Annotated in this window: 59 protein-coding genes (1 of these 59 running past the window's edge); 22 read left to right on the forward strand and 37 right to left on the reverse strand. The window is 69.5% G+C overall.

All coding sequences use genetic code 11. The features are described from left to right. The first annotated feature begins 96 nt into the window (after positions 1–96). From purC to purQ, 4 genes are read left to right on the forward strand one after another with little or no spacing between them, the layout of a single operon-like run. The gene (gene purC, locus GSE44_RS03440) at positions 97–861 is read left to right on the forward strand and encodes a phosphoribosylaminoimidazolesuccinocarboxamide synthase (protein ID WP_159347367.1); all 765 of its coding nucleotides are present in this window, start codon (positions 97–99) and stop codon (positions 859–861) included. Further along, positions 861–1,103 (forward strand): phosphoribosylformylglycinamidine synthase subunit PurS, encoded by a 243-nt coding sequence (gene purS / locus GSE44_RS03445; protein WP_159347369.1) that lies wholly within the window; start codon positions 861–863, stop codon positions 1,101–1,103. The genes purC and purS overlap by 1 nt, the downstream gene beginning before the upstream one ends. Positions 1,104–1,137: 34 nt before the next feature. Next, positions 1,138–1,383: a hypothetical protein gene (locus tag GSE44_RS03450; protein WP_159347370.1), complete on the forward strand. Its 246-nt coding sequence runs from the start codon at positions 1,138–1,140 to the stop codon at positions 1,381–1,383. After that, positions 1,380–2,054: a phosphoribosylformylglycinamidine synthase subunit PurQ gene (gene purQ / locus GSE44_RS03455; RefSeq protein WP_159347373.1), complete on the forward strand. Its 675-nt coding sequence runs from the start codon at positions 1,380–1,382 to the stop codon at positions 2,052–2,054. The genes GSE44_RS03450 and purQ overlap by 4 nt, the downstream gene beginning before the upstream one ends. Positions 2,055–2,186: 132 nt before the next feature. On the opposite strand, the gene GSE44_RS03460 is transcribed toward purQ, so the two are convergent. Further along, positions 2,187–2,858 carry a potassium channel family protein gene (locus tag GSE44_RS03460; protein WP_159347375.1) on the reverse strand — a complete coding sequence of 224 codons (672 nt, stop codon included), beginning with the start codon at positions 2,856–2,858 and terminating at the stop codon, positions 2,187–2,189. Continuing rightward, positions 2,851–4,149 carry a TrkH family potassium uptake protein gene (locus GSE44_RS03465; RefSeq protein WP_235924551.1) on the reverse strand — a complete coding sequence of 433 codons (1,299 nt, stop codon included), beginning with the start codon at positions 4,147–4,149 and terminating at the stop codon, positions 2,851–2,853. The genes GSE44_RS03460 and GSE44_RS03465 overlap by 8 nt, the downstream gene beginning before the upstream one ends. A gap of 284 nt (positions 4,150–4,433) precedes the next feature. Here GSE44_RS03465 and GSE44_RS03470 point away from each other — a divergent pair, with 284 nt between their 5' ends. Further along, positions 4,434–5,405 (forward strand): Bug family tripartite tricarboxylate transporter substrate binding protein, encoded by a 972-nt coding sequence (locus tag GSE44_RS03470; RefSeq protein ID WP_159347377.1) that lies wholly within the window; start codon positions 4,434–4,436, stop codon positions 5,403–5,405. A 66-nt stretch (positions 5,406–5,471) separates the two neighbouring features. Here the strand turns inward: GSE44_RS03470 and GSE44_RS03475 are convergent, their stop codons facing one another. The 5 genes from GSE44_RS03475 to GSE44_RS03495 all read right to left on the reverse strand — a co-directional run bounded on the left by GSE44_RS03475 (position 5,472) and on the right by GSE44_RS03495 (position 11,499). Further along, positions 5,472–5,705: a hypothetical protein gene (locus GSE44_RS03475; RefSeq protein ID WP_159347379.1), complete on the reverse strand. Its 234-nt coding sequence runs from the start codon at positions 5,703–5,705 to the stop codon at positions 5,472–5,474. Between the two features lie 274 nt (positions 5,706–5,979). Beyond that, positions 5,980–7,005: an SDR family NAD(P)-dependent oxidoreductase gene (locus tag GSE44_RS03480; RefSeq protein WP_235924534.1), complete on the reverse strand. Its 1,026-nt coding sequence runs from the start codon at positions 7,003–7,005 to the stop codon at positions 5,980–5,982. A 664-nt stretch (positions 7,006–7,669) separates the two neighbouring features. Further along, positions 7,670–9,619, reverse strand: coding sequence for a hybrid sensor histidine kinase/response regulator (locus GSE44_RS03485; RefSeq protein WP_201305918.1), 1,950 nt, complete (start codon positions 9,617–9,619; stop codon positions 7,670–7,672). A gap of 259 nt (positions 9,620–9,878) precedes the next feature. Beyond that, on the reverse strand, positions 9,879–10,727 hold the full coding sequence (locus tag GSE44_RS03490; protein ID WP_328799052.1) for an amino acid ABC transporter substrate-binding protein: 849 nt from the start codon (positions 10,725–10,727) through the stop codon (positions 9,879–9,881). Between the two features lie 502 nt (positions 10,728–11,229). Beyond that, on the reverse strand, positions 11,230–11,499 hold the full coding sequence (locus GSE44_RS03495) for a hypothetical protein (protein WP_159347383.1): 270 nt from the start codon (positions 11,497–11,499) through the stop codon (positions 11,230–11,232). 229 nt (positions 11,500–11,728) lie between these two features. Between GSE44_RS03495 and GSE44_RS03500 the strand changes: the two genes are divergently transcribed. Continuing rightward, on the forward strand, positions 11,729–12,931 hold the full coding sequence (locus tag GSE44_RS03500; protein ID WP_159347385.1) for a calcium-binding protein: 1,203 nt from the start codon (positions 11,729–11,731) through the stop codon (positions 12,929–12,931). A gap of 48 nt (positions 12,932–12,979) precedes the next feature. Here GSE44_RS03500 and GSE44_RS03505 read toward each other — a convergent pair whose 3' ends face one another. Then, a complete protein-coding gene (locus tag GSE44_RS03505) occupies positions 12,980–13,213 on the reverse strand; it encodes a hypothetical protein (RefSeq protein WP_235924535.1) in 234 nt (77 codons plus the stop codon). A 188-nt stretch (positions 13,214–13,401) separates the two neighbouring features. On the opposite strand from GSE44_RS03505, the gene GSE44_RS03510 reads away from it, so the two are divergent. The 7 genes from GSE44_RS03510 to GSE44_RS03540 all read left to right on the forward strand — a co-directional run bounded on the left by GSE44_RS03510 (position 13,402) and on the right by GSE44_RS03540 (position 19,881). Then, positions 13,402–14,151: an oxygen-binding di-iron domain-containing protein gene (locus tag GSE44_RS03510; protein WP_159347387.1), complete on the forward strand. Its 750-nt coding sequence runs from the start codon at positions 13,402–13,404 to the stop codon at positions 14,149–14,151. A gap of 467 nt (positions 14,152–14,618) precedes the next feature. After that, positions 14,619–14,861: a hypothetical protein gene (locus GSE44_RS25510; RefSeq protein ID WP_159347389.1), complete on the forward strand. Its 243-nt coding sequence runs from the start codon at positions 14,619–14,621 to the stop codon at positions 14,859–14,861. 80 nt (positions 14,862–14,941) lie between these two features. Beyond that, complete coding sequence (gene purL / locus GSE44_RS03520) at positions 14,942–17,191, forward strand: phosphoribosylformylglycinamidine synthase subunit PurL (RefSeq protein ID WP_159347588.1); 2,250 nt, start codon at positions 14,942–14,944, stop codon at positions 17,189–17,191. A 102-nt stretch (positions 17,192–17,293) separates the two neighbouring features. Beyond that, the gene (locus tag GSE44_RS03525; RefSeq protein ID WP_159347391.1) at positions 17,294–17,872 is read left to right on the forward strand and encodes a hypothetical protein; all 579 of its coding nucleotides are present in this window, start codon (positions 17,294–17,296) and stop codon (positions 17,870–17,872) included. 134 nt (positions 17,873–18,006) lie between these two features. Next, positions 18,007–18,240 (forward strand): BolA family protein, encoded by a 234-nt coding sequence (locus GSE44_RS03530; RefSeq protein ID WP_159347393.1) that lies wholly within the window; start codon positions 18,007–18,009, stop codon positions 18,238–18,240. A gap of 14 nt (positions 18,241–18,254) precedes the next feature. Then, positions 18,255–18,596, forward strand: coding sequence for a Grx4 family monothiol glutaredoxin (gene grxD / locus GSE44_RS03535; protein WP_159347395.1), 342 nt, complete (start codon positions 18,255–18,257; stop codon positions 18,594–18,596). 19 nt (positions 18,597–18,615) lie between these two features. Continuing rightward, on the forward strand, positions 18,616–19,881 hold the full coding sequence (locus GSE44_RS03540; protein WP_159347397.1) for an MFS transporter: 1,266 nt from the start codon (positions 18,616–18,618) through the stop codon (positions 19,879–19,881). 73 nt (positions 19,882–19,954) lie between these two features. Here GSE44_RS03540 and GSE44_RS03545 read toward each other — a convergent pair whose 3' ends face one another. Both GSE44_RS03545 and rpsD read right to left on the reverse strand, forming a co-directional pair. Then, positions 19,955–20,731 carry a hypothetical protein gene (locus GSE44_RS03545; RefSeq protein WP_159347399.1) on the reverse strand — a complete coding sequence of 259 codons (777 nt, stop codon included), beginning with the start codon at positions 20,729–20,731 and terminating at the stop codon, positions 19,955–19,957. A gap of 82 nt (positions 20,732–20,813) precedes the next feature. After that, positions 20,814–21,431, reverse strand: a complete 618-nt coding sequence (rpsD, locus tag GSE44_RS03550; RefSeq protein ID WP_159347401.1) for a 30S ribosomal protein S4 — start codon at positions 21,429–21,431, stop codon at positions 20,814–20,816. A gap of 217 nt (positions 21,432–21,648) precedes the next feature. On the opposite strand from rpsD, the gene GSE44_RS03555 reads away from it, so the two are divergent. Continuing rightward, a complete protein-coding gene (locus GSE44_RS03555; RefSeq protein ID WP_235924536.1) occupies positions 21,649–21,903 on the forward strand; it encodes a hypothetical protein in 255 nt (84 codons plus the stop codon). 9 nt (positions 21,904–21,912) lie between these two features. Here the strand turns inward: GSE44_RS03555 and GSE44_RS03560 are convergent, their stop codons facing one another. Further along, positions 21,913–22,785, reverse strand: a complete 873-nt coding sequence (locus GSE44_RS03560) for a LysR family transcriptional regulator (protein ID WP_235924537.1) — start codon at positions 22,783–22,785, stop codon at positions 21,913–21,915. A gap of 171 nt (positions 22,786–22,956) precedes the next feature. Here GSE44_RS03560 and GSE44_RS03565 point away from each other — a divergent pair, with 171 nt between their 5' ends. From GSE44_RS03565 to GSE44_RS03575, 3 genes are all read left to right on the forward strand, one after another. Then, positions 22,957–23,241 carry a nickel-binding protein gene (locus GSE44_RS03565; RefSeq protein WP_159347405.1) on the forward strand — a complete coding sequence of 95 codons (285 nt, stop codon included), beginning with the start codon at positions 22,957–22,959 and terminating at the stop codon, positions 23,239–23,241. Positions 23,242–23,393: 152 nt separating this feature from the next. Continuing rightward, positions 23,394–24,608 (forward strand): PQQ-dependent sugar dehydrogenase, encoded by a 1,215-nt coding sequence (locus tag GSE44_RS03570; RefSeq protein ID WP_159347407.1) that lies wholly within the window; start codon positions 23,394–23,396, stop codon positions 24,606–24,608. A gap of 47 nt (positions 24,609–24,655) precedes the next feature. Then, a complete protein-coding gene (locus GSE44_RS03575; protein ID WP_159347409.1) occupies positions 24,656–25,249 on the forward strand; it encodes a c-type cytochrome in 594 nt (197 codons plus the stop codon). 6 nt (positions 25,250–25,255) lie between these two features. Here the strand turns inward: GSE44_RS03575 and pqqE are convergent, their stop codons facing one another. The 19 genes from pqqE to GSE44_RS03670 form a co-directional block, all read right to left on the reverse strand. Next, positions 25,256–26,362 (reverse strand): pyrroloquinoline quinone biosynthesis protein PqqE, encoded by a 1,107-nt coding sequence (gene pqqE / locus GSE44_RS03580; protein ID WP_159347411.1) that lies wholly within the window; start codon positions 26,360–26,362, stop codon positions 25,256–25,258. Then, the gene (gene pqqD / locus GSE44_RS03585; protein WP_159347413.1) at positions 26,359–26,637 is read right to left on the reverse strand and encodes a pyrroloquinoline quinone biosynthesis peptide chaperone PqqD; all 279 of its coding nucleotides are present in this window, start codon (positions 26,635–26,637) and stop codon (positions 26,359–26,361) included. The genes pqqE and pqqD overlap by 4 nt, the downstream gene beginning before the upstream one ends. Next, the gene (pqqC, locus tag GSE44_RS03590; protein WP_159347414.1) at positions 26,634–27,368 is read right to left on the reverse strand and encodes a pyrroloquinoline-quinone synthase PqqC; all 735 of its coding nucleotides are present in this window, start codon (positions 27,366–27,368) and stop codon (positions 26,634–26,636) included. The genes pqqD and pqqC overlap by 4 nt, the downstream gene beginning before the upstream one ends. Continuing rightward, a complete protein-coding gene (gene pqqB / locus GSE44_RS03595) occupies positions 27,365–28,312 on the reverse strand; it encodes a pyrroloquinoline quinone biosynthesis protein PqqB (protein ID WP_159347416.1) in 948 nt (315 codons plus the stop codon). Before pqqB ends, pqqC begins: the two co-directional genes overlap by 4 nt. A 40-nt stretch (positions 28,313–28,352) precedes the next feature. Next, positions 28,353–28,430, reverse strand: coding sequence for a pyrroloquinoline quinone precursor peptide PqqA (gene pqqA, locus GSE44_RS25250; protein ID WP_201305925.1), 78 nt, complete (start codon positions 28,428–28,430; stop codon positions 28,353–28,355). Between the two features lie 67 nt (positions 28,431–28,497). Beyond that, on the reverse strand, positions 28,498–29,253 hold the full coding sequence (locus tag GSE44_RS03605) for a lysophospholipid acyltransferase family protein (RefSeq protein ID WP_159347420.1): 756 nt from the start codon (positions 29,251–29,253) through the stop codon (positions 28,498–28,500). 13 nt (positions 29,254–29,266) lie between these two features. Further along, entirely contained in the window at positions 29,267–30,250 is a 984-nt protein-coding gene (locus GSE44_RS03610; RefSeq protein ID WP_159347422.1) for a phosphatidate cytidylyltransferase, read from the reverse strand. Then, a complete protein-coding gene (locus tag GSE44_RS03615) occupies positions 30,247–30,885 on the reverse strand; it encodes a CDP-alcohol phosphatidyltransferase family protein (protein ID WP_159347423.1) in 639 nt (212 codons plus the stop codon). The genes GSE44_RS03610 and GSE44_RS03615 overlap by 4 nt, the downstream gene beginning before the upstream one ends. Positions 30,886–31,005: 120 nt before the next feature. Then, on the reverse strand, positions 31,006–32,010 hold the full coding sequence (locus GSE44_RS03620; protein ID WP_159347425.1) for a DUF305 domain-containing protein: 1,005 nt from the start codon (positions 32,008–32,010) through the stop codon (positions 31,006–31,008). 153 nt (positions 32,011–32,163) lie between these two features. Next, entirely contained in the window at positions 32,164–32,973 is an 810-nt protein-coding gene (locus tag GSE44_RS03625; protein WP_159347427.1) for an RNA methyltransferase, read from the reverse strand. A gap of 104 nt (positions 32,974–33,077) precedes the next feature. Beyond that, positions 33,078–33,377 (reverse strand): DUF1488 family protein, encoded by a 300-nt coding sequence (locus tag GSE44_RS03630; protein WP_159347429.1) that lies wholly within the window; start codon positions 33,375–33,377, stop codon positions 33,078–33,080. Between the two features lie 129 nt (positions 33,378–33,506). Then, entirely contained in the window at positions 33,507–34,127 is a 621-nt protein-coding gene (locus GSE44_RS03635) for an exopolysaccharide biosynthesis protein (protein WP_159347431.1), read from the reverse strand. 58 nt (positions 34,128–34,185) lie between these two features. Further along, the gene (locus tag GSE44_RS03640) at positions 34,186–34,389 is read right to left on the reverse strand and encodes a hypothetical protein (RefSeq protein ID WP_159347433.1); all 204 of its coding nucleotides are present in this window, start codon (positions 34,387–34,389) and stop codon (positions 34,186–34,188) included. Positions 34,390–34,511: 122 nt separating this feature from the next. Continuing rightward, positions 34,512–35,951 carry a cysteine--tRNA ligase gene (cysS, locus tag GSE44_RS03645; protein ID WP_159347435.1) on the reverse strand — a complete coding sequence of 480 codons (1,440 nt, stop codon included), beginning with the start codon at positions 35,949–35,951 and terminating at the stop codon, positions 34,512–34,514. A gap of 5 nt (positions 35,952–35,956) precedes the next feature. After that, positions 35,957–37,288: a glutamate--tRNA ligase gene (gltX, locus tag GSE44_RS03650; protein ID WP_159347437.1), complete on the reverse strand. Its 1,332-nt coding sequence runs from the start codon at positions 37,286–37,288 to the stop codon at positions 35,957–35,959. Then, the gene (locus GSE44_RS03655) at positions 37,285–37,683 is read right to left on the reverse strand and encodes a hypothetical protein (protein ID WP_159347439.1); all 399 of its coding nucleotides are present in this window, start codon (positions 37,681–37,683) and stop codon (positions 37,285–37,287) included. The genes gltX and GSE44_RS03655 overlap by 4 nt, the downstream gene beginning before the upstream one ends. Continuing rightward, on the reverse strand, positions 37,680–39,137 hold the full coding sequence (locus GSE44_RS26150) for a nitrilase-related carbon-nitrogen hydrolase (protein WP_159347441.1): 1,458 nt from the start codon (positions 39,135–39,137) through the stop codon (positions 37,680–37,682). Before GSE44_RS26150 ends, GSE44_RS03655 begins: the two co-directional genes overlap by 4 nt. Positions 39,138–39,247: 110 nt before the next feature. Next, a complete protein-coding gene (locus tag GSE44_RS03665; RefSeq protein ID WP_159347442.1) occupies positions 39,248–40,402 on the reverse strand; it encodes a beta/alpha barrel domain-containing protein in 1,155 nt (384 codons plus the stop codon). Positions 40,403–40,416: 14 nt separating this feature from the next. Beyond that, positions 40,417–41,799, reverse strand: a complete 1,383-nt coding sequence (locus tag GSE44_RS03670) for a class II 3-deoxy-7-phosphoheptulonate synthase (RefSeq protein WP_159347443.1) — start codon at positions 41,797–41,799, stop codon at positions 40,417–40,419. A gap of 265 nt (positions 41,800–42,064) precedes the next feature. Here GSE44_RS03670 and GSE44_RS03675 point away from each other — a divergent pair, with 265 nt between their 5' ends. Then, positions 42,065–42,439, forward strand: coding sequence for a DUF6152 family protein (locus tag GSE44_RS03675; RefSeq protein WP_159347444.1), 375 nt, complete (start codon positions 42,065–42,067; stop codon positions 42,437–42,439). A 5-nt stretch (positions 42,440–42,444) separates the two neighbouring features. Continuing rightward, complete coding sequence (locus GSE44_RS03680; RefSeq protein WP_159347445.1) at positions 42,445–42,918, forward strand: DUF2214 domain-containing protein; 474 nt, start codon at positions 42,445–42,447, stop codon at positions 42,916–42,918. 13 nt (positions 42,919–42,931) lie between these two features. Here GSE44_RS03680 and gorA read toward each other — a convergent pair whose 3' ends face one another. The 4 genes from gorA to GSE44_RS03700 form a co-directional block, all read right to left on the reverse strand. After that, complete coding sequence (gene gorA / locus GSE44_RS03685) at positions 42,932–44,323, reverse strand: glutathione-disulfide reductase (RefSeq protein ID WP_159347446.1); 1,392 nt, start codon at positions 44,321–44,323, stop codon at positions 42,932–42,934. Between the two features lie 195 nt (positions 44,324–44,518). Beyond that, positions 44,519–44,743 carry a glutathione S-transferase N-terminal domain-containing protein gene (locus GSE44_RS03690; protein ID WP_159347447.1) on the reverse strand — a complete coding sequence of 75 codons (225 nt, stop codon included), beginning with the start codon at positions 44,741–44,743 and terminating at the stop codon, positions 44,519–44,521. Positions 44,744–44,761: 18 nt separating this feature from the next. Continuing rightward, entirely contained in the window at positions 44,762–46,234 is a 1,473-nt protein-coding gene (gene gabD, locus GSE44_RS03695; protein ID WP_159347448.1) for an NADP-dependent succinate-semialdehyde dehydrogenase, read from the reverse strand. Between the two features lie 122 nt (positions 46,235–46,356). Next, on the reverse strand, positions 46,357–47,052 hold the full coding sequence (locus GSE44_RS03700; protein ID WP_159347449.1) for a GntR family transcriptional regulator: 696 nt from the start codon (positions 47,050–47,052) through the stop codon (positions 46,357–46,359). A 56-nt stretch (positions 47,053–47,108) separates the two neighbouring features. On the opposite strand from GSE44_RS03700, the gene fahA reads away from it, so the two are divergent. Genes fahA through GSE44_RS03715 form a run of 3 tightly spaced genes read left to right on the forward strand, consistent with a single transcriptional unit; the run spans position 47,109 to position 50,198 of the window. Beyond that, positions 47,109–48,413 (forward strand): fumarylacetoacetase, encoded by a 1,305-nt coding sequence (gene fahA / locus GSE44_RS03705; RefSeq protein ID WP_159347450.1) that lies wholly within the window; start codon positions 47,109–47,111, stop codon positions 48,411–48,413. Positions 48,414–48,438: 25 nt separating this feature from the next. Next, positions 48,439–49,227, forward strand: coding sequence for a cyclase family protein (locus GSE44_RS03710; protein ID WP_159347451.1), 789 nt, complete (start codon positions 48,439–48,441; stop codon positions 49,225–49,227). Positions 49,228–49,244: 17 nt separating this feature from the next. Continuing rightward, a complete protein-coding gene (locus GSE44_RS03715; protein WP_159347452.1) occupies positions 49,245–50,198 on the forward strand; it encodes a Bug family tripartite tricarboxylate transporter substrate binding protein in 954 nt (317 codons plus the stop codon). Here GSE44_RS03715 and GSE44_RS03720 read toward each other — a convergent pair. From GSE44_RS03720 to glmU, 3 genes are all read right to left on the reverse strand, one after another. Further along, complete coding sequence (locus GSE44_RS03720) at positions 50,156–51,052, reverse strand: oxygenase MpaB family protein (protein ID WP_235924539.1); 897 nt, start codon at positions 51,050–51,052, stop codon at positions 50,156–50,158. The genes GSE44_RS03715 and GSE44_RS03720 overlap by 43 nt on opposite strands. 148 nt (positions 51,053–51,200) lie before the next feature. Further along, on the reverse strand, positions 51,201–53,024 hold the full coding sequence (glmS, locus tag GSE44_RS03725) for a glutamine--fructose-6-phosphate transaminase (isomerizing) (RefSeq protein WP_159347454.1): 1,824 nt from the start codon (positions 53,022–53,024) through the stop codon (positions 51,201–51,203). 1 nt (position 53,025) lies between these two features. Further along, positions 53,026–54,242 carry the 3' portion of a bifunctional UDP-N-acetylglucosamine diphosphorylase/glucosamine-1-phosphate N-acetyltransferase GlmU gene (glmU, locus tag GSE44_RS03730; protein WP_159347455.1) on the reverse strand. It continues 106 nt past the right edge of the window, so only the last 1,217 of its 1,323 coding nucleotides appear in the window; its start codon lies beyond the right edge, outside the window; it ends in the stop codon at positions 53,026–53,028.

Below are 54,242 nucleotides of genomic sequence, written 5' to 3' on the forward strand. Positions count from 1 at the left end.
CCTCCCCCCGCCCCCCTGCTATACGCCCCTCATCGCCGCCGTGGGCCGGGCCGCAACGCCCGATTCCGGCGGCCGCACGAATTTCGGGAACTCCCCATGGCCCGCAGGCGACAGCTTTACGAAGGCAAGGCGAAGGTCCTCTTCGAAGGCCCCGAGCCCGGCACCCTCGTCCAGTACTTCAAGGATGACGCCACCGCCGGCAACGGCACCAAGAAGGGCATCATCACGGGCAAGGGCGTGCTCAACAACCGCATCAGCGAATACCTGATGACGCGCCTCGCCGAGATCGGCGTGCCCACCCATTTCATCCGCCGCCTGAACATGCGCGAGCAGCTCATCCGCGAGGTCGAGATCATCCCCCTCGAGGTGGTGATCCGCAACATCGCGGCCGGCAGCCTTGCCAAGCGCCTCGGCATCCAGGAAGGCACCCGCCTCCCCCGCTCGATCGTCGAATACTACTACAAGAACGACGCCCTGCAGGACCCGATGGTCTCCGAGGAGCACATCACCTGCTTCGGCTGGGCCGCGACCCAGGACCTGGACGACATCGTCGCCCTCGCGCTCCGCGTGAACGACTTCCTCACCGGCCTCTTCCTCGGCGTCGGCATCTCGCTCGTCGATTTCAAGCTCGAATTCGGCCGCCTCTACGAGAATGACGAGATGCGCATCGTCCTCGCGGATGAGATCTCGCCCGACAACTGCCGCCTCTGGGACGCGAAGACGGGCGAGAAGATGGACAAGGACCGCTTCCGCCGTGACCTCGGCAAGGTCGAGGAGGGCTACCAGGAAGTGGCCCGCCGCCTCGGCATCCTCCCAGAGGCCGGCATCCGCGACATGAAGGGCCCGGAGTTGATGCAGTGATGACCAAGGCACGCGTTTTCGTCATGCCGAAGAACGGCGTCCTCGACCCCCAGGGCAAGGCCATCGGCCACGCCCTCGGCACCCTCGGCTTCGAGGGCATCGGCGAGGTCCGCACCGGCAAGGTCATCGAGCTGGAACTCGCGGAAACCGATCCCGCGGCGGCCAAGGCCACGGCGGAAGCCATGGCCCGCAAGCTCCTTGCCAACACGGTGATCGAATCCTTCCGCGTCGAAATCGCCTGACCCGCGCGGCGGCCGCAGCCCCGGGAACCGCGCCATGATCAAGGCCAGCCTCCTCATCATGGCCGTCCTCACGGTCCTGATCTCGTTGCTCCTTTCATGGCGCGAACGCCGCATGGCCGTCCCGCCCCCGCCGCCCACGCGCCGCCCCAGGCGCCCCCCCGGCCTCGTCGCCCGCGGCAAGGCCAGCATCGACCGCTGGGTTACCGCCGCCGCCATCGCGGCCATCCTCACCACCGCCGTGCTCGGCGGCCTCCACTGGCTCAGGGTGTTCCAACAATGAACGCGACCATCCTCCTCTTCCCCGGCACCAACCGCGAACGCGACATGGCCATCGCCCTGCAGCGCGTGACCGGCCGCAAGCCCTCCATCACCTTCCACCGAGAAACCGAGCTTCCGGCGAACACGGACCTCGTTGTCCTCCCCGGCGGCTTCTCCCATGGCGACTACCTGCGCTGCGGCGCCATGGCCGCCCAGTCGCCCATCATGGGCGCGGTGCGCGATTTCGCGGCCAAGGGCGGTCACGTCCTGGGCGTCTGCAACGGCTTCCAGATCCTCTGCGAGGCGGGCCTCCTTCCCGGCGCCCTGCTGCAGAATATCGGCCTCCGCTTCCTCTCCATGGAGACGCTGCTCCGCGTCGAGCGTGCCGGCACCCCCTTCACCTCCCGCTGGCAGCACGGCGCCACCTTCCGCGCGCCCATGGCGCATGGCGACGGCAACTACTTCGCCGATGACGAGACGCTGGACCGGCTGGAAGGCGAAGGCCTCGTCGCCTTCCGCTACGCAGACGGCAACCGCAACGGTGCCGCCCGCGACATCGCCGGCATCCTCTCGCCCAATCTCCGCATCTGCGGCCTGATGCCGCATCCGGAAGACCTGGTGGACCCGCTAATGGGCGGCGAGGACGGCCTCCCCCTCTTCACCTCCCTCGCCGAAACCCTCGTCGCCGCCTGACGAGACCCAGGCTCCGGCACCCAAGCCCCGGCACCGCAAGGCGCCGGGGCTTTTTCATGCGGGCCATCCCCTCCGCGGGCGCCCCACCCCGCAGCCGGGAATGCACAAGCGCCCTGGTGACGGCAGGTGCCATCATGTGATGGCTGCAAAAGCCTCCACGAGCTTCGTGGGGCCGGATACGATGAGCAGGTCGCCCTGCTCGATCCTTGTCTCCGGCAGCGCATAGGTGAAGTCGGTCCTCGGCCGCTTCACGCCGACGACGGTGATGCCGTATTTGCTGCGCAGGGAGCACTCGGCGAGCGACTTGCCCAATGCCTCTCGCGGCGCACGCGTCTTGACGATCGCGAAGCCGTCATCGAACTCGATGAAATCGATCATCTTCCCCGTCACGAGATGCGCCACGCGCTCCCCCATGGCGGCCTCGGGATAGATCACGTGATGGGCGCCCGTACGCTCCAGGATACGGCCGTGCTTGGACGTCAGCGCCTTGGCCCAGATATCCGCGACACCGAGTTCACTCAGCGCAAGCACGGTCAGCACGCTCGCCTCAAGATCGGTACCGATGCCGACGACCGCCCTTGCAAATTCATGCACGCCCAGCCGGCGCAGCGTGTCGCTGTTGGTCGAATCCGCCTGGACCACATGCGTCAGGCGGTCGGCCCAGGATTGCACGAGCTCGGCATTCTGATCGATGCCGAGAACATCATGCCCGACGCGGGCAAGGGACTCCGCGACGGCGCCGCCGAACCGGCCGAGGCCGATGACCACGACATTGTCGCTGTCGGGTGAGGGAGTTCTAGCCAACGATGGGGCGCTCCTCTGGATAGCGATACGGGCTCCGTCTGCTCTGAAGCGCGAGCCCGGTTGCCACGGTGATGGTCCCGACCCGCCCGAGGAACATCAGGAACACGAGAAGAACCTGGCCGGTCGGCGGCAGGCTGGCGGTGATTCCGGTGGACAGCCCGACGGTAGCAATCGCCGAGATGACCTCGAACAGGACATCATGCAGGGGAAAGTCGCTGACGCTCAGAAGGAGCAGGGTCGCCGCCCCCGTCATGCCAACGGCCAGCAGCGCGACGGTTAGCGCCTGCCGCTGGACCTCCCGCGAGATCCGCCGGCCGAAGGCGGTGACATCGGGTTCGCCGCGGATCTCGGCCCAGACCACAAGCCCGAGTACCAGGAAGGTCGTGACCTTGATGCCGCCAGCGGTGCTCGCGCTCCCGCCGCCGATCAGCATCAGCCCATAGCTGACCGCGAGGGTTTCCGGCTCGAATTTCCCGATGTCGAGAGAGTTGAAACCCACAGACCGTGTCGCGACGGAGTGGAATGCGGAGCCGAGCAGCTTGCCCGAAAGATCGAGCGGACCAAGCGTCGCCGCGTTGCTCCACTCATAGGCGAGGACAGCCACCCACCCACTCAGCAGGAGCGCGCCCGTGCCAAGGAGCGTGATTTTGGTGTGCACCGACCACTTCTCCGGCCGGCGCGGGTTGCGGCGCATGTCATGCAGCACAGGGAAGCCGATGCCGCCCAGGATCACCGCCGCCATGATGGGACCCAGGATCAGCCAATCGAACGCGAAGCGCATCACACTGTCCGAATAGGTGGAGAATCCGGCATTGTTGAAAGCGGAGACCGCCAGGAACACGCCATTCCAGATGGCCTCACCCCATGGCTCTCCGTAAGCATGGTGCAGGCGGAGGGCCAGGACCGTGGCCGTGACCAGCTCGACGCTGATCGTGACCAACAGGACCAGCCTCAGCACGCTGGTGACATCACCGAGCCCCAAACTGCGGGTCTCCGCCTGGGCAATCAGGCGGGTGCTGAGCCGCAGCTGCCTGGCGACCAGAAGTCCCAGAAGAGTCGCCCCGCTCATGATCCCAAAACCGCCGATCTGGATCAGTCCCAGGATCACGGCCTTCCCGAAGCCTGACCAGTAGGTGGTGGTATCCACGACGATCAGCCCGTTGACGCATACCGCGGAGGTTGCGGTGAACAGCGCCGGCAAGAAGGCGGCGCCACCCTCGCCGGCCCGGGAGATCGGCAGCATCAGGAGCCCGGTGCCCACCGCCATGGCAAGCAGGAAGGTCAGCGGCACCAACCGGGCCGGATGCTGGAGAGCACGGGGCAACACAATCTCCTCGGCCGTCCGGAGGGAAGGCTACCGCGGCTCTACCCCGCCATCCTGGCCGCCTCCAGCCATGGCGGCGGGGCCATGCCACCAATGGCCATTTTGCTCTCCCAGATGTCAGGAGGCAGCACCGATTCCGTGCGGCCGCCCCGAGGCCATCAAGGGCCTGCGCCTCTGGCGCCCTCCGCACCACCCATGCCACCATTTCCGCAGAACACCGCGACAAGCGGTGAAAGCCGGGAGCACAGCCCATGAAACGCCGCACACTCGTCACCGGCCTGGCCGCGACCACGATCCCCCTCGCCCATCCACGCGCCCAGACCGGCCAGGCCGGCAACTACCCCGACCGCCCGGTCCAGATGATCGTCGCCTACCCGCCCGGCGGCGGCACCGACATCGCGGCCCGCACCCTCGCGCAGTTCCTGGAACGCGAGCTCCGCCAGCCCGTCGTCGTCCTCAACCGCGCCGGCGCCGGCGGCGAGATCGGCTTCGGCGAACTCTCCCGCGCGAAGCCGGACGGCTACACCATCGGCTTCATCAACACCCCCAACATCGTCACCATGCCGATTGAGCGCCGCACCGCCTACAAGCTCGACGACATCGCCCCCATCGCCAATGTCGTGGATGATCCCGGCGGCTTCTTCGTCCTCAAGGACAGCCCGCACAACACCCTCGCTGACCTCGTCGCCTTCGCGAAGGCCAATCCGGAAAAGGTCACCTACGCCACCACCGGCGTCGGCTCGGACGACCACCTCGCCGGCCTCGCCTTCTCCCGCCAGGCCGGCATCAGCCTGACGCACGTGCCCTATAACGGCGCCGCGCAGACGCGGAATGCTCTGATGACTCGCCAGGTCACCCTCGCCTCGGTGAACATGAGCGAGGGCCTGCCCGACGCCCAGCAAGGCCTTGCCCGCTCCCTCGGCCAGATGGCAACCACCCGCTGGGAAGGCATGCCCGACGTTCCCACCTTCCGCGAGCAGGGCTACGACGTCGTCCAGAGCTCCATGCGCGGCCTCGGCGCTCCGGCCGGCGTTCCGCCCGAGATCCTCAACCGCCTTGCCGATGCCGTGCGGCGCATCGTCGAGAATCCCGAGTTCCGCCGCATCGCCGCCCAGCAGGCCCTGCCCCTCCGCTATCTCGGGCCGGACGAGTTGCGCACCGAACTCACCGGGCTGCGCACCAACTTCGAGAAGCTCTGGGCGGAACATCCCTGGCGGGACTGAAGCAGGGCCGGGTGAACCTCCCCCGGCTCCCTTCCCTGCCGGCAAAGCCACACGCCCGGAACCGTCCTAGGGCGAGCCGCTCGAATTCCGGAGGCGCCTCGAGCCTTGCTCCGGCAGGAACACCTCCGCCATGGATTGCGGCACCCGGAGCTCGCGCAGCAGGTCACGGCTTCTCTGGACGAGATCATGCGTTTCGCGGGCAGCCTCCCGGGCCGCCTCCGTCCTCGCCATCACGGCTGCGAGGAGGCGCAGGGTTTCCTGTCTGACCTGGGCGTCGGATCTGGTCTTGGTATCGGGCATTCAGCGGGTCCAAGGGTGGGCCAGCGCCTATGTTGCGCCGCGAAGCCCGACCGTCGCTCACATGCGCTAATGCCGCCTGGCGCACCCTGCCCTGGCTCCCGCAGCCTCCCTCACAAGGGGATGCACCACCCACAATTCCCCGCCCTTCCGCCGCGGCCCGCGGGCTTACGAACACCGGTCCCGCCACCAGCGGAACCGCCATCACCCCTCGTCGTGAAATCACGCGCAACGCGCCCCTCGATCGATCCTGCATCCTCTCCAGAATGCCGGAATCCTACCGCGCCTCGCGCGCCCGGTCCTCCGCCTCCATCCGCGCCCGTACGCCGCCATCCACCCCTGTGCCCCGCGCCACCGGCTCATGCACCGATCCGGCCGTCACCGGCGCGGGCGCCGCATCCTCCATCTGCGAGCGGTGCACCAGATTCCCTGCCAGATGCTCTGCCGCGCGCGGCCAGATCTGGTCACCCAGAACCGCCGCCTGCGCCTTCCACCCCACCGCATATTCCCGCACCGGATGGATGGAGACCCAGACGATCGCGTCCACCACCTCCTCCGGCCCGTCCATCATCGCCATCCGTGCCGACCGACCGGTGTAGTTCGATCCATGCTCCCAGAAGGGCGTGTCCGTCGCCCAGGGCAGCACGGTCGCCACCTGGATGCGGTCATCCATCCCGCCCAGCCGCAACTCCTGCCGCACCGCCCCGGAAAAGCCGATCAGCGCCGCCTTCGTCGCCGCATAGCTCGCGTGATAGGCCAGCGGCACATGCCCCTCCACCGAGGAGATGTTCACCAGCACGCCGGAGCCCTGCCGCCGGAACTGCCGCAGCGCCGCATGGCTCCCGTACAGCGCACCCTTGAGGTTCACATCCACGATGCGGGCATGGTCCGCGACCGGAACCTCATCGAACCGCCCATAGGCGCCCACGGCGGCATTGTTCACCCACACGTCGATCCGCCCGAAGCGCTCCACCGTCGCCCGCGCCAGCCGCTCCACCGCCTCCGGATCGCTGACATCCATCGGCACCACCAGCGCCTGCCCGCCACGGGCCCGCACAGTCGCCGCCACCTCCTCCAGCACCGCCCCCCGCCGCGCCACCAGCACGACATTCGCGCCATAGCCGCCGAGCCTCTCGGCCACCCCGCGCCCGATCCCGCTGGAAGCCCCCGTCACCACATAGGTCCGCCCCGCCACCCGCGCCCGGTCCCCGGAACCAAGCTGAGACGGCGCCGCGCAGCCCGTCAGCCAGGCCCCCAGCAGCAGGACCAGAAGAAAGGAGGAAAGTCTCGAACCGATCCGCAAGGCGCCATCTCCCGCCGGAATCCACCGAGCCGCCCATCGCCCCGAACGGTCCAGGCATAACCGTGCCGTCGCCATTTCGTTCCACGAAAGGTCACTGCGACGGCCCAGACCGGAGCCGCGCTCGCACAGAACCCACCCCGGAATGGCATCGCAACGCCTGGACCCTGCCTCTGAGGGGTTTCCCCAAGGACGTTCAGCCGGAAGCGCGAGGCGGCGAAAGCCTAGGCCGAACCAGGAGCCGCCCTCGTATCCCGGCAACACCTCACCGATCGCCGGGAGGTCCGGCAGGCTCTCCGCACACTATGGGCCGGTCGTCGCGAGGGGAATGATCCGCCCCGCCTGGACATGCGGTATGCGCCAAGCTGGGATAGGGCAGAAGTGTGAAGCGCAGGCCGCGCCGCATGGAACTGACGGAGATCGACCATCTGCTCCTGGAGGAGGTGCGCCTCATCCTGCCGCGCCTGGCGAGAGCCGAGCGCGCCACCCTGAGTGCCGCGACAGGCGAGCAGGGCAAGCTCCGCGTCGGCGTCGCGCCGACCGCCCCCTTCTACCCCTTCGTGCCCCGTATCATCCGCGCCTCCGCTCCGCCCCGGCCATCCGCACCAACGCGCATCAATGGTGTTCCGGGACAGCTCGCCAGCCAGTGCCGGCGGCGGCAGGCGTCTCAGCCCCCGCTCGTGATCGCCCTTATCCGGTTCGCCAGCATCTCCATCGCGAAGGGCTTGGTGAGTATATGCATCCCCGGCTCCAGCTGCTCACTCCCCACCACCGCATTCTCCGCATAGCCGGTGATGAACAGCACCGGCAGCTCCGGCCGGATCTCCCGCGCCGCATCCGCCATCTGCCGCCCGTTCATCCCCCCGGGCAGCCCCACATCGGTGACCAGCAGATCGATCCGCACATCCGACTGCAGCACCCTCAGCCCCGAAGGCCCATCTGCCGCCTCGATCGCCGAATAGCCCAGCTCCTGCAGCACCTCGGTCACCAGCATCCGCACCGTCGCTTCGTCATCGACGACCAGCACCGACTCCCCATGCTCCGCCTGCGGTGCCACGCCGAGCTCCGGCTGCGCCTCCTCCGCTGCCGCCGGCCCTTCGTGCCGCGGCAGGTAGATGCGCATCTCGGTGCCCACCCCCACCTCCGAGGAGATCCGCACCTGCCCGCCCGACTGCCGGGCGAATCCATAGACCATGGAAAGCCCCAGCCCCGTCCCATGCCCCAGCGGCTTGGTCGTGAAGAATGGATCGAAGGCCCGGTCGATCACCTCCTGCGGCATGCCCACCCCGGTATCGGCGATGCACACCACCACATAGTCCCCCGGCTTCACCTCCTGCCCGCGCACATCGCGCTCATCCAGCGTGACGTTGGACGTCTCGATCCGCAGCTGCCCGCCGGACGGCATCGCATCCCGCGCATTGATGCACAGGTTAAGGACCGCGTTCTCCAGCTGGTTCGGATCGCACAGGGTCGGCCACAACCGGCTCGACAGGAAGGTCACCACCCCGATCTGCGGCCCCATCGTCCGCCGGATCAGCTCCTCCATCCCCAGGATCAGCCTGTTCGAATCCGTCGGCCGCGGGTTCAGCGTCTGCCGCCGCGCGAAGGCCAGCAGCCGGTGCGTCAGCGCCGCCGCCCGGCTCGCCGCCCCCTGCGCCGCCGAGACATACCGGTCCAGATCCCCGATCCTCCCCTGCGACACCCGCGTCTTCAGCAGCTCCAGGCTTCCGATGATCCCGGTCAGCAGGTTGTTGAAGTCATGCGCCAGCCCGCCCGTCAGATGCCCCAGCGCCTCCATCTTCTGCGCCTGGAACAGCTGCTCTCGGGACTGCTCCAGCTCCAGCTGCGCCTGCCGCCGCTCCGTCAGGTCCCGCGTCACCTTTGCGAAGCCGATCAGCTCGCCGCTCTCGTCCCGGATCGCGTCGATCACCACGCTGGCCCAGAACCGGGTGCCATCCTTGCGCTGCCGCCAGCCCTCCGCCTCGTACCGCCCCTCCCGCCGCGCGGTCTCAAGCGCCATCCAGGGCACCCGCGCTTCCCGATCCTCCGCTGTGTAGAACCGTGAGAAATGCTCCCCCACGATCTCCTCGGCGCCATAGCCCTTGATCCGCTCGGCCCCGGCATTCCAGTTCGTCACATATCCCTCGGGGCTGAGCATGTAGATCGCGTAATCCACCACGCCCTGGACCAGCAGCCGGAACCGCCGCTCGCTCTCCAACGCCTTCAGCTGGGCCTCGCGCGCCTCGGTCATGTCCCGCGTGATCTTCGCGAAGCCGATCAACTGGCCGTTCCGCCGGATCGGATCGATCACCACCATTGCCCAGAACCGGGTGCCGTCCTTGCGCACCCGCCAGGCCTCGGCCGTGAACCGCCCCTCCTCCTCGGCGATTCGCAGTGCCTCCCGCGGCACCCCGGCCACCCGGTCCTCCTCGGTGTAGAAGCGCGAGAAATGCTCGCCGATGATCTCATCGGCCGCGTACCCCTTGATCTGCTCCGCCCCGGGATTCCAGCTCAACACCCGCCCGGTCGGGTCCAGCATGTAGATCGCGTAGTCCATCACACCCTGGATGAGCAGCTCATGGGCATCGGCGATGGCAAACGGCTTGGTACGGTTCATCGGGCCACCAAAGGGGAAGGCGGGGCAGCGATCAACCCGGGCGCCCCGCAACCCGCCTCAGCACCCTTCCGCCCGAGCCTCAAGCACCACCCCGTTCACAAGCTTCGCAGCGGGCCCGCCGCGCGGCAAGTTCCTTACGGCCATGCCGCAGCGCGAAACGGGCCGGAGACCTGGCGGACAACAACAAGGAAAGGACGAGGGAAGTAATTCCCCCGGCCCCACTTCTTCTTTGTCACTTCCGAAAATCAGTCACGCAGGTTTACCGCATCGGCGGCGCGTACTGAATGCCGCCATTTTTCCACAAATTGTTCATCCCGCGCTGCACGCCCATTGGCGTGATGTTGCGGTCCCACATCTCCGCGAAATTCCCAACCTGCTGCACGATTCTCACCGCCCAATCCGGCTGCAACCCCAGCGACGCGCCCAGATCCCCTGTTGCCCCCATGAATCGCGGCACCTCCGAATTGGAACTGTCCCGGAAGTTGTCGATGTTCTTGCTCGTGATCCCCAGCTCCTCCGCGGTCAGCTGCGCGAAATGCGCCCAACGCACCACGTCGAAGAACTTGAAGTCCCCGTTTCGCACCACGCTCCCCAGCGGCTCCTTCGAAATGATCTCCGGCAGCACCGTGTACAGCCCGGCATTCGACCCCTGCGCATAGCGGAACGAAGCCAGCGAGGACGCATCCGTCGTGAACGCATCGCACCGCCCGTTGATAAATGCTGCCCGCAGCTCCTCCAGATTCTCGATCACCAGAGGCGAGAACCGCATGTTGTGGACACGGAAGTAATCCGTCAGGTTCAGCTCCGTCGTCGAGCCGGGCTGCACGCAGACCGTCGCCCCGTCCAACCCCCGCACCGAGGTCACGCCCGACGCCGTCTTCACCATGAAGCCGGTGCCGTCATAGAAATTGATGCTCGCGAATTCGAGCCCCAGCGACGCCTCCCGCCCCAGCGTCCAGGTCGTGTTCCGCACCAGCATGTCCACCTCGCCCGATTGCAGCGCGGTGAAGCGGTTCGTCGCCGTCGTGTTGATGAACCGAACCTTGTTCGCATCGCCCAGGATGGCCGCCGCCACGATGCGGCACCCATCCGCATCTAGCCCCCGCATCACCCCCCTGGCTGTCCGGCAGGCTGAACCCCGCCGTTACGCCGGCCACCCCGCAGAGCAACGCTCCCCGCGCCCGGATCGCCCCCACCATGTCCGAGGACGGCGCCTGCGCCGCCCCCTCCCCCACCAGCCCGCACAGCACCACGGCCCCCAGGGCCACGCGCCCGAAGGCGCCCCGCATCGCATCCAGCATCCAGTCGGCATCCCCGCTCGAGGTTCGAGATGCGCGTGACCGGCGGCCTCCTCCGGGCCATGTCCCTGGCCCACCGCCAGGCTAGCGACGCAGCCGCTCCGACGCCAACCTAACCGCGAAGCCGCGCAGCCCTAATCCACCCGCACCGCTGGCGAAACCGCCATCAGCCGCAAGAGCAGCGCGCAACCACGAACGGAACAGGACATGCCCGGCCTCCAAGCCGGCTGAAGCGCCAACATTATTCCCGCCCCGGACCGGACTTCCTCGCCATCTAGTCCAACTTGGAAAGGCCTTGCCGCAACCCCCGCCTCACCGCTTCACGAATTTGAAGAACCGGCTCGGCTGCCCATCCGCCGTATTGTCCTGATGCAGGAAAGCCAGCTTCCGGTCCTCGAATGTCTCAAAGAACGCCTTCCAGCTGATCTCCTCCAGCCGCTCCTCCTTCGGCCCGAAATCCACCCGCAGGATGCCCTCGCCATCCTCGCCCTCCGTGCCCGCCACCACGCTGGGCCGCCCGCCCCGCGCCTCGATCCACTGCCGGATCACCGCATGATCGGTCGTCGTGTTGCCCTGGCTCATCCGTTCCACCCTCCCGGCCGCCTCCTCGAAGCGGCGCCGACGCCCCGGGGAACACCCCGCCCACCCCGCCGTTGCCTCACAACCATGCGCGTCTGCCAGGCCCGCAGCCGCGCCCCACACCCCTATCAATTTGGACTCAAATTTCCTCCCCCAGCCCACCGCCTAGGCGAAACTCCAACGTTTGTAGCTGGCCACCAGTCTGGTGGTGGCCCAAAATCGAGGAACCGCAATGCCCACTCCGACCAACGGCAAGGACAGGCTCACCTACGGCGACGGCCATGACCGCGGCGGCGACGGCAACCTCCACACCTTCATCGATCTCCTGGGCGGCAACGACGTCGTCTATGCCGGTGGCGGCAGTGACTTCTTCTCCGGAGGTGACGGCAAGGACCGCCTCTATGGCGAGGCCGGCGACGACGCCCTCTTCGGCGGCGCCGGCAGCGACAAGCTCTATGGCGGCGACGGGAAGGACTTCCTGAACGGCGGCAGCGAGGGCGAAGGCACCGACGAGGGCAAGGACGACCTCTACGGCGGCGCCGGCGACGACGTTGTCTTCGGCGGCGGCGGCAAGGATCGCCTCTGGGGCGATGAAGGCAACGACCAGCTCGGCGGCGGCCTTGGCGACGACCGGCTCTGGGGCGGCATCGGCCATGACCAGGTAATGGGCGGCGAAGGCAAGGACATCCTCTACGGCGAGGATGGCGACGACACCCTCGACGGCGGCGCCGGCAACGACAAGCTCTATGGCGGCGACGGCATCGACATCATCTGGGGCGACAGCCGGATCGGCGGCGGCCCCGGCGGCAATGACACCATCGATGGCGGCGACGGCATCGACTATGCCGTCTTCCGTGGCAGCTTCTCCGACTTCAGCATCACCACGAACAGCGATGGCGTCACCACCGTCCGGGACCTGCGCGCCACCTCGGAATTCGGAATGACCGATGGCAAGGACAGCCTGACGAATATCGAGCGCCTGGTCTTCGAGGACAGGACCATCTCCCTCTCTAACCCGGACCTGGACGCCACCTTCGCCGGCGCCAATACCGCCGACGTCGCCGATGGCAGCTTCACCGCCAATGCCTCGCTCGACCTGCCGGACGACGTGGACATCTGGCGCGTCTCCCTTACTGCGGGCCAGACCGTCACGGCCTTCACCACCGCCGAAATGGTCAACCAGCCCCGCACCAACATCTCGGTCTATGACGCCAACGGCCAGTTCCTCGCCCTCAACTGGGACGACAACCAAGACGACCCGGACGAAGGCTTCCCCGACCTGAACCTGACCTTCACGGCACAGGAAACCGGCGACTACTACTTCGCCGTCGCGGGCTACGCCCACATCCCGACCGGCAGCGACGACCCGGCCGCCCCGAACTACTCCGGCTTCTCCGGCCAGAGCGGGGACTACATCTTCAACCTGACCGCCTGACGCAAAAATGGGCCGCCGGTTCCCCGGCGGCCCACCAATCCGGCGCCCTCAGCGCCTCAGGGATGCGAAAAACCGGCTCACTTTTCGGTCCGCCGTCTTGTCCTGGTGCAGGAAGGCCAGCTTCCGGTCCTCGAAAGTCTGGAAGAACTTCTCCCAGGAAACCGCCTCCAGCCTGCCCTCCTTCGGCCCGAAATCCACGCGCAGGATGCCTTCGCCATCCCCGCCCTCGGTGCCCTTCACGACGCTTGGCCGCCGACCCCGCGCCTCGGTTCCTCGGTCCATTGCTTGATGATGTTGTGGTCCGTAGTCGTGTCGCCCTGGCTCATGACGCGACCTCTTGGGCGGCAGTGGGTCACATCGCGAAATTCCAGTGAATCAGGGTATCACCGCCTGTTAGTCTTCGATCCTCTGCCGGGGGCTGCAACACGCCCGCAGCCACCCGGCCCGCCTTCTGGACAGGAGGACGCGCCGTGGAGACCAGGATCGCAGAAGTCGCCGACGGTATCTTCAGGCTCTCGACCTTCGTGCCGGAGATCGCCCCACCCGCCGGATTCACCTTCAACCAGTTCCTCGTGCTCGGGGATGAACCCCTGCTCTTCCACACCGGGTTGCGGCGCATGTTCCCGCTGGTGCGGGACGCCGTGGCCCGGATCATCCCGCCGGAACGCCTGCGCTGGATTGCCTTCGGCCATTACGAGGCCGATGAATGCGGCGCCATGAACGAATGGCTCGCAGTGGCGCCGCATGCACATGTGGCGCACGGGCAAACCGCCTGCCTCGTCTCGCTCAACGACATGGCCGATCGCGCTCCGCGGATTCTCTCGGATGGCGAAGTGATCCATATCGGGGACGGCCGGCGCCTTCGCTATATCGACACCCCCCACATCCCGCATGGCTGGGACGCCGGTGTCATGCTGGAGGAGGGCAGCGGCACCCTGCTCTGCGGCGACCTGTTCACTCAACTCGGGGACGGCCCTGCCTTGACCGAGGGCGACGTGGTCGGGCCCGCCATCGCCGCCGAGGACCTCTTCCACTACTCCAGTCTGAACCCGGGCATGGGCGCGACGATCCGCCGCCTCGCCGGGCTCTCGCCCCGGACACTTGCCCTGATGCACGGCCCTTCCTTCACCGGCGACGGAGCGGCGGCACTGCGCGCTCTGGCCGATGACTACGACCGCCGCGTCCAGGCGGCTCTGGCCCTCAGCGCCTTACCGAGCTGATGAACCGACTCTCCTTCCCGTCCGACGTCTTGTCCTGATGCAGGAAGGCCAGCTGCCAAGCCCGCCTATTGACTTTATTCCTATTTGTGGTTATCCTTACAAGCGATGCCCCTCCCCCACGCCCCCCGCCTGACCCCACCCCGCCCCTTCTCCCCCCTCACCGACGACCAATGGGCCGCCCTCCTCCCCTACATCCTCCCCCGCGCCCCGCAGGGCCGCAAAATCGCCGATCTCCGCGCCCGCATGGACGCCATCTTCAAACCACCGCCACCCACGCCCCCTGGCGCGAAGCCCCTCCCGCAGGCGCCAAACCCGAAACCATCGCCCGCTACTACCGTCGCCTCACCCATGCCGGGCTTTGGGAACGCCTTCTCATCGCCCTGGCCGACGCCGCCCCCAAACACCCCCTCCGCAGCATCGAACACCTGATCGTCCGCGCCTGCCGCCGCGCCCACCGCCTGCGCGGCATGCCCTTCCTCGTCCTCATCCGCCGAATCGGCCTGCGCTCCGCCCTCCCCGGCCCGCCCTGGCTCCTCCCCGATCCCCTTTTGTCCGAAACCCTCTCCCGCGCCCCTCTCCCTCTCGGAATCCCGAAAACCCCGGAGGGAAAGCGCCGCCGCACCGATTACCTCAGGGCCCTGAAGCACCTCTTCCGCGCCGCCGAGGGCCGCGCCCGCATCCCCCGCTCCGTCCGCCTGGCCTGGCCCTGAGCCCCGCCATGCAACAGGCGCCCGCCTCCATGTCCCACGATCCCCTGGACAAGCCGCGCGCCCCTGTTGACAAGGCGTCCATGTCGAACGCCGCCGCAGAAACCCCCGCTGCCCTGCTGGAAGAGCCCCGCGCCCGCCAGCTCGCCGCCGAATTCGGCCTGAAGGGCGACGAGTTCGATCGCGTCCTGGCCATCCTCGGCCGCGCCCCCTCCCTGACGGAGCTGGGCATCTTCTCGGTCATGTGGTCGGAACACTGCTCCTACAAATCCAGCCGCGTCTGGCTGAAGGAGCTGCCCACCAAGGCCCCCTGGGTCATCCACGGCCCCGGCGAGAATGCCGGCGTGATCGATATCGGCGATGGGCTGGCCGCCATCTTCAAGATGGAAAGCCACAACCACCCCTCCTTCATCGAGCCCTACCAGGGCGCCGCCACCGGCGTCGGCGGCATCCTGCGCGATGTCTTCACCATGGGCGCCCGCCCCATCGCCAACCTCAACGCGCTGCGCTTCGGCGATGTGAAGCACCCCCGCACGAAGCAGATCCTGGATGGCGTCGTCCGCGGCATCGGCGGCTACGGCAACTGCGTCGGCGTCCCCACGGTCGGCGGAGAGGTGAACTTCCACCCCGCCTACAACGGCAACCCGCTGGTCAACGCGATGACGGTCGGCATCGCCAGGAAGGACCGCATCTTCCTCTCCGCCGCCGCCGGCATCGGCAACCCCGTCGTCTATGTCGGCTCCAAGACAGGCCGGGACGGCATCCACGGCGCCACCATGGCCTCGGCGGAATTCTCCGAGGATGCGGAGGAAAAGCGCCCAACCGTCCAGATCGGCGATCCCTTTGCCGAGAAGCTCCTCATCGAAGCCTGCCTCGAACTGATGGAGACCGACGCCATCGTCGCCATCCAGGACATGGGCGCCGCCGGCCTCACCTCCTCCTCGGTCGAAATGGCTGGCAAGGGCGGCGTCGGCATCGAGCTGAACATGGATGCGGTGCCGCAGCGCGAAACCGGCATGACGGCCTATGAGATGATGCTGAGCGAGAGCCAGGAGCGCATGCTCATGGTCCTCAAGCCCGGCGAGGAACACGTCGCCGAAGCCATCTTCCACAAGTGGGAGCTGGACTTCGCCGTCATCGGCCACATCACCGACACCGGCCGCATCACCCTCCGCCACAACGGCATACTCGAAGCCGACATCCCCCTCGCCCCCCTGGAATCCGAGGCCCCGCTCTACCGCCGCCCCACGGTCGAGACCCCGAAGCAGCCCCTGCTGGACGCCGCTTCCATCTCCGACCCCGTCGGCATCACCGAGGCCCTGAAGACCCTCGTCGCCTCCCCCGACCTCTGCTCCCGCCGCTGGATCTGGGACCAGTATGACAGCACCGTCGGCGGCCAGACCGTCCGCCGCCCCGGCGCCGCCGACGCCGCCATCGTCAAGCTGGAAGACAGCCCCCGGGCCCTGGCGATGACCACTGACGTCACCCCCCGCTACTGCGCGGCCGACCCCGAGGCGGGCGGCGCCCAGGCCGTCGCCGAGACCTGGCGCAACATCACCGCGACCGGTGCGAAGCCCCTCGCCATCACCGACAACATGAATTTCGGCAATCCCGAGAAGCCCGAGGTCATGGGCCAGTTCGCCGCCTGCATCCGCGGCATGGCCGAGGCCTGCCGCGTCCTCGACTACCCCGTCGTCTCCGGCAACGTCTCCCTCTACAACGAGACGCGCGGCGGCGGCCCCGTCACCCAGTCCATTCTCCCCACCCCCGCCATCGGCGGCGTCGGCGTGATCGAGGACGCCACCAAGGCCACCGGCATCGCCCCGCAGCCCGGCCAGGAAATCGTCCTGATCGGCGAAACCGCCGGCCATCTCGGCCAGTCCCTCTGGCTGCGCGAGATCGCCGGCCGGGAGGAAGGCGCCCCCCCGCCCGTGGACCTCGCCGCCGAGCGCCGCCACGGCGACTTCGTCCGCGCCCGTATCCTCTCCGGCAGCATCACCGCCTGCCATGACTGCGCCGATGGTGGCCTCCTCGTGGCCCTCGCCGAAATGGCCCTCGCCGCCAATCTTGGCCTGAACATCGAGCCCGCCCCCGCCGGCATCCCCGCCCATGCCTTCTGGTACGGCGAGGACCAGGCCCGCTATCTCTGCGCCACCCCCGACGCCCCGGCCCTCCTGGCCGCCGCGAAGGAGGCCGGCATCCCCGCCCGCCGCATCGCCCGCGTCGCCGGCACCACCGGCACCCTCGCCCTCCACGGCCAGCCGCCCATCGCGCTGGACGAGCTGCGCGCGGCGCATGAGGCGACCCTTCCCACCCTGATGGCCGAGCCGTGACCCGGGCCGGGATCCCCTTCGCTTCATACGGGATCCCGACCACCCATTCACAACCGCCTCCGGAACGGGCAGAAACCTGCCTCGTTCTGAAGGTGCAAGATTATGGCTCTTTCGCGTGGAACCGCGGCCGCCATCGTCCAGGTCGTCACGCGGGATCCCGAATCCCGCAAGGTCATCGACAGCCCGCTGGAGTACATCGGCGGCACCGGCTGGGCGGGCGGTTTCCGCAACACCGGCATGATCCTGGGCAATGCCATGTCGATCTTCGGCGGCCATATCGCGGCGGGCCAGCTCGCCCGGGTGGGCGATTTCCAGGGCGCGGCGGCGGTCACCGAGGACACGCGCCGCACCTACGGCACGCTCGGCTCCATCGACCTGACGCCCGAGCAGGCCGCCCGGGTCTGCACCGGCATCGCGGCCGTCACTGCCAAGGCCATCACGGCCGCCGCCAAGGCTGCCCCCGGCACCAGCCTCTTCCTGGTCGCCGGCAGCGACAGCCAGGACCGCATGGGCACCACCATCGCCCATACCGCCACCCTGGTGCGCATGAAGGACGGCAGCCGCTACGTCTTCGACTGGCACGCCACCCTCACCGCCTCCAACCCGATGCTCCACGCCTCCACCAAGGCCTTCGACGAGAACGAGGGCGTTCTCTTCACTGTCTTCCAGGAATTCGCCTGAGCCGCGCCCCGCACGGCCTGCCTATGCGCCGGGGGACCCTTGGCGGCCATGAGGGAGTTCGCCATATCCTGAACCAACAGGCGGCGCGCGCGGGGCATCCTTCCCCCTGCACGCCACCAGAGAGGAACCCCCGCATGGCGATGCCCGCCGCCGAGATCGAGGCCCTGATCCGGGCCGCCCTCCCCGACGCCCACGTCACGATTGAGGACCTCGCCGGGGACGGCGACCATTATGCCGCGACCGTCGTCTCCGCCGCCTTCCGGGGCCTGCCGCGCGTGAAGCAGCACCAGATCGTCTATGCGGCCCTCCAGGGCCGCATGGGCGGCGAGCTCCACGCCCTCGCCCTGCAAACCTCCGCCCCCGAGTGACAGGAGCCCGCCCCATGACCGACAACCCCGTTTTCCAGCAGATCCAGTCCGAGATCGACGCCAGCCCCGTGACCCTCTTCATGAAGGGCACGCCGGTCTTCCCCCAGTGCGGCTTCTCCGCCCGCGTGGTGCAGATCCTCTCCCATATGGGCGTCCCCTTCCGGGGCGTGAACGTGCTGGAGAACATGGAGATCCGCGAAGGGATCAAGGCCTTCTCCAACTGGCCGACCATCCCCCAGCTCTATGTGAAGGGCGAGTTCGTCGGCGGCTGCGACATCGTCACCGAGATGTTCCAGTCCGGCGAGCTGGCCACCCTCCTCACCGAGAACGGCGTCCACCACACCCAGGCGGCCTGACGCCGGGACAGCGGGCCGCGTGAGCCCCAAGGACTTCCCGGACGATCCCCCGCCCGGGGAGTCCCTGCCGAGCCTGGCCAGCGCCTCCTGGAAGGTCGCGCTGGCCGTCACCCTGCTGATGCAGACGGTGGCGGCCTTCCTTAATCAGTGCGTCCCGGTCCTGGCGCCCCTCCTGACCGGCAGCGCCGGCCTGCCGCCCGAGGCCGCCGGCCATCTCTCCGCCCTGTCCACCCTCGGCACCCTCGCCTTCCTCACCATCGGCAATCCCCTCCTGGCCCGTTTCGGCCCGGTGCGGACCCTGCAATGCGGCGCCCTGGCCGCCGCCGCCGGTCTCGCCATGGCGGCGTCGGGCGGGATGGCCGCACTGGCGCTGGCAGCCTTCCTGGTCGGCATCGGCTACGGCCCCACCCCGCCCGCCGGCAGCCGCATCTTGGCGGCCACGGCGCCGCCGCGGCACCGCTCACTCATCTTTTCCGTCAAGCAGGCCGGCGCTCCCCTCGGGGGCGTGCTGGCGGGGCTGCTGATCGCGCCCGTGGCGGTCGCGCTGGGTTGGCCGGCGGCGATTGCCCTCGCGGTCGGAATCGCGGCGGCGGCGGCCGCGGCAATCCAGCCCAGCCGCGCCATGCTGGACGTGGAGCGGGAGCCGGCGCGGGCGATCCATCCGCGGGCGCTGCTGGGGCGGGGTAATCTGGTCGGCCCCTTCGCGGCACTGCGGCTGCATCCGCTGCTGCCGCCGCTGACCTGGCTCGCCTGCTCCCTCGCCACGGTGCAGGGCTGCTTCTTCGCCTTCGCGGTGACCTGGCTGACCGAGACCCGGGGGCTCAGCCTCGTGCAGGCGGGTGCGGTCTTCGCGGCGATGCAGGCGGGCGGGGTGTTGGCGCGGATCGTGCTCGGCTGGATGGCGGACCGCACCGGCAACGGGGCGATGAACCTGATCGGCCAGGGGTTGGGCGGCGCGGCGGCGGTAACGCTCTTCGTGCTGCTGCCGCCGCTGGGCTTCGGATGGACGCTGTTGCTCGGGCTGTTGGCGGGATCGCTGGTGGCGAGCTGGAACGGGATCTACCAGGCAGAGGTGGCGCGGCTCTCGCCGCCCGGGCGGATCGCCGAGGCGACCTCGGGCTCCACCACCCTGTGCTTCCTCGGCTACCTCATTCCGCCGGCGATTTTCGCGGGGCTGGTGACGGCCACGGGCAGCTGGCTGCTGCCGCAGCTTCTTGCGGCCGGGCAGCTGGTGGTGGTGGCCTTGGCGGTGCTGCCGAAGCTGCGGCGCGGCGGGAGTTCCTAGCCCGCCTGGGCCCGGGCGGAATGGAAGATGGCCCGCACCTCCGCGTCGTCGAAGACGATCCTGGCTCCGGTGGTCATGCAGCGCTGGGGGCGGCGCGGCGACGTTGCCAGGCGACGGCGATGACCAGGGCCAGCATGACGGCGGCGGTCAGGGCGGCGGGGATGTTCACCTGGTTCACGCCAAGATTGGCCGCGACGACGCCGATAAGGGCCCAGGCCAGGGCGGCGGCGAACCAGGCGGCGTCGCGGTTCAGTAGCCAGATGATGGCGGCCGCCGCGCCGCCAGCGGCCAAGAGAATCACCACGGCGAAGAGCGTGGCGGCGAGGCCGTGCTCGGGCAGGATGTTCGCGTAGCGGGCGGCGCTGGAGAGGTTCACGAAGCTCGCGGCGGTGAGCCAGCCGGCCAGGAGCCCGGTGAGCGGGGTGACGATCCAGCGGGGACCGACGCCGGCCTCGGGCGTGTTGCGGGCCATGAAGAGGGCCGCCAGGGCGCAGGCGAGGCTGACGAGAATGATGGCGAAGAGGCCGAAGCCAACAGAGCCGGTGATCTGGGAGGTGACCTGCCAGATGGTGTTGGCGGCGAAGGCGCCGGCCAGCGGCCAGCCGGTGCGGCGGGCCAGGGCGCTCTCCCGATTGGCGGGGAGGAACTGCCAGATGCCATAGGCGGCGGCCAGGACGAAGATCAGGCTCCAGATGGAGAAAGCATAGCCGGCGGGCACCACCGGGGTGCGGGAGGCGGCGGAGACGGCGCTCATGGAGGTGCCGATGCCGAGCGCCGGCAGGAAGGCGGTGGCGATCTGCACCCAGGGCAGGATAAGGCAGAGAAGGCGGCGGAACTGGTCCTGCGGCATGTCGGCACAAATCCCCGGAAACAGGAACGGCCGGAGGGTATTCCCTCCGGCCGTCCGGGCAACGCCGCAGATGGGCGCCAGGTTACCGCGAGTAGAACTCGACCACGAGGTTCGGTTCCATCTGCACCGGGTAGGGCACGTCCGACAGCTTCGGGGCGCGCACGAAGCTGCCCTTCATCTGGCGGTGGTCCACCTGGATGTATTCCGGCACGTCACGCTCGCCGGACTGGGCGGCGTCGAGCACGGCGGTCAGGCCCTTCGACTTCTCCTTCACCTCGATCACGTCGTTATCGCGCACGAGGTAGGAGGGGATGTTCACGCGCTTGCCGTTCACGGTGACATGGCCGTGGTTGACGAACTGGCGGGCGGCGAAGGGGGTGACCGCGAACTTCATGCGGTAGATGACCGCATCCAGGCGACGCTCGAGCAGTTCGATCAGGTTCTCGGAGGTGTCGCCCTTACGGCGCACGGCCTCGTCATAGTACTTGCGGAACTGCTTCTCGCCGATGTTGCCGTAGTAGCCCTTGAGCTTCTGCTTGGCCATCAGCTGGATGCCGAAGTCGGTGGGCTTGTTCTTGCGGCGCTGGCCGTGCTGGCCGGGGCCATATTCGCGCTTGGCGATCGGGGACTTGGCGCGGCCCCAGAGGTTCACGCCGAGGCGGCGATTGATCTTGTACTTGCTTTCCGCGCGCTTGGTCATGCGACGGGGTCCTTCATCATGCAGCCCGGGTTTGCGCCCCCACATTCGTGGTGTGGCTGGAACCCGTGTGTTGTCCCGGTAGGCCCCCGGCCGGATGGCTGGAGGCGGGCGCGCGCCTGGAGAGAGCCTGGGGCCCCTCAGCACGTCCACGTTCCCGGGAAGAGCCGGGCCGATAGGCGATGGAGCCAAGAATGTCAAATCCTGGCGGGAAGCTCGCTTGTCAAAGGCTCCGGGGGCCCGTAACCGGCGCGGCATGGGACTTCGGCAAGACATTCTCATCCTTGGGCTGACCGCCGGGGTAGTGGGGAGCCTGGTGGGCGGGCTGATGCTCGGCATCGGGATGGGCATGGTGACGCAAAACGTCCATGCGGGATGGATCCTGGTGCTGCCGGCGGCGCCGGTGGCCGGGCTGATCGGGAAATGGCTGGCAAAGCGGCTGCTGAAGCGACTGGACGCCGAGGGGCGCCTTTAGCGGCGGCCTTCAGCCGAGCCAGCGGTGGCGGCGGGCGGCCTGGATGAAGGCCGCCACGGCCGGGGAATGCGGCCGGCCCGGCATGGTGGCCAGGGCGATCGTCCGCTCCACCGCCGGGTCGGACAGGGCGCGCTGGATCGTGCCGGGATGGGTGATCGAATGCTCGGGCATGAAGGCGAAGCCGAGATCGGCGGCGACCATCGCCTGCACCCAATCCTCACGCTCCGAGCGGTAGCGGGCATAGAGCTCCACCCCGAGGTCGCCGCAGGCCGCGACCACGCGCTCGCGCATCTCGCAGGCCAGGCGGTCCACATAGGGCTGGCGTGACAGGTCGCGCAGCGTGAGGGCGGCGCGTTCCCTCAGCGGGTGGCCGGGGGGCAGCAGCACGACATAGCGTTCCGTGTAGAGCGGCTCGATCCGGCAGGCTTCGGCGGGGACATCCAGCGGGTTGAGGATGGCGGCATCGCTCTCGTCGGCCTCAAGCGCCGCGGTGAGCTCAACGGGGCGGCCCTCGCGGATCGCCACCTCGATGCCGGGATGGGCGCGCTCGAAATCCGAGAGGAAGCGCGCAAGCCGCACCGGGCCGAGAGTGGGCATGACGCCGACGCGCACGGGGGACTGGCGGAGGAGGCGGAGGCTTTCGGCCGCGCTGCGCGCCGCATCGGCGCGCTCCAGCATTTCCGTGAGCAGCGGCTCCATGCGCCGTCCGAGTTCGGTCAGGCGGAGCCTGTTGTGTTCGCGGTGAAAGAGCGGCCCGCCGAGATCCGCCTCCAGCTTCTTGAGCGCCGCCGTCAGGGCCGGCTGGGAGACGTGGCACTGTTCCGCAGCCCGCGTGAAGCTCAGGCTTCGCGCCGCGGCGATGAAATAGCGGACTTGGTGCATTTCCATGGCGCCCAAGCTTGGGGATCGTGCCAAGGCTGCGTCAACAGAATGGTTCCGGAACGGCACCGGACGGCCACAGGCGCCGTCTATGGGCGCATAGGCAGAAGCTGTTTTCCGGCGGGCGGCGACGGGGCCAGCATGATGCGGTCCGGAGAGAAGGAGGTTGCCCCGATGACGGTCTATGCGGTGGATCGGATGCTGCCCGGCATCACGATGGAAGCCCTTGCGGGTGCGCAGGCGGCGGCAATTGGCGAGGCGGAGCGGAGCAGCGCGGAGGGGACGCCCGTGCGCTACCTGCGTTCGGTCTTCATGCCCGGGGATGCGCGCTGCCTCTGCCTGTTCGAGGCGGAGAGCGCGGATGCGGTGCGGCGGGTGAACGACCGCGCCGCCTTGCCCTACTCCGCAATTTCTGAGGCGATGGACCTGCCGAACCCATCCGCGGCGCGGGCTGGCTGACGCGTTCCCTGCGGCGCGTCGGCACGGTGCGGGCTGTTCCAATCGTTATCCGCCGTGCCGCCGGCGCAGGCCGGCGGGCCGTTGTCTTACCGCGAGCTCATGGCCTAGCCTCCCACGGAAACGGCGCACAAGCGCCGCTGAGGAGGAAGTCAATGGCGTCCGCAATCCTGTCGCGCTCGACCCTAGCGGGCGCGCTCAGCCTCGCTTTCTGCCTGCCCGCCTTGGCGCAGCAGCCTGCCTCCCCGCCCTCCTGGGCGCAGGGCCGTTCGGCGGACCAGGCGACCAGTCCCCTCGCCCCGCATGCGCCGCGGCTGACGGCGACACCCGTCGATCGCATTCCTGTCGATGCCATCCGGGTGCCGCAGGGCTTCAAGGCGGAGCTCTGGGCCTCCGGCATGCCGGGCGCGCGCATGATGGCGCGCGGCGACGATGGGACGGTCTATGTCGGCACGCGCACGATCGGGCGCGTCTATGCGGTGAAGGAGGAGGGCGGCACGCGCACCCCGCGGGTGCTGGCGCAGCGGCTGGACCAGCCGAACGGCGTGGCGGTGCGCGACGGCTCGCTCTACGTCATCGCGATCAGCAAGGTGCTGCGCTACGACAATATCGCGCAGAACCCGAATGCCGAGCCGGTGGAGCTGACCGCGGCCTTCAACCTGCCGACCGAGGCGCATCACGGCTGGAAGTTCGCGGCCTTCGGTCCGGACGGCAAGCTGTACATGAATATCGGCGTGCCCTGTAACGTCTGCACCTTCGACGAGAACCGGCATGCGCTGATCGTGCGCTACAACCCGGACGGCTCGGGCCGCGAGGTGGTCGGGCATGGGGTGCGCAACTCGGTGGGCTTCGACTGGCGGCCGGGGACGAACGTGCTCTATGCCAGCAACAATGCGCGCGACTGGGCGGGCAACGACACGCCGGAGGACACGCTGCACCGGCTGACGCGGGCTGGCGAGCACCATGGCTTCCCCTATTGCTCCGGCGCGGCGTGGCAGGATCCGGGGCATACGGGGCGGAAGTGCTCGGAGTTCCCGGCGCCGGTCGCGCTGCTCGGGCCCCACACGGCCCCGCTGGGGATGCGCTTCTACACCGGCACGATGTTCCCCGAGGCCTATCGCGGCCGAGCCTTTGTTGCGCGCCACGGGTCCTGGAACCGCGATGCGAAGAGCGGCTTCGACGTGGTGACGGTGGCGCTGAACGAGGATGGCTCGCAGGGTACGGTGGAACCCTTCCTGACCGGGCTGCTCGACAGCGGCGACAACAGCTTCAAGGGGCGGCCGACCGATGTGCTGATGCTGCCGGATGGTTCGATGCTGGTCTCCGACGAGCATAACGGCGCGATCTACCGCATCTCCTACCAGCGGTGAGGGGTCTGCATTCTTCGATGCTGAAGTCTGTAATGTTGAAGTCTGTAATGTTGAAGTCTGTTCTGGGGGGGCTGGCGCTGGTTGCGCTGGCCTCTTCCTTTTCCACGGCGCGCGCGCAGGACGCGGCGCGGGGCGCGGCGCTGGCGGCGGAGCGCAATTGCGGGGCCTGCCACGGTGAGCGCGGCGTTTCGGCGATGCAGGACATCCCATCGCTTGCGGGACAGCAGCGGGAGTTCATCGCATTGCAATTGGTGCTGTTCCGCGAAGGGCTGCGCGACGTGCCGCCGATGCTGGCGGCGGCGGAGGGGCTGACCGACGAGCAGGTGGAGGATCTGGGGGCGTATTTCGCCTCCCTGCCCCATTCGCCGCCGGAGGACCGGGCGCGGCGGAATGTGGGCGCCTATAACAACGGCGCGGCGCTGGCGAACCGGCTGCGTTGCGGCGTGTGCCACCTGCCGACGCTGGTTGGACAGAACCAGGTGCCGCATATCGCGGGGCAGCGGGAGGACTTCCTAGCTTCGACGCTGCGGGCCTATCGCGACGACCAGCGGCGCGGGTCTGACACGCAGATGAATGGCGTGGTGCAGGGGCTGAGCAACGCGCAGATCGCGGCGATCGCGCATTACGTGTCGCAGCGCTAGGGAAGCTCAGGCCTCCGCGATGGAGGGGCGCTTCATTTCCCGGTAGATGAAATCCGTGCCGGCGACCGCCGCTTCCTGGACCGCCAGGTCCAGGAGGTGGTGATGCGGGGAGAGGGCGCAGGCGGGGTCGGTGCTGGCGGCGTCTCCGGTGAGGGCGAAGGCCTGGCAGCGGCAGCCGCCCCAATCCTGTTCGCGGCGGTCGCAGCCGCGGCAGGGTTCGGGCATCCACCCCGTGCCGCGGAAGCGCTGGAAGGCTTCCGAATGGTTCCAGATCTCGGCGAGGGATGCGTTGCGGACATCCGGGAAGTCGAAGCCGGGGAGGCTTCCGGCGGCGTGGCAGGGCAGCGCGCGGCCGGCCGGGGAGACGGCGATGAAGGAGCGGCCCCAGCCGCCCATGCAGGCCTTGGGGCGCTTCGCATGGTAGTCGGGGACGACATAGTCGATGACAAGGCGGCCCTGGTGTGCGGCGCGGGCGGCGGTGACGGTTTGGGTGGCGGCGTCGAGCTGCACGCGGCTGGGAAGCAGGGCGTCGCGGTTACGCAGGGCCCAGCCGTAATATTGCACATGCGCGATTTCGAGGCGCGCGGCGCCGAGGGTGAGCGCGAGCTCGATGAGATCCGGCAGGCGGTCGAGATTTTGGCGATGGACGACGGCGTTCAGCGTCAGCGGCAGGCCGGCGGCATGGACGTGCTCGGCGAAGCGGAGCTTGCGGGCGTGGCCGCCTCGCATGCCGCCGATGCGGTCGGCGGAGGTTTCTTCGGCGTCCTGGACGGAGAGCTGGACGTGGTCGAGACCGGCTTTCGTTAGGGTTGAGAGGCGTTCGGCATCGAGCAGCACGCCGGAGGTGATGAGATTGCTGTAGAGGCCGGCTGCGGCGGCGTGGGCGACGATTTCGGGCAGGTCGCGGCGGGCGGCGGGTTCGCCGCCCGAGAGATGGAGTTGCAGGACGCCCAGCGCCGCTGCTTCGCGGAAGACGCGGCCCCAGGTGGCGGCATCCAGTTCCGCGGAGGCGCGGGAGAGCTCGGTGGGGTTCGAGCAATAGGGGCAGCGCAGGGGGCAGCGATGCGTCAGCTCCGCCAACAGGCCGAGGGGTGGCGGAGGCGCTGCGGTCATGACGTGACGACGCCCTTGGTGGCGAGGTCGCGCAGCAGGGCGAGGACATCGGTGGCGATCGCGTCGCGCGGGGCATCGAAGCGGCCGGCGAGGTCGTCCACGATGACATCGACGCTGCGGGTGCCGTCGAGAAGACGGAGGATTTCGAGCGCGATCTCGTCCGGAACGAAGAGGCGCTCGGGGCCGACCACGACCCAGCGCGCGCGCGCCTGGTCCTCGCGCAGCCGCATGCCGCGGGCGAAGCGCGGGATGGTGGTGGGCTCGATCGCGGTCATGGGATGCCCGGGACGAAGGCGCCGGGGGGCGGCAGGCCGGGGGAGACATAGGCGTGGTGCAGCGCGTCGAGCTGCGCCCAGAGCAGGTCGCATTTGAAGCGGAGGGCGTTGAGGACGAGTTCCTGCTCATCCCGCGTGCGGGCTTCGCGCGTGACGTAGTCGAGGGCGAAGGCGACGTCCTGCGGAGCCTGGGTCAGGCGCGGGGTGAAATAGGCGAGCGTGCCCTCATCCACGAAGTCATAGGCGCGGAGCATGCCGCTGACACGTTCGGAGATGATGGCGGGGGAGAACATCTCGGTCAGGGAGGAGGCGACGGCTTCCAGCACCGTACGCTCGCGGACGAAATGGACATAGGCGTCCACGGCGAAGCGTGTTGCGGGCAGGAGGCCTTGGAGGGAGGTGACGTAGTCGTCTTCCAGGCCGAGGCCGCTGGTGAGGCGGAGCCAGCGCTCGACGCCGCCGGGCTTGCTGCCGTCCCCGTCATGGTCCTCGAGGCGGCGGCGCCATTCGCGGCGGAGCGCGGTGGTGGGAAGGCGGGCGAGGAGCGTCGCGTCCTTCGCGGGGATGCTGGCCTGGTAGTAGTAGCGGTTGAGCGCCCAGGCCTGGACCTGGCCCTTGTTGAGCTTCCCGCCATGCAGCAGCCGGTGGAAGGGGTGGAGGTTGTGGTAGCGCTCGGCGCCGATGGCGCGGAGGCGGGCCTCAAGCTCATCGGGCGGCAAGAGGGCAGTCACGCGCAGGCTTCCTCCAGGGTGAGTTCCATCCCGTCCTCGGCGACCTCCCAGCCGGCGGCATTGGCGGCGGCGCGCTCGGGGCTGTCGGAGAGCAGCACGGGGTTGGTGTTGTTGATGTGGATGAGGATGCGGCGGCGGATGCCGAGATCCTTGAAGGCGGCGATGGCGCCCTCCGGGCCGTCGATGCTCATATGGCCCATGCGGGCGCCGGTCTTGGGGCCGGCGCCCATACGGAGCATCTCGTCGTCCCGCCAGAGGGTGCCGTCGAAGAGGACCAGCTCGGCGCCGCGCAGGCGAGTACGCAGGGCCGGGGTCATGGCGGCGCAGCCGGGGATGAAATGGGCGGCGGGGCCGGTGCCGGCGCGGAGGGCGAGGCCGATGGTCTCGCCATCCTCGGCGCGGCCGGGGTCATCGCCGGCTTCCATGTAGAGCGGGACCTTGCCGGGAACAGGATAGGCCTCGACGGTCAGGCCGAGGTCGCTGCCTTCCGCGTCCTGGACCCGGAATGGGGTGCCCATGGGCATGAGGCGGCGCGGGACGATCTCGGGGTTGAGGGCGCGGAAGATGGGGTTCGCATCCAGCACCGCAAGCGAGGGTTCCGTACCGTAAAGGGCAAAGGGGTGGCGCTCGCGGAGGGAGAGGAGGCCGGCCACGGTGTCCACTTCCGCCCCGGTCAGGATCGTGGCGGCGATGGGGGAGTGGCGGATCTGTCGCGGCGCGGGGCGCGGGTGCAGGGCCGGGGTGGCAGCGATCTGGGCGGTGAGCTCGGGCGCGGCATTGAGCAGCACCCAGCGTTCGCCATCGGCGCTGGCGGCCAGGGAGCATTGGGTTCTAGGGCGGGCGGCGGGGTCTCCGGCGCGCGCGCGGAGGCAACCGGGGCCGGCGGAGTTCCATTGCGGGAAGCCGCCGCCAGCCGCGGAGCCGAGCACGATCAGTCGAAGCATCGTGGTCTCGTCCCCCGGCACGGGCCGGGGGAGCCGGGATTCAGACCTCGGCGCAGGCGTAGCTGTTGATTTCCATCGCGACGGAGACTTCCACGATCTTCGGGGTCTTCCAGGCCATGCTCATTCCTCCGGTTGGGGTCGCCCAGCGGCGCCAAGGGACATTCCGGCGCATCGGGGCGGTTGCGTCAATTGGAAGATGGTTCGGGCGGGCCGGGTTGCATCCCCCTGGGGGCGAGGCGGCGGACGGCTGCCTCGGCGGCGGTGGAGACGGCTTCCCAACCGGTGCGGTCGTTCCTCGCATCCGGGAAGCGCAGGGCCGGGCCGATGGTGAGGTGGAGGGGGCGCCCGGGGCGCGGTGTGCGGGATTCGGCGGGCCAGGCGGCGCGGGCCCCTTCAAGCCAGCAGGGCACCACGGGGATCTGCGTGCCTGCGACGAGCATGCCGAGTCCCGGCTGGAAGGGGGCCATGGCGCCGGTGCGGCTGCGGGTGCCTTCGGGGAAGAGGATGTAGACCAGGCTATCCTCGGCGAGGCGGGTGCGCATGGTGTCGAGATCGCCGCGGCGGCTGCGGCCGCGCCAGACCGGCAGGGCGTTGATGGCATAAGCGGCCATCGCTGAGCGGGCGGCGCTGCCGAAGAAGAGTTCGCCGGCGGCCATGGCATGGGCGCGGCGGGCGGCCTCGCCGCGCAGCGCGGCGGAAAGGGCCAGGGCGTCCAGGTGGCTGGCGTGGTTGGCGATGAGGACGAAGGGCGGGCCGGCGGGGAGGTTCTCGCGCCCCTCCACGCGGAAGCGGTGCGCGGTGGCAAGATAGGCGCGTACGCTGCGGCGCCAGGTGGCGTTCAGGGCAAGGCTGACAAGGCCGGATTCGCGGCCGAGGCTGCGCAGGCGGTCCAGTGGCCTGAGGCCGAGGTCGCGGGCGGGGCGGAGCTTCCATTCCTCCATGGTCCCCCTCCCCTCAGCCAGTGATCAGGCGGGTTGGCTGGGTGAGGCCGAAGCCGAGGAAGTACTGGACGAGGTGGAAGATGGCGGGGGCCACCAGCAGGAGGGAGTTGAAGCGGTCCAGCACACCGCCATGGCCGGGCAGGACGGTGCCCATGTCCTTGATGCCGAGGTCGCGCTTGATGGAGGAGAGCAGCAGGTCTCCCGCCTGCCCCGCCACGCTGACCAGGGCGCCCATGGCGATGAGCCAGACAGGGTTGGCCAGCGGGGTGCCGCGGAAGATGGCGACGCCGACCAGGGCGACGAGGGTTGTGGTGACCACCACGGCACCGAGGGCGCCGGAGATGGTCTTGTTCGGGCTGGTGGCGGGCAGCAGCTTCGGGCCGCCGATGAGCTTGCCGCAGGTGAAGGCGGCCACGTCGTTCAGCGCGACGGCGGTGAGCAGCAGGAGGACGAGCGGGCGGTAGCCGGGGTCGTTCGCCATGTAGCCGAGATGGGCGAGGCCGGCGCCGAAGAGCATGAAGGCGAGGATGGCCAGCGCCGTGCGCTGGATGTAGCCGGCGGGGCGGTCCAGCGGGATTGTGGCGACGGCCAGCAGGCAGGCCATGAGCGGCCAGAGGGCGACGAAGAAGCCGTACCAGTGGTCCAGCGCCGCGAAGTTCACGGCGAGGATGCCGAGGACGATCACCAGGCTCAGCAGGCGCTCGCGGAACAACCCGGTGGCGCGGGCATATTCGCGGTAGCAGAGCAGGGCCAGGATGGTGACAGCGCCAATGGTCCAGGGGCGGCCGAGCAGGACCGGGCCGAGCATCAGCGGCAGCAGCACGCACCAGGAGGCCCAGCGGAGCCAGAGCTCCCGGCGGAACTCGGGCTTGGCGCGGCCGGATTTCGACAGCCAGAGGATCGCGAGGCCGGAGACGGTCAGAACGGCGATGGTGGCCAGGATGATGCCGGTGGTGACCGGATGGGCAAAGGCGCCGCCGGGCGGATGCGGGATCATGAGCGGGCCCGGAGCGCACGGGCGGCGCCATGGAGTCGGCGGAGGGCGGTCAGCGTCGCAAGGACGGTGATGACGATGAGGGCCCACAAGGTAAGATTGCCCTGCCAGCCCAGCGGGGTGAGCGCGCACCAGAGGGCGATGAGCGTGACCAGGGCCATGCGCTGCTGCTTGGCCATGGGACCGCGGAAGTCGCTGGGAGCGCCGGCGGACTTGCCCAGGGCGCGGATATAGGCGGTGGCCATGGCGGCCAGGGCGGCGGCGAGCCCCCAGGCAGGGCTGCCGGCGGAGATGCCGAGGCCGAGCAGGGCGGCCGTGTCGGAGACGCGATCGGGAACCTCGTTCCAGAGCTCGCCGACCGGCGAGGTGACGCCGCGGCCGACGGCGACCATGCCATCCATCATGTTCGCCAGGAGGCGAAGCTGGATCAGGAGGGCGCCGAGAATCCAGAGGGCGCGGGCGGCGCCCGGGACCCAGGCGGTTGCTGCGATGGCGAGCCCGGCCAGGAGCCCCGCCACCATGCCGGCCGCGGAGATGCCGTTGGCGGAAGCGCGGTGGCGGATGAGCCAGCCGGCCAGGGTGGCGGAGACGCCGAGGTTCCGGGCGGCGATGGGGCGGCGGTCGCCGCCCTCGCGCATGTCGGGTGCCTGCCCGGGCCCGGGTGGTCTCGGAATCGCCATGGGGCGATGGTGGCATGGGAGCGGAACAACAGGCCAATCGAGAGGATGGCCCAGCGGCTGGGGCGCCGGGCCAGTCGCTCAATGACCGTGATGGGCGTGGCCGTGATGGTCGTGACCGCCCGGGGGCTGGGTGGTGCGCGCCGTGGGCGGCGCCGCGCCATGGCCGGCGTGGCTGCCCTCGCCGCGCTGCGCGCGGGGCGACTGGCGGGCTGCCCTGCCCGGCTCGGTGGATGAGGCGGTGCCGTGGCCGGCATGGGGGGTTGGCGCTGCGCCGTGTCCGGCATGGGGGCTCTTCGGAGAGGCGGGCCCGCCATGGGCGCCATGCGACATGCCCTCCATCCCGTGGATCATGGAGGCAGGCACCGGCACTGCATCGGCGTCGCCCGGATAGGCGGTGATGGCACGGCGCATGAGCGCGATTTCCTGCGCCTGGTCCGTGATGATGTCGACGTTCAGCAGGCCAAGGAAGGTGTTCCGGCCGTCAGGGTTCGCCTGGTAAGCGCGGGCCATCTCGAGCGCGCCCTGATGATGGGTCGTCATGGCCTTGGCGAATTGCACGTCGCGCATGGTGACGAGGCGGTCGGTTGTCTGCACCGGCGTCAGCGGACCGGGGATGGGCGCCCGGAAGATCCGGTAGCGCTGGGCCAGCCCTTCCGTGCCGGCGGGCTGGATCGCGAAGCGTGCGAAGCCGAGATTCACCATGCGCGGCGGCTGGTCGAGCTTGCGCGCGACTTCCTCGAGCAGGGCGATCTCGTAACGCTGGTTCTGAATGATGGCCTGGGCCAACTCCCGCAGGAGTGGACTGCTCGACTGCGGATCGGCCAGGTATTCCTCGGACATGGACAACGCGCCGGCATGGTGCGGGCGCATGCCGGACAGGTAGTCGCGGTCAGCCTTCAGGCTCTGCTCGAGAGCATCGGCGGGCAGGAGGCTGTAGCTGTGCGAAAGCACGGGGGAGCGGCCTGGCTCGTAGCCCTCGCTCACCATTGCGCTCGCCGGGGAGGCACCCAGCAGGACGGCGGCGATGGCGGCCGCCGGGAGGACGCGGCACCTATTGGCTGGATGGGTTCTTCTGGGGGGCATTCGGGTCCGTCCGGTCTGTGTCCGGCGGCCATGCCGCCTGCATCCGTGCGGGGGGCGGGTGGTCGCGCGGGTTCAGTTCCGCCTGCTGGCGGCGTGCGGTGCGGAAGGTGGTGCTTCCCTCTATGGGAAGGTCAAGGGTGGGGAAGAGGCGTCTCAGCCGTCGATCTTCGGGTCCACGGCGGCCGGGCCGCCGCGGGCAACGCGGCCGCGGGAGAGTTCCGTCACCACGCCGTGGAGGGTGCGGAGTTCCTGCTCAGTAACCTCGCCGCGCTCGAAAAGGTGGCGGAGGTTGCGGACCATGCCGGGGCGCTTGGGCAGGTTGTCAAGAAAGCCGCAGGCGTCCAGCTCGCGGGTGAGGCGGGTGAGGAAGCCCTCCAGCTCGCCCTTGGTGGCGACGCGGGTCTCGTTGGTCATGAGAGCACGCGGGGGCGTGGGCTCCTCCGTTGTCCACCATTCATAGGCGAGGATCATCACGGCCTGTGCGAGGTTCAGGCTCATATGGACGGGGTTGAGCGGGTAGCGGACCAGCGTGTCGGCGCGGGCCATGTCCTCATTGTCGAGGCCCGCGCGCTCGGGGCCGAAGAGGATTGCGGCGCGGAGGCCGCCGCTGTTGATCTGGCGCAGGTCCTCGGCCGCGGCGCGGGCGGTGCGGACCGGGACGATGACGTGGCGTGGGCGCGGGCAGGTGGCAAAGACGCGGTGGCAGTCGGCCACGGCGTCATCCACCGTGTCGTGGATGGTGGCGGCGTCCAGGATGCGGTCGGCGCCCGAGGCGGCGCGCCAGGCGATGGCCTGGGGCCAGCCATCGCGCGGGGCGACGATGCGCAGGTGGAAAAGGCCGCCATTGGCCATGGCACGGGCCACGGTGCCGATGTTCTGCGCCATCTGGGGCCGGACGAGGACCACGATGGGACTCTCGCCGGGCGGGGGTTCCAGGGCGGCGCCGCCCTCTCTGCCAGTCATGGGCGGGGGATGCCGCGTGGCGCAGCGCGGGGCAAGGGGAAAGACCGCCCCCATGTTGTCCTGACGCCGGTCTGCGACAGGCCGCGGCTTTCGCCCGGCCGGGATCAGCGCTGGAGGGAGGCCTGGCTGGCTTCGGCGGGCGGCTCGGGGTCCTCGTCGAGATCGGCGGACCAGACATGGATCAGCGCGTCGGAGCCGTCCGGGCGCTCATGAAACTTGGCGATGGCGACCTTCTCGATGCGGTCCCGCAGGCGGACGAACTCCGCCATGATGTCGCGCGGCAGGTTGGAATACCGGCCGCAGGCATCCTGGATGGCCGCCTTGGACACGGAGCAGGCGAGCATTGCGCCGCGTTCCTCGACCTCGAAGAGGATGCGGTCGTGGCGCCATCGGGGCGTTGTCATCTGCGATGCTCCGCCTTGCGCCGCCGGGCCGTGCGCATCGGAATCCTGTGCCGGATGGTCGTTTTCCATGCACCACCCTACGCCGCGCGCGCGCTCCGTGGGCGCACGTTTTCGTGCATGAAGGGAAGTTCAGCGCCCCAGCCAGAGGGTGGTCTCCACCGTGCCCCAGACCACGGCCGCGATGGCCACGACAAGCGCGAGGGAGGCGGCAAGCGCGACGGAGAGCAGGGCACCGTCCTCCTCCAGATAGGCGATGGCGATCAGCATGATGACGAGGCCGGGCGGGATGTTGCTCAGTGGGATGGGGATCAGGAGGCAGACGCCAAGGACCAGGATGGAGAGGCCCACGACGCGCTTCGTGGTCTGGAATGGCGTCGGCCAGCGCGGTCGGATGAAACGTTCCAGCACGCGGAGCACCGGAATGGCGCGGCGGATCAGGGCGGCGAAGCGCGACATGGCGATGCGGCGTTCGGCGATGCGCCGGGGGAAGACGGGTACCGGGCGGCCAAGCACCATCTGGAAGGCGGGGATGGCCAGGAGGAGGCCGGCGACGACGGAAATGCCCGGGAAGATGGCGGCCGTGCCGAGCAGCAGCATAAGGAAGCCGAAGGAGCGCTCCCGCAGATGGGAGAGCACCCAGCCCATGGTCACGCCCTCGGGTGGGGCGTCCTTCAACAGGCGCTCCAACACAGCGGAGGTGGTCTCATGCGAGACGACCCCGCTTTCGGAGGCTGGAAAGCTCCTGACCATCAATGGAATGTAGCAGCACGAGTTCGGCGACACGCAAGCGGCGTCGCCCGCCGGAGAGTCAGGTGCCGTGTTCGTCTGCGGGAACCAGGGCGATGTCCAGCGCCTCGATTTCGGGAAAGGCCTTCAGCTCGCCGCTGTCCACCATGGCGTGCAGGCGGCCAAGGAGATCGGCCGCGGCATTGGCGACGCGATCATATTCGCGGCGCGCTTCATCGCGCTCCTTCGACAGGCGCTCGAACTCGTCCGGCTGATGCGTGATCACCTTGCAATCGTCCCCATGCCGTGTCGCGCCGGTCGCGCGGCGCCGCTACGATTACCACGCCTGCACAAACCATAGGCGAAGCGGGGCGGCGGCGGCAACGCGCCGTTGCCGCCGGGTCCCAGTCAGGCGCGGCGCCAGGTGGTGGTGCCCTTGCCGTCCTCCAGCACGATGCCCTTGGCGGCGAGATCGGCGCGGATCCGGTCGGCCTCCGCCCAGTCCCTGGCGGCGCGGGCATCGAGGCGGGCCTGGATGGCGGCCTCGATCTCCGCATCCTCCCCTGCCCCATCCGCGGCGCCGCCCTGGCGCCAGGCGACGGGATCGGAGGGGAGGAGGCCGATGGCCTCGGCGGCTTGGCGGAGGGCGGCGCCGGCCTGGCCGGGCTTAGGCTTCCAGTCGCGGTTGGCGCGGGAGAGCACGGCGGTCATGGAGCCGCCGACCTGCATCACATTCTCCAGCGCGCGCAGGTCGCGCAGGCGGGCGATGGTGAGCGGGGTGTTGAGGTCGTCTGCGAGGGGTTCGAGGGCCCAGGCGACCATGTCGGCGACAGTGGCGTCGTCCTCGTCCGGCCTGGGCAGGTCGCGCACAAGGAGAGCGTAGTGGTCGTCGAGTTCCGCGCGCGCCTCGTCCAGCCGCTCAGCGGTGTAGTCGAGGGCGGAGCGGTAATGGGTCTTCAGGAGCAGCAGGCGGAAGGCCTCGCCGGCCCAGGGTCCGCGCGAGAGGATGTCGCGCAGGGTGAGGAAGTTGCCGAGGGACTTCGACATCTTCTCGCCGTCCACGAGCAACATGCCGTTGTGCATCCAGAGATGCGCGAAGCGGCTGCCGGGGAAGGCGCAGCAGGATTGCGCGACCTCGTTCTCATGGTGCGGGAAGATCAGGTCGTGGCCGCCGCCATGGATGTCGAATTCCTCGCCCAGATTCTTCCAGGCCATGGCGGAGCACTCGATGTGCCAGCCAGGGCGGCCACGGCCCCAGGGTGAATCCCAGCCGGGGGTGTCGGCGTCGCTGGGCTTCCAGAGGACGAAGTCGCCCGGGTCGCGCTTGTAGGGCGCGACGTCGACGCGGGCGCCGGCGAGCAGCTCGTCCGGGCTGCGGCCGGAGAGATGGCCGTAATCGGAATAAGAGGCGACGCTGAAGAGGACATGGCCTTCGGCAACATAGGCGTTGCCATTAGCGATCAGGCGCTCGATCAGCGTGTGCATCTCGGGGATGCTGGCGGTGGCGCGGGGCTCCACATCGGGGGGCTCGCAGTTCAGCGCGGCCATGTCGGTGTGGAAGTCGGCGATGGTGCGGGCGGTGATGGCGGAGATGGGCTCGCCGCTCTCCCGGGCGCGCGCGTTGATCTTGTCGTCCACATCCGTGATGTTGCGGACATAGGTGACCTTGTCGAACTCGCGACGCAGCAGGCGCGCGAGCACGTCGAAGACGACGACGGGGCGCGCATTGCCGAGATGCGCGAGGTCATAGACCGTCGGACCGCAGACATAGAGGCGGATGTGGTTTGGGTCGATCGGCTCGAAGGGAACCTTCTGCCGGCGGGCGCTGTCGTGGAAGTGGAGTTGCATTTCAATCAGCCGAGCGAGCGTTGCAGCCGCGTGGCCGCGCGGGCGCGGCCGATCAGCGGCAGGAAGGTCTTGAGGTCGGGGCCGTGCTCCTCGCCGGTGAGGGCGCGGCGGAGCGGGAGGAACAGGGCCTTGCCCTTGCGGCCGGTGGCCTGGCCGATGGCGGCGGTCCAGCCAGGCCAGGTGGTGGCATCCCAGCCTTCGGGCGGCAGGGATTCGAGGGCGGCCTTCAGCAAATCGGCCTCCTCCGGCTGCTCGGGGACGGTGATGTCGCCGCGCGCGACCTCGTACCAGTCGCGGGCTTCGGCCAGCAGATCGAGATTGCCGCGGATGGCGAGCCAGAATTCCTCGTCGGCGCCTTCGGGGAGGCGGTCCTTCACCTGCTCGAAGCCGAGCGCGTGCAGGTGCTTGCGGTTCAGCGCGAGGAGCTGCTTCGTGTCGAAGCGCGCAGGGGAATGGGAGACCCGGGTGATGTCCCAATCGGCCGCGAGCTCGCGCGGGGAGGCGGCGACCGGATCGCGGGACGTGCCCAGCGCCGCGAGGTAGCCGGTGAGTGCGGCGGGCTCGATGCCGTCACGCCGGAACTGGCGGAGGGAGACGCTGCCGAGGCGCTTGGAGAGGGCGCCGCCTTCCGCATCGGTCAGCAGCGGCATGTGCGCGAAATAGATGCGGTTGGGACGGCCGGAGAGACCTTCCAGGATGTCGATCTGGATGCCGGTGTTGGTGACGTGGTCCTCGCCGCGGATGACGTGGGTGATGCCTGTCTCAAGGTCATCCACGACGCTGGTGAAGGTATAGAGGAAGCTGCCATCGGCGCGGACCAGCACGGGGTCCGAGAGGCTGGGGAGCTTCACGCTGCGTTCGCCCAGCACGCCGTCGCGCCAGGTGACGGTGCGCGTGTTGAGCTTGAAGCGCCAGTGCGGGGACTTGCCGTTCTCGATGGCGCGGGCGAGCTGCTCGGCCGTCATCTTGAGGGCGCCGCGGTCGTAGATGGGCGCGCGGCCCTGCTTGCGGCGCTGCTCGCGCTTGAAGGCCAGCTCCTCCTCGGTTTCGAGGCAGGGGTAGAGGAGGCCCTTCTTCTTCAGGATCTCTGCGGCAGCTTCGTAGCGGGAGAGGCGCTCGGTCTGGCGGAAGCTCTCATCCCAGTCGAGGCGGAGCCAGCGCAGGTCCTCTTCGATGCCCTGGGCGAATTCGGGCTTGGAGCGCGCGACATCGGTGTCGTCCAGGCGGAGGACGAAGGTGCCGCCGCGCTTGCGCGCCTCAAGCCAGTTGGCGAGCGCGATGCGGGCATTGCCGACATGCAGCCAGCCCGTCGGGCTGGGGGCGAAACGGACCTTCATTCGCCCTGCTCTCCGCCTGCGTCGTCTTCGCCGTCGTCGTCGGCCATCTTCTTGCGTGGGTCCAGGGAGCGCCAGTCGCGCTCCGCCTTGCCGCGGGCGGGCTTGGAAGCGAAGGCCCGGATCTCGGCGGCGGAGGTCCAGTGGTCGCCGGACGGGTCGAGCGCCTCGGCATCCTCGCCGAAGGCGAACCAGGCAGCGAGGACGGCATCGGCATCCATGCCGGGGGTGCGGCAGCGCTCGATGCTATCGCGGACATAGCGACGGGCAAAGGTGGCGGCGTCGGCGGGGGTGGAGAAGCCGCGGATCTCCTCCACGGGCTCGTCGCCATTGCCGCCGGAGAGGTCCTTGATGCGGACGAAAGGGCCGCTGGCGGTGGGGTGCGGGGAGTTGGTCATGGCGCCTGGGGTCCGTCGGGGTTGGGGGAGCGCCGGCCGTGCCGGGGGGCACGCAAGCCGAGCTTCACGCCGGGCGGGGCCTGGCGCCGCTTGTAATCCGCGTGGGCAAGGCTTTGCCAGAGGCGGTGCGGGGGGGCGGCGTCATGCAACGTCGCGGCGGGGCTGTCCACGGGGGGCGGGTCCGGCAGGAGATCGGGGAGCGGAACGCCAGGGGTCTCGGGGCCGAGCAGGCCGGCGGGGCGGTTGGCGTTGCGCCAAGCAGCCAGGGCACGGTGCTGGGCGGGCGGGAGGTGCTTCAGCGGGGCGAAGGCGCCGGGGGCGGCGCTGGAGCCGATGACGATGGGCAAGGCGCCGGTGGCCTCGGCCAGGGCGTCGATCGCAGCCCGGTAAAGGTGACGGGGGAGGTCCGGGACCGGCTGCGGCAAGGCAGCGGCCAGGGCCTGGGTCGCGGGGGTGAGGTCGAGGAAGGTGGCGGAGAGGTTCAGGCGGCGGGCCAGGGCGGGTCCTTCCACTTCCCCTCCGGTCATCAGGGCGCGGATCGGATCGGCGCCGAAGGCGTCCGCGGCCAGGAGGGCGGAAAGAGCGGATTCGGGCGAGCCGTCGAGCGGGAGGAGGATGGTCCTGGCTTCCTCGCGCGCGGCGTGGTCGCGCAGGGCCAGGAGCAGAGCGCGCCAAAGACGCTCGGGCGGGTCCATCGGTGGCGTGGATGGTTGGGGGGTGCAACGCCACTGGCCGGCTTCGCGGCGCCATTCGGTGAGGGTCAGGGCTTCGGCGAAGGGCGGGAGGCGGAGAGCGGGGGTGCGGTCGGCGTTGACGATGAGGGCGGCACCGTCATGAGCCTGCTCATCCTCGGCGCCGAGGCGGTTGAGGAGGATCAGGGGAAGGTCGTTCTCCACCACCCGCGCCAGGGCGACCTGGAGGCGGATTTCGTCGACCTCGGCTTCGGTGGGCAGGGAATCCAGGGCGATCAGGATTTCGGCGCCGGTTTCGGCCAGGGTTTCGGGGGTGGCGGGGTGGCGCCAGTCGCGGCCGGGCATGAGGCCGAGACGGGTGCCACGGAAGGCGACGGGGCCGGGGGCCGGGCCGGGATCATAGCCGGGGCGCGGATCGTGGGCGGCGCGGCGGGCGCGGATGGCGCCGGCTTCCAGCAGGGCGAGCGAGTCGTGCAGGCGCGGGCCGTCCTGCCAGGGGGCGCCGAGGATGAGGGCGGGGCCGCCCAGAGCGGTTTCGGCGGCGAGGGTGGCGAGGGCGGCTTCGCAGGCGGCGGCAAAAGCTGGATTCGCGGCAAGTTCGGCCGGGACGGCGCCGGAAAGGGCGTGTTCCGGGGTGAGGAGGAGGTCCGCGCCCAGGGCGGCGGCCTGCGCGCGAAGATTGCGGAGCCTGGCCGCATTGAGGTCGATGGCCGCCATGCGCGGGTTGATTTGCGCGATGGCGATGCGGAGGGTTTCAGGCATGGAGCGGAGCCTAGCCGCTCGGCCTGCAGGATCGAACATGTCCCCAGCAGCCAGGGATCATCCGGGCGGAGATCATGCGGCGCTTCGTCGCGGCGCCGGGCGGCGGTGGCTCAGCCGCTCCGGCCATCCGCATTGCGCAGGAGGAATTCGCGGCCGACCTTTACGCGCGGCACGCCGTCATAGGCGACAATGTCAGCCGTGGCGTAGGTCTCGCTCCAGCTGTCGGGGATGAAGCTGCCGGTGCCGATGACGTCGATGGGCGCGCGGGCCTCGGCCATGACGCGGCACTTGTCGACCGAGAAGCCGGAGGAGGCGATGATGCGGACCTTGCGGAAGCCGGCCTCGTCCAGCGCGTCCCGCATCCGCCAGATGGCAGCGGCGGAGACGCCGGTGCCGACCAGGTGGCGCAGCTCGGCATCGCTGCGGTAGCGGCGGATGGCGCCGGGGGCGTGGCGCTCGATCATCGCGTAGGAGGTGGCGGGGTCGAGGCCCTCGAGGAAGCGGCCACCATGGGTGTCGAGGCGGACGGCCATGCGGCCGGCGGCGGCGAATTCCGGGAAGCGGCGGCAGACGGCGAGACCGTCCGTCACCTCCCGGCCGAAATAATCCACGAGGACGGTGAGGTTCTCGTCCGGATAGGTCTCGTGGAACATCTCGGCGGCGCGGACGGTGCTGCCGGCATAGCCGATCAGGGCGTGCGGCATGGTGCCGGCGCCGCGCGCCGCGCCGAAGTAATGGGCGGTGGCGTCATTGGCATTGCCGACGAAGCCGCGCGCACCCTCGGCCTTGGCCGCGTTGCTGCCGACGGCGGCGGCATAGGCCATGATCTCCTGCATCTCCGCCCCGGCGCAGTGGCGCGCCTCCATCGCGAGGAAGGCGATGTGGGGGAGTTCCAGGCACATCTGGTAGGCGTTGTGCGCGGTGACGCAGGCGGCGCCGAGCTTCTGCAGGAGCAACGTCTCGAGGTCGGACAGATGCGCGAAGGAGCCGGTGAGATAGAGGATGGGATCGCCCGCGCCGACCCAGGTGCCTTCCTTGTGCATCAGCTCCACCGACACATCCGCGCCGCGCTGGAGCGAGACGGCGTGAAGCCAGTCCAGCATCAGCTTGGGCGCGGAGACGACGGGGCGCCGCAGGAAGATGGCATAGGTGACGCGGGCATCGCCGAAGCGCTGCACGATCGCCTTGGTGCGCCGGAAGTAGACATCGGTTCGCGCGGAGATGTCCGCTTCGAGCGGGCTGACGGGCGGCGGCAGCGTGTCCATGGTCTTGCGCAGCCCTATTGCGCGGCCTGGAGGTGGATGGTCGCCGCACGGCGGGCCTTCAGCTCCTCGGCGACGAGAAAGGCGAGTTCCAGGGACTGCTCGGCGTTCAGCCGCGGGTCGCAGAAGGTGGCGTAGTTCTCCGACAGGTCCGCTTCCGTCAGCCGGTGCGCGCCACCGATGCATTCGGTGACGTTGCGGCCGGTCATTTCCACATGCACGCCGGCGGGCCAGGTGCCCTCGGCATGGTGGATGTCGAAGAAGCCGCGCACCTCCTGCAGGATCGCATCGAAGGAGCGGGTCTTGTAGGCACCGGCTGCATGGGTGTTGCCGTGCATCGGGTCGGACAGCCAGGTGACCTTGCGGCCTTCCTTCTGGATGGCGCGGATCAGCGGCGGGAGCTTCTGCTCCAGCTTGGCCGCGCCCATGCGGGCGATGAGAGTCAGTCGGCCCGGGGTGTTGTTCGGGTTCAGGCGCTCCGTCAGGCGGAGGAGGTCCTCGATTTCCGTCGTCGGGCCGACCTTCAGGCCGATGGGATTCGCGACGCCGCTGAGGAATTCCACATGCGCGCCGTCCGGCTGGCGCGTGCGGTCGCCGATCCAGAGGAAATGGGCGGAGCAGGCGTAGTGGCGGCGCGGATGGGTCATCGGCTCGCGGGTCAGCGCCTCCTCGAAGGGGAGGAGGAGGGCTTCGTGCGAGGTGTAGAACTCCGTCTCGCGGATCTGCGGGGCGGTGAGGCTGTTCATGCCGCAGGCGGCCATGAAGCGCAGCGTCTCGTCGATGCGCTGGGCGATGTCGGCGTAGCGGTCGGCCAGCGGGGAGCGAGCGACGAAGCCGAGATTCCAGCCATGGACCTGGTGCAGGTCCGCGAAGCCGCCGGTGGCGAAGGCGCGGAGCAGGTTCAGGGTCGCCGCCGATTGCAGATAGGCGAATTCCATCCGGCTCGGATCGGGGATCCGAGCTTCGGGGGTGAATTCCGAGCCGTTGATGATGTCGCCGCGGTAGGAGGGAAGGGTTTCCGCCCCCTGGGTTTCCGTGTCGCTGCTGCGGGGCTTGGCGAACTGGCCGGCCATGCGGCCGAGCTTCACCACGGGCAGGCCGCCGCCGAAGGTGAGGACGACGGCCATCTGCAGGAGCACGCGGAAGGTGTCGCGGATGTTGTTGGCGTGGAAGTCCGCGAAGCTCTCGGCGCAGTCGCCGCCCTGAAGGACGAAGGCGCGCCCCTCCCCGGCCTCGGCCAGGAGGTTGGTCAGGCGGTCGCACTCACCGGCAAAAACGAGCGGGGGAAATCGGCCGAGCTTCTCCTCCATGGCCCGTAGGCGGGCCTGGTCCGGATATTCGGGGACCTGACGGATCGGCATGTCGCGCCAGGATGCAGGGTGCCAGGAGGAGGTGGTCATTTTTGATGCGTCCGGTGTGTGGCGGCGCCCGGGAGTTTGGAGCGGAGGGGCACCATAGCGAGGGGGGGACGGGGGGCAAGGGCGTAACGGGATGGGCAGGGTCGCCCCTGGAACGAAGCCCGGCCGCTCACGCTATCGCGACCTGTTCAGATCAGGAAGATTCGAGCCCGGGCGGGTCCTCCAGGCGCATGATGGTGGGAGGCAGCGTTCCGGGCACTGCCGTAGGGCATTTCCCGGCACATGTCTTCCAGGATGGAGGTCGGTGATGAACAGGCGGGTGATGTTGGGCGGGACGGTGATGGCGCTGGTGGCCGGGACGGCGGCGGCGCATCACGGCTGGAGCTGGGCGGAGGCCGAGCAGATCGAACTGGCCGGGACGATCCGGGAGGTCACCATCGCGCCCCCGCATCCGGTGCTTCGGGTGGAAACGGCGAGTGACGGGATCTGGACGGTGGAGCTGGGCAACCCCTCCCAGACCAGCCGCGCGGGCTTCGTGGAGGGGGTGGCGCGGCCGGGCGACCGGATCGTGGCGCTGGGGAACCGCTCGGAAAACCGGCGCGAGCGGCGGATGAAGGCGGTGCGGGTCACTGTGGGCGAGCGGCGCTTCGACATCTATCCGGAGCGGATCCAGGGCGGCTGACGCCGGTGGACCTGCTGGCGGCGCTTTCGGGATGGCCGGTGGCGGCGGCTCTGCGGCGCTCGGCCGTGCTGTATCCGCTGGTGAATGCGGCGCATATCCTCAGCATCGGCCTGGTGATCGGGGCGATCTTCACGCTGGATGCGCGGGTGCTGGGCGCCTTCGGGCGCGTTCCGCTCGGCCTGCTGGGGCCGCCGCTGGTGCGGATGGCGGCGATCGGTCTAGGGGCGGCGGCGGTGACCGGCTTCCTGCTGTTCAGCGTGCGGCCGGCGGCCTACGCGGCCAATCCAGCCTTCCTCGCGAAGCTGGGGCTGATCGCGCTGGGGCTGCTGAACGTGCTGGCGCTGCGGATCGGGACGGGTTGGCGCCGGGCGCTGGCCGGGGGTGCGGTGGTAGTGCCGGTGCGGGTGGCTGCGGCCTTGTCGATGCTGGTCTGGACCGGCGCCGTGCTGGCTGGCCGCTGGATCGGGTTCCTGGAGTAGGGCGGCCCGGGGATCAGGCCGCCTTGGCGGCCCCCTCCCCCACCCGGCGGGTCGCGACCCGCATGGTCACGAATTCCTCGGCGGCCGTCGGGTGGATGCCGATGGTGGCGTCGAGCTGCGCCTTCGTCAGGCGGTTCACCACGGCGACGGCGATGCCCTGCATGATCTCGGGGCTGTCCTCGCCGAGCATGTGGGCACCGAGCAGGCAGCCCGTGCCGGATTCCACCACCAGCTTCATCAGTGCCTTGCGGCCCGCACGCTTGGTGATGGTGTGGCGCATGGGGGTGAAGCGGCTGGTGTAGATTTCGACCGGGCCGCGCAGGGCAGCCTCCTCCTCCGTCAGGCCGACGCTGGCCATGGGCGGGGAGGTGAAGACGGCCTTGGGAACGTTCTCGTAGGAGGCGCGGCGCGGCTTGGGGCCGAAGAGGGTGTCGGCCAGGGCGTGGCCCATGGCGGTGGCGACAGGGGTGAGGTTCACCCGGTCCGTCACGTCGCCGATGGCGAAGATATGGGGCTGGTTGGTGGCGTGGTCGTCATCCACGGCGATGGCGGCACCCTCGCGGCAGTTGATGCCGGCGGCGTCGAGGCCGAGGCCCCTGGTGGCGGGCTTGCGGCCAATGGCGAAGAAGACGGCCTCGGCCTCCACCACCTTGCCCGAGAGCATGCGGGTCGTGCGGGTCTCGCCCGAGCGGGTGATCTCGGCGGGGGTTTCGCCGGCGAGGATGGTAATGCCGTCGGCAGCCAGGGACTCGGCGGCCGCCTCGCGGAGCTCATGGTCGAAGCCGCGGAGGGGCAGCGACTGGCGGTAGGCGAGGGTCACCTCGGCGCCGAGGCCGTGGAGCAGGCTGGCGAATTCGAGGCCGATATAGCCGCCGCCGACGACCAGGACGCGCCTGGGCATCTCCGTCAGGGTGAAGATGTCGTCGGAGATGTAGCCGTGCTCGGCGCCGGGGATCTCGGGTCGGATGGCGTTGCCGCCGGCGGCGATGACGATGCGGTCGGCGGTGATGTGCTTCTCGCCGACCTGCAGGGCATGGGGGCCGGTGAAGCGGGCATAGGCCTCATGCACCTGGACGCCGACACCTTCGAGCAGGCGGCTGTAGATGCCGGAGAGGCGGGCGACCTCAAGGTCGCGGGCACGGGCCAGGGTGGCCCAGTCGTGCTTCGGCTCGCCCAGCGTCCAGCCGAAGGCAGCGGCGTCCTTTGCCCAGGCGCCGTATTCCGCGGCCTGAACCATGATCTTCTTCGGGACGCAGCCGACATTGACGCAGGTGCCGCCCCAGAAGCGGGTTTCGGCGATGCCGACCTTCGCGCCGTGCCCGGCGGCGATGCGGGCCAGTCGGACGCCGGCGCTGCCGCCGCCGATGACGAAGAGGTCGAGGTCGTAGGGGTGCGGGGCGCTCATGCGCCGGAAGGTCGGGGCTTCCGGCGCCAGACGCAAGGGTCGCGTCAGGCGAGGCGGTGCTGCGTGGCCGTCATGGAAGGGCGGCTTGAAACAGCGCCGAACCAGCGGACCAGGGCCTAGGGGGGACCGCGGCGGTCGCGGTCCAGCCAATGGAAGCCGAGATAGCCGCAGGCGCGGGCGGCAATGGCGCCGATATCAGCCAAGATTGGGCGAGGCTACTGGCGTCCTGCTCCAGAAACCGCTGGCGCGGTGGTTCAGGAATTCGCAGATCAGGGTGGCTTCGACGAGGGGGTTCAGGACGCGGAGTTCGGCGCTGGTCCAGGGATCGGTCTGGACCAGCTCGAGAGCGAGGCCGAGTTCGTGGGCGATGACGCGGACCTTGCGGGCGAAGGGGGAGGTGGGCGCGCAGAAGAGGCGCATCCCCCTCCCCCGGCGGCGTCAGACGCCGCCGATGAGGCAGTACTTGATCTCGAGATAGTCCTCGATGCCGTACTTGCTGCCCTCGCGGCCCAGGCCGCTTTCCTTCACGCCGCCGAAGGGCGCCACCTCGGTAGAGATGATGCCTTCGTTGATGCCGATGATGCCGCTCTCCAGCCCCTCGGCCACGCGGAAGATGCGGCCGACGTCGCGGGCGTAGAAATAGGCCGCGAGGCCGAACTCGGTGTCGTTGGCCAGGCGAACGGCCTCCGCCTCGTCCTTGAAGCGGATGAGGGGGGCCATGGGGCCGAAGGTCTCCTCCTTCAGCACCTTCGCCGAGATCGGAACGTCCGTGAGGATGGTCGGCTCGAAGAAGTTGCCGCCCAGGCTGTGGCGCTTACCGCCGGTGAGGACCTTGGCGCCGTGGCTGGTGGCGTCCGCGATGTGTTCCTCCACCTTGGTGACGGCATCGGCGTTGATCAGCGGGCCCTGGGTGACGCCCTGCTCCATGCCGTTGCCGACCTTCAGCGCCTCGACCGCCTTCTTCAGCTTCTCGGCGAAGGCATCATAGACGCCGTCCTGCACGAAGATCCGGTTGGCGCAGACGCAGGTCTGTCCCGTGTTGCGGAACTTGGAGGCCATGGCGCCGGTGACGGCCGCGTCGAGGTCGGCATCATCGAAGACGAGGAAGGCGGCATTGCCGCCAAGCTCCATGCTGGTCTTCTTGATGGTGCCGGCGCATTGCGCGAGCAGGGTGCGGCCGACCTCGGTGCTGCCGGTGAAGGACAGCTTGCGGATCATCGGGTTGGTGGAAAGCTCCTCGCCCTGTTCGCGGGCCGAGCCGGTGACAACGTTGCAGACGCCGGCGGGCATGCCGGCGCGTTCCGCCAGCACGGCGATGGCGAGCGCCGAGAAGGGCGTCTGCGAGGCGGGGCGGATGACGCCGGTGCAGCCGGCGGCCCAGCCGGGGCCGGCCTTGCGGGTGATCATCGCCGCCGGGAAGTTCCAGGGCGTGATGGCGGCGAAGACGCCGATCGGCTCCTTCATCACCAGGATACGGCTGCCCTGCTTGAAGCTCGGGATCATGTCCCCGTAGACGCGCTTCCCCTCCTCGGCGAACCACTCGATGAAGGAGGCGGCATAGGCGATCTCGCCCTTGGCCTCGGCGAGGGGCTTGCCCTGCTCGGCCGTCATGATGGTGGCGAGGTCGTCCACATTCTCCATCATCAGCGTGAAGAGGCGGCGCAGGATGGCGCTGCGCTCCTTGGCGAGCAGGCCGCGCCAGGCGGGCTGAGCCGCGTTGGCGGCTTCGATGGCCTTGCGGACCTCTTCGCGCGAGAGGGAGGGAACCTGGCCGATGGCCTCGCCGGTGGCGGGGTTCCTCACGGTGATGGTCTTGCCGGAGGCGGCCTGGACCCATTGGTCGCCCACGCGGTTCGCCTGTCGGAACAGGTCGGGGTCCTTCAGGACGAGCTTGGCGGCGGTGTCGAGCATGGCGGGCTCCCTTCGTGCGGCACTGGGTGGCCGCGATTCCGGCTCGGAAGATGGGACGGTCGGGGGCGCGTGTCACGCTTGAAGGGCGCCGGTGAAGGGCGCCGGAGCGTTTTCGGGGCCGGTCAGCCGGATTGGGGCGGGGCCTCGCCGAGCAGGGCGAGGACGAGTTCGGCGGTAACGCCGATATGGGAGGCGAGCAGGGTACGCGCCTCCGGGCTGCGCGCGAGGACGGCTTCAGCCAGGGCTTCGTGCACGGCGAGCATCCGGGCCCAATCCTGGTGGGCCGTTTCCATCACGCGGCGGTAGCGGGTCTTCTGGAGGTAGAGATCGTCGCAGAAGCGCAGCAGCGAGGGCAGCGGGCAGGCGGCGATCAGGGCGCGGTGGAAGCGGTGGTGGCGGGTTTCATAGGCATCCACCCATTCCTCGCTGGCCGGGTCGCGCCGGGTGATCTCGTGGCGGAGAAGGGAGAGGCTGGCGACGATGCCGTCCTCCCAATCGCCGCGGCCGTGTTCCATGGCGAGGCGCAGGGCCTCGGGCTCCACCACCTGGCGGGAGCGGGTGATGTCCAGCAGATGCGCGCGGGTGATCGGGGGAACGGAAAAGCCCTTCTGGCCTTCGAGCAGGACGAAGCCCTCGGCGGCGAGGCGGGCCAGGGCCTCGCGCAGCGGGGTGGCGCCGAGGCCGTAGCGGGCCGAGAGATCGCGCAGGCGGAGGCGCGTGGCCGGGGGCAGGCCGCCGCCGACGATGTCCTGCCGGAGGCGCCGGGCGGCGGCTTCGGAGAGGGTTAGGGCATCAGGGGCGGTGGCAATATCGATCAAGGTGGAAAAATATATTTCCTCTTTTCAGTGGCGGGCAAGGGCGCAATGCTGGGGGCATGAACGCCCTCGATTCCACCCATGACCCGAAACGTCGGGCCTGGGTCACCTCGGCCCATGCGCCAGATTCCGATTTCCCGATCCAGAACCTGCCCCTTGGGGTCTTCTCCCGCGAAGGCGGCACGCCGCGCGGCGGGGTGGCGATCGGGGATCATGTGCTGGACCTGCGGGCGGCCCTGGAGGCTGGGCTGATCTCCGGCGAGGCGGCCGAGGCAGCGGCGGAGCCGAGCCTGAACCGGCTGATGGCCATGGGGCGGGCGGCTTCGCGCGCGTTGCGGGCCGCGGTTTCGGAGCTACTGGCCGAGGGGAATGCGGCAGCATCCCAGGCCGATGCGATCCTGGTGCCAATGCAGGCGGCACGGATGCAGCTGCCCTGCGCGATCGCGAATTTCTCGGACTTCATGGCCTCGCGCGACCATTCCTGGCGGCTTGGCGCGCGGCGGGATCCGGTGGCGCCGCTGCCGCCGGCCTTCGACAGCCTGCCGGTGGCCTATCATTCGCGGGCGAGTTCGGTGCGCGTGAGCGGCGAGCCGGTGGTGCGGCCCAACGGGCAGTGGAAGCGCAAGGACGGCGTGTATTTCGGGCCGACCGAAGCGCTGGATTACGAGCTGGAACTGGCAGTCTGGCTGGCGGGGGAGAATGCGCTGGGCGTGCCGGTGCCGATGTCTCAGGCGCCGGAGCGGCTGTTCGGCTACGGGCTGCTGAACGACTGGTCGGCGCGGGACGTGCAGCGCTGGGAGATGCCGCCGCTCGGGCCGTTCCTGGCGAAGAGCCTCTCGACCAGCGTCTCGCCCTGGATCGTGACGGCCGAGGCGATGATCCCCTTCGAGGTCCCGGCGGCGCCGCGAGCGGAGGGCGTGGCGCCTCCCCTGCCCTATTTCGATTCCGACTGGAACCGTACGCGGGGTGGGCTGGCAATTGCGATGGAGGTCTGGCTGCTGACGCGGCGGATGCGCGTGGAGGGTAGCGGGCCGGCGCGGCTGACGGCGACCGACTTCGCGACCATGGCCTGGACCCCAGCACAGATGGTGACGCATCACGCGAGCAATGGCTGCAACCTGCTGCCGGGCGACCTGCTGGGCAGCGGCACCTGTTCCGGCCCCACCGATGAAGCGCGGGCCTGCATGGCCGAGATCATCCTCACAGGGCCGATCGAACTGCCCAATGGCGAGACGCGGCGCTTCCTAGAGGATGGCGATGAGGTGATCTTCCGCGGCCGCGCGCATGCGCCAGGCGCGGTGTCGATCGGATTTGGCGAGTGCCGGGCGGAGATCCTGCCGGCGCCGCCCTGGCCCGCCGGTTGAGGCGCGGGGGAGGAAACAACAGGACATGCCACGCAAGATCATCGACATCTCGGTCGCGCTGAGGACCGGGATCGCGAGCGACCCGCCGCATATGCTGCCGAAGATCGACTATCGCGATCACCACAAGACCGCGCCGGCCATGGCGGAGTACATGGGCGTGGCGGTGGATGCGTTGCCGGAGGGCGAATATGCCGCGGTGGAGCAGGTGAACATCTCCACGCATAACGGCACGCATCTGGACGCGCCCTACCACTACTTCTCGCGCATGGACGAGGCGCTGGTGCCGGGCGGGCGGCCTTCGCTGCGAATCGATGAGGTGCCGCTGGACTGGTGCTTCCAGCCGGGCGTGAAGCTCGACTTCCGGCACCTGCCGGACGGGCATGTGGTGCAGCCCGCCGAGGTGGAGGCGGAGTTGCGCCGGATCGGGCATGAGATCCAGCCCCTTGAGATCGTGGTGGTGAACACGCGCGCGGCGAGCCGCTATGGCCATGACGACTTCATCGATTCCGGCTGCGGCATGGGCAAGGCGGCGACGCTGTGGCTGCTGGAGCGCGGCGTGCGCGTGGTGGGGACCGATGCCTGGAGCTGGGACGCGCCATTCAGCCACACGCGGCGGCGCGTGCAGGAGACGGGGGATGCGTCGCTGATCTGGGAAGGGCACCGGGCGGGGCGCGAGATTGGCTACTGCCACATGGAGAAGCTGTCCAACCTCGAGGCGCTGCCGGCGGACGGGTTCATGGTGGCCTGCTTCCCCGTGAAGATTCACAAGGCTTCCGCGGGGTGGACCCGCGCCGTGGCCATCCTGGAAGAATGACCATGGGAGGAATGACGATGAAGGCACGCATGCTGGGGGCCGCGCTGGCGGCCGCATCGGCCTTGGGCGCGGCACCCGCCCTCGCCTTTCCGGATCGTCCGATCACGATCGTGCTGCCCTATTCGCCGGGCAGTGCAGCGGATGCCTATGCGCGCGCGCTGGGCGAGCACTTCACGCGCACCATGGGGCAGAACGTGGTGGTGGTGAACCGTGATGGCGGTTCGGGCGTGGTGGGGATGCGCTATGTCGCGACGCAGCCGCCGGATGGGCACACCATCGGGATCACGCCGATGACGGCGATCGTGGTGCAGCCCTGGATGGTCAAGGGCACGGGCACGGCGCCGGAAAATTACGCGCCGGTCTGCGGCACGAACGAGAATGTGCTCGGTATCTTCGTGCGGGCAGACAGTCCGATCCGCGACCTTCCTGGCCTGGTGGCGGAAGGAAAGAAGCGGGCGATGTCCTTCGGCAGCCCGGGGCCGAACTCGCTGCCGCAGCTTGGCGTGTGGCGCGTGCAGAAGGCGACCGGGGTGGACTTCACCCATGTTCCCTTCCGCGGCGATCCGCCGCATCTGAACGAACTGATGGGCGGGCGGCTGGATTTCTCGGCCGGCGTCGTCGCCTCCGGCTCGGAGCTGGTGAACACGGGGCGGCTGCGGCTGATCGCCGTGTTCTCGGAGAAGCGGCATCCGGATTATCCCGACGTGCCGACGGCGCGGGAGCAGGGCATCGATGCGCTGCAATACAGCCCCGTCGGCATCTATGCGCCCGCCGGGACGCCGGAGCCTGTGCTGGACAAGCTGGAGGCGGCCTGCCGCACCGGTGTGCAGGACGAGCAATTCCTGCGCGTGACGAAGCAGATGCGGGTCGTGGTGAATTACATGAGCCGCGCGGATTTCACCAAGCTGATCCAGAACGAGTACCAGGCCTATGGGCCTATCCTGCGCGAGCTGGGCGTGACGGCGGATTGATCGCGGGTCCGTCCCTCGGGGCGGGCCGGTTGGTGAAAGGCCCAGCGCAGGGTGTGGGCGATGCCGAGCGTGCCGGCCCGGACCAGCGGCAGGCTGAGCACGGGCGAATGCAGCCCGTGCATACGCCGCGCCCAGGCAGGAAGCAGGTCCACCCCCGCCTGCAGGGTGATGCTCCGCAGCGGCTCGGCCATGCGGCTGGGCGCGGGCTGCGTCAGCACGAGGCGCGCAACGTCCCGCGTGCGGTCGTCGCAGAGAAGCTGGGGGCGCATGGCGGTGATGAGAGCGCGTGCCTCGGCGCGGCTGCGGGGAACGGGATCGGCACCGAGGGCCACGCCGATGCGCGCCATCTCGGCAAAGTAGCGGTCCTGGTCGGCGGATGACATGGACGGCTCGGCATAGCGGATCCATGCGTCAAGAAAGCTCGTCGCCTCGGTGACATGGACCCAGGCCAGCAGCGCGGGGTCGTTCGCGGCATAGGGGCGGCCATCGGGCAGGGTGCCGCGCACCTGGTCGTGGATGCCGCGCACGCGGGCGATCACCGCTTCCGCCTCCTCCCTTCCGCCATAGGTGGTCAGGGCGATGAAACGTGCGGTGCGGCGCAGGCGGCCATGCATGTCGGCGCGGAAGTTCGAATGGTCCCAGACGCCGGCGAGAACGGCCGGGTGGAGCATCTGCAGCAGCAGGCCCGCGATGCCGCCGACCATCATCGAGGTGACGTCGCCATGGACGCGCCAGGCGACGGCATGCGGGCCGAACAGCCCGTCCGGGCGTCGCTGGACGGGCTTCTCGCCGCGCCTGCGGTCGTTGAACAGGGCGGCGACCTGGCTGGCGATCGCCTGGCGGAGGGGACTCACGACAAGACGGTCCAGCGACGGGGGGGCTGCGGCTGGCGGGCGGGGCATCAGGCGTGCTCCGCTGCCGGTGCCGGGAAGCGTATCGCGATCGCCTGGAGCATGCGGGATCAACGGCGGAGGGGCGGTACCGTTTCGCCGCCGCGCGGCACTACTCCACCGTCACGGCCTTGGCGAGGTTGCGCGGCTGGTCGACATCCGTGCCCTTCAGCACCGCCACATGATAGGCGAGCATCTGCACGGGGATGGTGTGCAGGATGGGGGCGACGAAGGGATCGACCTTCGGCAGCACCACGACGCGGGAAGCGAAGCGGCGGAGGGCGGGAGCGCCGTCCTCGTCGGTGAAGGCGATGATGCGGCCGCCGCGGGCCGCGGCCTCCTGCAGGTTGGAGGCGGTTTTCTCGAAAAGCGGTCCGCTGGGGCAAAGGGCGATCACGGGCACGCTGGCGTCGATCAGGGCGATCGGGCCGTGCTTCATCTCGCCCGCCGCATAACCCTCGGCGTGGATGTAGGAGATCTCCTTGAGCTTCAGCGCGCCTTCCATGGCGATGGGGAAGAGGCTGCCGCGCGCGAGGTAGAGGACATCCCGCGCGCCGACAATGTCGGCGGCGACGGCCTCGATCTCGGCGGTGGAGTCGAGGAGATGGGCCGCGTGCTCGGGCACTTCGAGCAGGGCGGCGGTGAGGCGGGCCTCCTCGGCGGCGTCGATGGCGCCGCGGGCGCGGGCGAAGTTCAGCGCGAGGCAGGCCATGACGGAGAGCTGCGCGGTGAAGGCCTTGGTGGAGGCGACGCTGATCTCCGGGCCGGCGACGGTCATCAGCGCCGCGTCGCTCTCGCGCGACATGGTGCTCTCGGGGACGTTCACCACGGAGACGAGGGACTGGCCGCCGGTGCGGAGCAGCTTCATCGCGGCCAGGTTGTCCGCCGTCTCGCCGGACTGGGAGACGAACATGGCGGCGCCGCCCTTGGTGAGCGGCGGGTCGCGGTAGCGGAGCTCGCTGGCGACATCGGCGTCGCAAGGCAGGCGCGAGAGGGTCTCGAACCAGTAGCGGGCGGTCTGGCAGACGAGGAAGGCCGAGCCGCAGCCGGAGAGCCAGAGGCGCGGCAGGGTCGCGGGATCGAAGGGCAGCGGCGGGCGGGCGACGGAGCGGGTGGCGGGGTCGATATACTGGCGCAGCGTGTCGCCGATCACCGCCGGGTGCTCGTGCAGCTCCTTCTCCATGAAGTGGCGGTAGTTGCCCTTGCCGATGGCGGCGCCGGAGAAGGCGGTGGTCTTGATGGCGCGCTCGACGGGGGCGTCGTTCACGTCGAAGACCTGGGCGTCATGGTCGTTGACGACCGCCCAGTCGCCTTCGTCGAGATAGGCGATGCGGCGCGTGAGGGGGGCGAGGGCCAGGGCGTCGGAGCCGATGAACATCTCGCCCTCGCCATAGCCGATGGCGAGCGGGGCGCCCTGGCGGGCGGCGAGGAGCTTGCGGGGATGGCCGGCGAAGACGGCGGCCAGGGCGAAGGCGCCGTGCACGCGCTTGAGGGCGGTGCTGAAGGCGACCTCCGGGCTGTCGCCGCGGGCGAGGTGGTGGTCGACGAGGCGGGCGAATGTCTCGGTGTCGGTCTCGGTCTCGAATTCGGCGCCGTGGGATTCCAGCTCGGCGCGAAGCTCCGCGTGGTTCTCGATGATGCCGTTATGGACGACGGAGACGCGGGTGGTGCCGTGGGGATGGGCGTTGCGCGTGGTGGGGGCGCCATGGGTGGCCCAGCGGGTGTGGCCGATGCCGATGGTGCCGGGAAGCGGGTCCTGCTCCAGCACGGTGGCGAGATTGCCGAGCTTGCCCTCGGCGCGGCGGCGCTCGACATGGCCGTTCACCAGGGTGGCGATGCCGGCGCTGTCATAGCCGCGGTATTCGAGGCGGCGCAGGGCTTCGAGCAGACGGGGGGCGGCCTCAACATGGCCGACGACGCCGACGATTCCGCACATCTCAGGGCTTCTCCTTCCGGCGGGTTGCGCGGAAGGCGGCGGCGCGGCCTTCCTTCTGTTCCTGGCGCGCACGGCCGAAGGCCATGGCATCGGGTGCGACCGGGGCGGTGATGGTGGAGCCCGCCGCGACGAAGGCGCCGTCGCCCAGCGTGACGGGGGCGACGAGGGTGGCGTTGGAGCCGATGAAGACACCCTGCCCCACCGTGGTGCGGTGCTTGGCAAAGCCATCGTAATTGCAGGTGATGGTGCCGGCGCCGATATTGGTGGCCGCGCCGATTGTGGCATCGCCGATATAGCTGAGGTGGTTCGCCTTGGCGCCCTCCCCGAGGATCGCGGCCTTCAGTTCAACGAAGTTGCCGACATGGGCGCGCTCGCCGACCTCGGTGCCCGGGCGGAGGCGTGCGAAGGGGCCGATGACCGCGCCCTTGCGGACGACGCAGGATTCGAGATGGGAGAAGGCCCGGATCTCGACCTCGTCCTCGACCGTGACGCCGGGGGCGAAGACGACATTGGGGCCGATGGTGACGTCCTGGCCAACCCGCGTGTCGTGGCTGAGGGTGACGCTTCCAGGGTTGGTCAGGGTGGCGCCGCCGGCCATGGCGGCCTCGCGCAGGCGGGACTGGACGGCGGCCTCGGCGGCCGCGAGTTCCATGCGGGAGTTGATGCCGCGGCATTCGGCCTCTTCGGCCTCGACGGCGACGGCGCGGAAGCCGTTGGCGCGGCAGGCCGCCACGGCATCGGTCAGGTAGTATTCGCCGGCGGCATTGTCGTTCGTGACGGCGCGCAGCCAGGCGAAGAGGCGTGGCGCGGCGGCGCAGATGACGCCGACATTGCAGAGGGTTATGGCGCGCTCTTCCTCGCTGGCGTCCTTCCATTCGGTGACGCGGGCGATGCCGCCATCCTCATGGGGGATGACGCGGCCGTAGCGAGCGGGGTCAGCGGGGCGCATCGCCAGCAGGGCGAGGCCGGCCGCCTCGCGCGCTGTGGTCAGGCGGCGGAGGGTGGCGGCGGTGATGAGGGGGTTGTCGGCATAGAGGACGGCGACATCGCCCTCGAAGTCTTCCAGCAGCGGCGCGGCCTGGAGGGCGGCATGGCCGGTGCCGAGGCGTTCGTGCTGGACGACCGTGGCATGGGGGGCGGCGGCCTTCTCCAGCGCGGGCATGCCCGGGCCGGTGACGACCACGATGCGGTCGAAGACCTGCTCGCAGGCTGCGATCA

It is taken from the genome of Muricoccus harenae (assembly GCF_009848505.1).
GTDB classification, from domain to species: domain Bacteria; phylum Pseudomonadota; class Alphaproteobacteria; order Acetobacterales; family Acetobacteraceae; genus Roseomonas; species Roseomonas harenae.

What these genes read in the sequence shown, in the direction of transcription:
- gltX (WP_159347437.1), bottom strand. Translation starts at nt 37,288, where the DNA reads ATGAAGGTCCGTTTCGCCCCCAGCCCGACGGGCTGGCTGCATGTCGGC.
- GSE44_RS03715 (WP_159347452.1), top strand. Translation starts at nt 49,245, where the DNA reads ATGAAGGCACGCATGCTGGGGGCCGCGCTGGCGGCCGCATCGGCCTTG.
- rpsD (WP_159347401.1), bottom strand. Translation starts at nt 21,431, where the DNA reads ATGACCAAGCGCGCGGAAAGCAAGTACAAGATCAATCGCCGCCTCGGC.
- GSE44_RS03500 (WP_159347385.1), top strand. Translation starts at nt 11,729, where the DNA reads ATGCCCACTCCGACCAACGGCAAGGACAGGCTCACCTACGGCGACGGC.
- purS (WP_159347369.1), top strand. Translation starts at nt 861, where the DNA reads ATGACCAAGGCACGCGTTTTCGTCATGCCGAAGAACGGCGTCCTCGAC.
- GSE44_RS03635 (WP_159347431.1), bottom strand. Translation starts at nt 34,127, where the DNA reads ATGGTCAGGAGCTTTCCAGCCTCCGAAAGCGGGGTCGTCTCGCATGAG.
- GSE44_RS26150 (WP_159347441.1), bottom strand. Translation starts at nt 39,137, where the DNA reads ATGCCTGAAACCCTCCGCATCGCCATCGCGCAAATCAACCCGCGCATG.
- GSE44_RS25510 (WP_159347389.1), top strand. Translation starts at nt 14,619, where the DNA reads ATGCCCTTCCTCGTCCTCATCCGCCGAATCGGCCTGCGCTCCGCCCTC.
- GSE44_RS03575 (WP_159347409.1), top strand. Translation starts at nt 24,656, where the DNA reads ATGTTGAAGTCTGTTCTGGGGGGGCTGGCGCTGGTTGCGCTGGCCTCT.
- GSE44_RS03545 (WP_159347399.1), bottom strand. Translation starts at nt 20,731, where the DNA reads ATGCCGCAGGACCAGTTCCGCCGCCTTCTCTGCCTTATCCTGCCCTGG.
- GSE44_RS03525 (WP_159347391.1), top strand. Translation starts at nt 17,294, where the DNA reads ATGGCTCTTTCGCGTGGAACCGCGGCCGCCATCGTCCAGGTCGTCACG.
- GSE44_RS03620 (WP_159347425.1), bottom strand. Translation starts at nt 32,010, where the DNA reads ATGCCCCCCAGAAGAACCCATCCAGCCAATAGGTGCCGCGTCCTCCCG.
- pqqD (WP_159347413.1), bottom strand. Translation starts at nt 26,637, where the DNA reads ATGACCGCGATCGAGCCCACCACCATCCCGCGCTTCGCCCGCGGCATG.
- GSE44_RS03495 (WP_159347383.1), bottom strand. Translation starts at nt 11,499, where the DNA reads ATGAGCCAGGGCAACACGACGACCGATCATGCGGTGATCCGGCAGTGG.
- purL (WP_159347588.1), top strand. Translation starts at nt 14,942, where the DNA reads ATGTCGAACGCCGCCGCAGAAACCCCCGCTGCCCTGCTGGAAGAGCCC.
- GSE44_RS03615 (WP_159347423.1), bottom strand. Translation starts at nt 30,885, where the DNA reads ATGCGCGAGGGCGGCGACCGCCGCCCCATCGCCGCCCGGAACCTCGGC.
- pqqE (WP_159347411.1), bottom strand. Translation starts at nt 26,362, where the DNA reads ATGACCGCAGCGCCTCCGCCACCCCTCGGCCTGTTGGCGGAGCTGACG.
- pqqB (WP_159347416.1), bottom strand. Translation starts at nt 28,312, where the DNA reads ATGCTTCGACTGATCGTGCTCGGCTCCGCGGCTGGCGGCGGCTTCCCG.
- gorA (WP_159347446.1), bottom strand. Translation starts at nt 44,323, where the DNA reads ATGAGCGCCCCGCACCCCTACGACCTCGACCTCTTCGTCATCGGCGGC.
- purC (WP_159347367.1), top strand. Translation starts at nt 97, where the DNA reads ATGGCCCGCAGGCGACAGCTTTACGAAGGCAAGGCGAAGGTCCTCTTC.
- cysS (WP_159347435.1), bottom strand. Translation starts at nt 35,951, where the DNA reads ATGCAACTCCACTTCCACGACAGCGCCCGCCGGCAGAAGGTTCCCTTC.
- GSE44_RS03670 (WP_159347443.1), bottom strand. Translation starts at nt 41,799, where the DNA reads ATGACCACCTCCTCCTGGCACCCTGCATCCTGGCGCGACATGCCGATC.
- GSE44_RS03505 (WP_235924535.1), bottom strand. Translation starts at nt 13,213, where the DNA reads ATGGACCGAGGAACCGAGGCGCGGGGTCGGCGGCCAAGCGTCGTGAAG.
- grxD (WP_159347395.1), top strand. Translation starts at nt 18,255, where the DNA reads ATGACCGACAACCCCGTTTTCCAGCAGATCCAGTCCGAGATCGACGCC.
- GSE44_RS03655 (WP_159347439.1), bottom strand. Translation starts at nt 37,683, where the DNA reads ATGACCAACTCCCCGCACCCCACCGCCAGCGGCCCTTTCGTCCGCATC.
- GSE44_RS03485 (WP_201305918.1), bottom strand. Translation starts at nt 9,619, where the DNA reads ATGAACCGTACCAAGCCGTTTGCCATCGCCGATGCCCATGAGCTGCTC.
- GSE44_RS03570 (WP_159347407.1), top strand. Translation starts at nt 23,394, where the DNA reads ATGGCGTCCGCAATCCTGTCGCGCTCGACCCTAGCGGGCGCGCTCAGC.
- fahA (WP_159347450.1), top strand. Translation starts at nt 47,109, where the DNA reads ATGAACGCCCTCGATTCCACCCATGACCCGAAACGTCGGGCCTGGGTC.
- GSE44_RS03450 (WP_159347370.1), top strand. Translation starts at nt 1,138, where the DNA reads ATGATCAAGGCCAGCCTCCTCATCATGGCCGTCCTCACGGTCCTGATC.
- GSE44_RS03475 (WP_159347379.1), bottom strand. Translation starts at nt 5,705, where the DNA reads ATGCCCGATACCAAGACCAGATCCGACGCCCAGGTCAGACAGGAAACC.
- purQ (WP_159347373.1), top strand. Translation starts at nt 1,380, where the DNA reads ATGAACGCGACCATCCTCCTCTTCCCCGGCACCAACCGCGAACGCGAC.
- GSE44_RS03665 (WP_159347442.1), bottom strand. Translation starts at nt 40,402, where the DNA reads ATGGACACGCTGCCGCCGCCCGTCAGCCCGCTCGAAGCGGACATCTCC.
- GSE44_RS03470 (WP_159347377.1), top strand. Translation starts at nt 4,434, where the DNA reads ATGAAACGCCGCACACTCGTCACCGGCCTGGCCGCGACCACGATCCCC.
- GSE44_RS03565 (WP_159347405.1), top strand. Translation starts at nt 22,957, where the DNA reads ATGACGGTCTATGCGGTGGATCGGATGCTGCCCGGCATCACGATGGAA.
- GSE44_RS03630 (WP_159347429.1), bottom strand. Translation starts at nt 33,377, where the DNA reads ATGACAACGCCCCGATGGCGCCACGACCGCATCCTCTTCGAGGTCGAG.
- pqqA (WP_201305925.1), bottom strand. Translation starts at nt 28,430, where the DNA reads ATGGCCTGGAAGACCCCGAAGATCGTGGAAGTCTCCGTCGCGATGGAA.
- GSE44_RS03610 (WP_159347422.1), bottom strand. Translation starts at nt 30,250, where the DNA reads ATGATCCCGCATCCGCCCGGCGGCGCCTTTGCCCATCCGGTCACCACC.
- glmS (WP_159347454.1), bottom strand. Translation starts at nt 53,024, where the DNA reads ATGTGCGGAATCGTCGGCGTCGTCGGCCATGTTGAGGCCGCCCCCCGT.
- GSE44_RS03605 (WP_159347420.1), bottom strand. Translation starts at nt 29,253, where the DNA reads ATGGAGGAATGGAAGCTCCGCCCCGCCCGCGACCTCGGCCTCAGGCCA.
- GSE44_RS03490 (WP_328799052.1), bottom strand. Translation starts at nt 10,727, where the DNA reads ATGCGGGGGCTAGATGCGGATGGGTGCCGCATCGTGGCGGCGGCCATC.
- GSE44_RS03560 (WP_235924537.1), bottom strand. Translation starts at nt 22,785, where the DNA reads ATGCACCAAGTCCGCTATTTCATCGCCGCGGCGCGAAGCCTGAGCTTC.
- GSE44_RS03710 (WP_159347451.1), top strand. Translation starts at nt 48,439, where the DNA reads ATGCCACGCAAGATCATCGACATCTCGGTCGCGCTGAGGACCGGGATC.
- gabD (WP_159347448.1), bottom strand. Translation starts at nt 46,234, where the DNA reads ATGCTCGACACCGCCGCCAAGCTCGTCCTGAAGGACCCCGACCTGTTC.
- GSE44_RS03690 (WP_159347447.1), bottom strand. Translation starts at nt 44,743, where the DNA reads ATGCGCCTCTTCTGCGCGCCCACCTCCCCCTTCGCCCGCAAGGTCCGC.
- GSE44_RS03530 (WP_159347393.1), top strand. Translation starts at nt 18,007, where the DNA reads ATGGCGATGCCCGCCGCCGAGATCGAGGCCCTGATCCGGGCCGCCCTC.
- GSE44_RS03675 (WP_159347444.1), top strand. Translation starts at nt 42,065, where the DNA reads ATGAACAGGCGGGTGATGTTGGGCGGGACGGTGATGGCGCTGGTGGCC.
- GSE44_RS03625 (WP_159347427.1), bottom strand. Translation starts at nt 32,973, where the DNA reads ATGACTGGCAGAGAGGGCGGCGCCGCCCTGGAACCCCCGCCCGGCGAG.